Annotated in this window: 58 protein-coding genes and 1 riboswitch (2 of these 59 only partly in view); of the genes, 15 read left to right on the top strand and 43 right to left on the bottom strand. The window is 68.8% G+C overall.

Annotation, left to right across the window (positions count from 1 at the left end; all coding sequences use genetic code 11):
• Positions 1-214 carry the 3' end of a hypothetical protein gene (locus AC1RSK_RS20120; RefSeq protein WP_492909467.1) on the top strand. It extends 341 nt beyond the left edge of the window, so only the last 214 of its 555 coding nucleotides appear in the window; its start codon lies off the left edge, out of view; the stop codon is at positions 212-214.
• Here the strand turns inward: AC1RSK_RS20120 and AC1RSK_RS20115 are convergent.
• From AC1RSK_RS20115 to gcvT, 6 genes are all read right to left on the bottom strand, one after another.
• The gene (locus AC1RSK_RS20115; protein ID WP_492909466.1) at positions 211-618 is read right to left on the bottom strand and encodes a hypothetical protein; all 408 of its coding nucleotides are present in this window, start codon (positions 616-618) and stop codon (positions 211-213) included. The two genes, AC1RSK_RS20120 and AC1RSK_RS20115, sit on opposite strands and share 4 nt — an antisense overlap.
• Before the next feature lie 502 nt (positions 619-1,120).
• Entirely contained in the window at positions 1,121-2,692 is a 1,572-nt protein-coding gene (gene gcvPB, locus AC1RSK_RS20110) for an aminomethyl-transferring glycine dehydrogenase subunit GcvPB (protein ID WP_492909465.1), read from the bottom strand.
• Positions 2,689-4,032, bottom strand: coding sequence for an aminomethyl-transferring glycine dehydrogenase subunit GcvPA (gene gcvPA / locus AC1RSK_RS20105; protein WP_492909464.1), 1,344 nt, complete (start codon positions 4,030-4,032; stop codon positions 2,689-2,691). The genes gcvPB and gcvPA overlap by 4 nt, the downstream gene beginning before the upstream one ends.
• 3 nt (positions 4,033-4,035) lie before the next feature.
• A complete protein-coding gene (locus AC1RSK_RS20100; protein WP_492909463.1) occupies positions 4,036-4,602 on the bottom strand; it encodes a hypothetical protein in 567 nt (188 codons plus the stop codon).
• A 3-nt stretch (positions 4,603-4,605) separates the two neighbouring features.
• Positions 4,606-4,971 (bottom strand): glycine cleavage system protein GcvH, encoded by a 366-nt coding sequence (gcvH, locus tag AC1RSK_RS20095; RefSeq protein WP_492909462.1) that lies wholly within the window; start codon positions 4,969-4,971, stop codon positions 4,606-4,608.
• 9 nt (positions 4,972-4,980) lie between these two features.
• Positions 4,981-6,108, bottom strand: coding sequence for a glycine cleavage system aminomethyltransferase GcvT (gcvT, locus tag AC1RSK_RS20090; protein WP_492909461.1), 1,128 nt, complete (start codon positions 6,106-6,108; stop codon positions 4,981-4,983).
• 153 nt (positions 6,109-6,261) lie between these two features.
• Positions 6,262-6,354: riboswitch (glycine riboswitch) on the bottom strand.
• 120 nt (positions 6,355-6,474) lie between these two features.
• Here gcvT and AC1RSK_RS20085 point away from each other — a divergent pair.
• The 4 genes from AC1RSK_RS20085 (at position 6,475) to AC1RSK_RS20070 (ending at position 9,682) form a co-directional block, all read left to right on the top strand.
• A complete protein-coding gene (locus AC1RSK_RS20085; RefSeq protein ID WP_492909460.1) occupies positions 6,475-7,947 on the top strand; it encodes a M20 family peptidase in 1,473 nt (490 codons plus the stop codon).
• Between the two features lie 77 nt (positions 7,948-8,024).
• A complete protein-coding gene (locus tag AC1RSK_RS20080; protein WP_492909459.1) occupies positions 8,025-8,462 on the top strand; it encodes a VOC family protein in 438 nt (145 codons plus the stop codon).
• Positions 8,463-8,591: 129 nt separating this feature from the next.
• Entirely contained in the window at positions 8,592-9,161 is a 570-nt protein-coding gene (locus AC1RSK_RS20075; RefSeq protein WP_492909458.1) for an Xre family toxin-antitoxin system antitoxin, read from the top strand.
• Entirely contained in the window at positions 9,158-9,682 is a 525-nt protein-coding gene (locus AC1RSK_RS20070) for an RES family NAD+ phosphorylase (RefSeq protein WP_492909457.1), read from the top strand. The genes AC1RSK_RS20075 and AC1RSK_RS20070 overlap by 4 nt, the downstream gene beginning before the upstream one ends.
• Positions 9,683-9,684: 2 nt before the next feature.
• On the opposite strand, the gene AC1RSK_RS20065 is transcribed toward AC1RSK_RS20070, so the two are convergent.
• A complete protein-coding gene (locus tag AC1RSK_RS20065) occupies positions 9,685-11,070 on the bottom strand; it encodes an MFS transporter (protein WP_492909456.1) in 1,386 nt (461 codons plus the stop codon).
• Positions 11,067-11,309: a DUF2188 domain-containing protein gene (locus AC1RSK_RS20060; RefSeq protein WP_492909455.1), complete on the bottom strand. Its 243-nt coding sequence runs from the start codon at positions 11,307-11,309 to the stop codon at positions 11,067-11,069. Before AC1RSK_RS20060 ends, AC1RSK_RS20065 begins: the two co-directional genes overlap by 4 nt.
• A 375-nt stretch (positions 11,310-11,684) precedes the next feature.
• Between AC1RSK_RS20060 and AC1RSK_RS20055 the strand changes: the two genes are divergently transcribed.
• The 3 genes from AC1RSK_RS20055 to AC1RSK_RS20045 are packed head-to-tail and all read left to right on the top strand — an operon-like array spanning position 11,685 to position 13,908.
• Positions 11,685-12,545 (top strand): TIGR01459 family HAD-type hydrolase, encoded by an 861-nt coding sequence (locus AC1RSK_RS20055; RefSeq protein ID WP_492909454.1) that lies wholly within the window; start codon positions 11,685-11,687, stop codon positions 12,543-12,545.
• Between the two features lie 14 nt (positions 12,546-12,559).
• The gene (locus AC1RSK_RS20050; RefSeq protein WP_492909453.1) at positions 12,560-12,979 is read left to right on the top strand and encodes a MaoC family dehydratase; all 420 of its coding nucleotides are present in this window, start codon (positions 12,560-12,562) and stop codon (positions 12,977-12,979) included.
• Positions 12,976-13,908 carry a bifunctional riboflavin kinase/FAD synthetase gene (locus tag AC1RSK_RS20045; protein WP_492909452.1) on the top strand — a complete coding sequence of 311 codons (933 nt, stop codon included), beginning with the start codon at positions 12,976-12,978 and terminating at the stop codon, positions 13,906-13,908. The genes AC1RSK_RS20050 and AC1RSK_RS20045 overlap by 4 nt, the downstream gene beginning before the upstream one ends.
• Positions 13,909-14,212: 304 nt before the next feature.
• On the opposite strand, the gene AC1RSK_RS20040 is transcribed toward AC1RSK_RS20045, so the two are convergent.
• Positions 14,213-15,145, bottom strand: a complete 933-nt coding sequence (locus AC1RSK_RS20040) for an electron transfer flavoprotein subunit alpha/FixB family protein (protein WP_492909451.1) — start codon at positions 15,143-15,145, stop codon at positions 14,213-14,215.
• Entirely contained in the window at positions 15,145-15,894 is a 750-nt protein-coding gene (locus tag AC1RSK_RS20035) for an electron transfer flavoprotein subunit beta/FixA family protein (RefSeq protein ID WP_492909450.1), read from the bottom strand. The genes AC1RSK_RS20040 and AC1RSK_RS20035 overlap by 1 nt, the downstream gene beginning before the upstream one ends.
• Before the next feature lie 164 nt (positions 15,895-16,058).
• Here AC1RSK_RS20035 and AC1RSK_RS20030 point away from each other — a divergent pair, with 164 nt between their 5' ends.
• Positions 16,059-16,409, top strand: a complete 351-nt coding sequence (locus tag AC1RSK_RS20030) for a hypothetical protein (protein ID WP_492909449.1) — start codon at positions 16,059-16,061, stop codon at positions 16,407-16,409.
• Here the strand turns inward: AC1RSK_RS20030 and AC1RSK_RS20025 are convergent, their stop codons facing one another.
• Together AC1RSK_RS20025 and AC1RSK_RS20020 are read right to left on the bottom strand one after the other, a co-directional pair.
• Positions 16,410-16,988 (bottom strand): cob(I)yrinic acid a,c-diamide adenosyltransferase, encoded by a 579-nt coding sequence (locus AC1RSK_RS20025; RefSeq protein ID WP_492909448.1) that lies wholly within the window; start codon positions 16,986-16,988, stop codon positions 16,410-16,412. It lies immediately after the preceding gene.
• A gap of 1 nt (position 16,989) precedes the next feature.
• On the bottom strand, positions 16,990-17,190 hold the full coding sequence (locus AC1RSK_RS20020; protein WP_492909447.1) for a twin transmembrane helix small protein: 201 nt from the start codon (positions 17,188-17,190) through the stop codon (positions 16,990-16,992).
• A 333-nt stretch (positions 17,191-17,523) separates the two neighbouring features.
• Between AC1RSK_RS20020 and AC1RSK_RS20015 the strand changes: the two genes are divergently transcribed.
• The 3 genes from AC1RSK_RS20015 (at position 17,524) to AC1RSK_RS20005 (ending at position 19,090) form a co-directional block, all read left to right on the top strand.
• Positions 17,524-17,748, top strand: a complete 225-nt coding sequence (locus AC1RSK_RS20015) for a hypothetical protein (RefSeq protein ID WP_492909446.1) — start codon at positions 17,524-17,526, stop codon at positions 17,746-17,748.
• Complete coding sequence (locus AC1RSK_RS20010) at positions 17,745-18,395, top strand: TetR family transcriptional regulator (protein ID WP_492909445.1); 651 nt, start codon at positions 17,745-17,747, stop codon at positions 18,393-18,395. Before AC1RSK_RS20015 ends, AC1RSK_RS20010 begins: the two co-directional genes overlap by 4 nt.
• Positions 18,396-18,466: 71 nt before the next feature.
• A complete protein-coding gene (locus AC1RSK_RS20005) occupies positions 18,467-19,090 on the top strand; it encodes a TetR/AcrR family transcriptional regulator (RefSeq protein WP_492909444.1) in 624 nt (207 codons plus the stop codon).
• Between the two features lie 195 nt (positions 19,091-19,285).
• Here AC1RSK_RS20005 and AC1RSK_RS20000 read toward each other — a convergent pair whose 3' ends face one another.
• On the bottom strand, positions 19,286-20,974 hold the full coding sequence (locus tag AC1RSK_RS20000) for an acyl-CoA dehydrogenase family protein (protein ID WP_492909443.1): 1,689 nt from the start codon (positions 20,972-20,974) through the stop codon (positions 19,286-19,288).
• A gap of 134 nt (positions 20,975-21,108) precedes the next feature.
• Here AC1RSK_RS20000 and AC1RSK_RS19995 point away from each other — a divergent pair, with 134 nt between their 5' ends.
• The gene (locus tag AC1RSK_RS19995) at positions 21,109-21,735 is read left to right on the top strand and encodes a glutathione S-transferase family protein (protein WP_492909442.1); all 627 of its coding nucleotides are present in this window, start codon (positions 21,109-21,111) and stop codon (positions 21,733-21,735) included.
• Here the strand turns inward: AC1RSK_RS19995 and AC1RSK_RS19990 are convergent.
• The 19 genes from AC1RSK_RS19990 to AC1RSK_RS19900 form a co-directional block, all read right to left on the bottom strand.
• Positions 21,732-22,508: an alpha/beta fold hydrolase gene (locus AC1RSK_RS19990; protein WP_492909441.1), complete on the bottom strand. Its 777-nt coding sequence runs from the start codon at positions 22,506-22,508 to the stop codon at positions 21,732-21,734. The two genes, AC1RSK_RS19995 and AC1RSK_RS19990, sit on opposite strands and share 4 nt — an antisense overlap.
• Positions 22,508-22,882 (bottom strand): VOC family protein, encoded by a 375-nt coding sequence (locus AC1RSK_RS19985; RefSeq protein WP_492909440.1) that lies wholly within the window; start codon positions 22,880-22,882, stop codon positions 22,508-22,510. Before AC1RSK_RS19985 ends, AC1RSK_RS19990 begins: the two co-directional genes overlap by 1 nt.
• A 55-nt stretch (positions 22,883-22,937) precedes the next feature.
• Positions 22,938-23,759, bottom strand: a complete 822-nt coding sequence (folP, locus tag AC1RSK_RS19980) for a dihydropteroate synthase (RefSeq protein WP_492909439.1) — start codon at positions 23,757-23,759, stop codon at positions 22,938-22,940.
• A 148-nt stretch (positions 23,760-23,907) separates the two neighbouring features.
• The gene (gene ftsH / locus AC1RSK_RS19975; protein WP_492909438.1) at positions 23,908-25,803 is read right to left on the bottom strand and encodes an ATP-dependent zinc metalloprotease FtsH; all 1,896 of its coding nucleotides are present in this window, start codon (positions 25,801-25,803) and stop codon (positions 23,908-23,910) included.
• 37 nt (positions 25,804-25,840) lie between these two features.
• Positions 25,841-27,178 (bottom strand): tRNA lysidine(34) synthetase TilS, encoded by a 1,338-nt coding sequence (gene tilS / locus AC1RSK_RS19970; RefSeq protein WP_492909490.1) that lies wholly within the window; start codon positions 27,176-27,178, stop codon positions 25,841-25,843.
• Positions 27,175-28,053, bottom strand: coding sequence for a tol-pal system protein YbgF (gene ybgF / locus AC1RSK_RS19965; RefSeq protein WP_492909437.1), 879 nt, complete (start codon positions 28,051-28,053; stop codon positions 27,175-27,177). Before ybgF ends, tilS begins: the two co-directional genes overlap by 4 nt.
• Before the next feature lie 102 nt (positions 28,054-28,155).
• Entirely contained in the window at positions 28,156-28,704 is a 549-nt protein-coding gene (pal, locus tag AC1RSK_RS19960; RefSeq protein WP_492909436.1) for a peptidoglycan-associated lipoprotein Pal, read from the bottom strand.
• Between the two features lie 149 nt (positions 28,705-28,853).
• Positions 28,854-30,152, bottom strand: coding sequence for a Tol-Pal system beta propeller repeat protein TolB (tolB, locus tag AC1RSK_RS19955; protein WP_492909435.1), 1,299 nt, complete (start codon positions 30,150-30,152; stop codon positions 28,854-28,856).
• A gap of 67 nt (positions 30,153-30,219) precedes the next feature.
• Positions 30,220-31,002, bottom strand: coding sequence for an energy transducer TonB (locus tag AC1RSK_RS19950; protein ID WP_492909434.1), 783 nt, complete (start codon positions 31,000-31,002; stop codon positions 30,220-30,222).
• A 20-nt stretch (positions 31,003-31,022) separates the two neighbouring features.
• Entirely contained in the window at positions 31,023-31,511 is a 489-nt protein-coding gene (locus AC1RSK_RS19945; protein WP_492909433.1) for an ExbD/TolR family protein, read from the bottom strand.
• A 3-nt stretch (positions 31,512-31,514) separates the two neighbouring features.
• On the bottom strand, positions 31,515-32,213 hold the full coding sequence (gene tolQ / locus AC1RSK_RS19940; RefSeq protein WP_492909432.1) for a protein TolQ: 699 nt from the start codon (positions 32,211-32,213) through the stop codon (positions 31,515-31,517).
• Positions 32,214-32,642: 429 nt separating this feature from the next.
• Positions 32,643-33,095, bottom strand: a complete 453-nt coding sequence (gene ybgC / locus AC1RSK_RS19935; protein ID WP_492909431.1) for a tol-pal system-associated acyl-CoA thioesterase — start codon at positions 33,093-33,095, stop codon at positions 32,643-32,645.
• Positions 33,096-33,104: 9 nt separating this feature from the next.
• Complete coding sequence (locus tag AC1RSK_RS19930; protein ID WP_492909430.1) at positions 33,105-33,569, bottom strand: hypothetical protein; 465 nt, start codon at positions 33,567-33,569, stop codon at positions 33,105-33,107.
• Positions 33,570-33,700: 131 nt separating this feature from the next.
• The gene (locus tag AC1RSK_RS19925; protein WP_492909429.1) at positions 33,701-34,105 is read right to left on the bottom strand and encodes a hypothetical protein; all 405 of its coding nucleotides are present in this window, start codon (positions 34,103-34,105) and stop codon (positions 33,701-33,703) included.
• Entirely contained in the window at positions 34,102-35,142 is a 1,041-nt protein-coding gene (ruvB, locus tag AC1RSK_RS19920; RefSeq protein WP_492909428.1) for a Holliday junction branch migration DNA helicase RuvB, read from the bottom strand. The genes AC1RSK_RS19925 and ruvB overlap by 4 nt, the downstream gene beginning before the upstream one ends.
• 184 nt (positions 35,143-35,326) lie before the next feature.
• Positions 35,327-35,938: a Holliday junction branch migration protein RuvA gene (gene ruvA, locus AC1RSK_RS19915; RefSeq protein WP_492909427.1), complete on the bottom strand. Its 612-nt coding sequence runs from the start codon at positions 35,936-35,938 to the stop codon at positions 35,327-35,329.
• Positions 35,935-36,489, bottom strand: a complete 555-nt coding sequence (gene ruvC / locus AC1RSK_RS19910; protein WP_492909426.1) for a crossover junction endodeoxyribonuclease RuvC — start codon at positions 36,487-36,489, stop codon at positions 35,935-35,937. Before ruvC ends, ruvA begins: the two co-directional genes overlap by 4 nt.
• A gap of 164 nt (positions 36,490-36,653) precedes the next feature.
• Positions 36,654-37,364, bottom strand: a complete 711-nt coding sequence (locus tag AC1RSK_RS19905; protein ID WP_492909425.1) for an MgtC/SapB family protein — start codon at positions 37,362-37,364, stop codon at positions 36,654-36,656.
• A 181-nt stretch (positions 37,365-37,545) separates the two neighbouring features.
• Complete coding sequence (locus tag AC1RSK_RS19900) at positions 37,546-38,289, bottom strand: YebC/PmpR family DNA-binding transcriptional regulator (RefSeq protein ID WP_492909424.1); 744 nt, start codon at positions 38,287-38,289, stop codon at positions 37,546-37,548.
• Between the two features lie 114 nt (positions 38,290-38,403).
• Here AC1RSK_RS19900 and AC1RSK_RS19895 point away from each other — a divergent pair, with 114 nt between their 5' ends.
• Positions 38,404-40,044, top strand: a complete 1,641-nt coding sequence (locus tag AC1RSK_RS19895; RefSeq protein WP_492909423.1) for an MFS transporter — start codon at positions 38,404-38,406, stop codon at positions 40,042-40,044.
• A 203-nt stretch (positions 40,045-40,247) separates the two neighbouring features.
• Here AC1RSK_RS19895 and fba read toward each other — a convergent pair whose 3' ends face one another.
• From fba to AC1RSK_RS19875, 4 genes are all read right to left on the bottom strand, one after another.
• Positions 40,248-41,330 carry a class II fructose-bisphosphate aldolase gene (gene fba / locus AC1RSK_RS19890; RefSeq protein ID WP_492909422.1) on the bottom strand — a complete coding sequence of 361 codons (1,083 nt, stop codon included), beginning with the start codon at positions 41,328-41,330 and terminating at the stop codon, positions 40,248-40,250.
• Positions 41,331-41,453: 123 nt separating this feature from the next.
• Complete coding sequence (locus AC1RSK_RS19885) at positions 41,454-41,837, bottom strand: GFA family protein (protein WP_492909420.1); 384 nt, start codon at positions 41,835-41,837, stop codon at positions 41,454-41,456.
• Between the two features lie 50 nt (positions 41,838-41,887).
• Positions 41,888-42,268 carry a VOC family protein gene (locus AC1RSK_RS19880; RefSeq protein ID WP_492909418.1) on the bottom strand — a complete coding sequence of 127 codons (381 nt, stop codon included), beginning with the start codon at positions 42,266-42,268 and terminating at the stop codon, positions 41,888-41,890.
• A 99-nt stretch (positions 42,269-42,367) separates the two neighbouring features.
• Positions 42,368-42,904 (bottom strand): TetR/AcrR family transcriptional regulator, encoded by a 537-nt coding sequence (locus tag AC1RSK_RS19875; protein WP_492909417.1) that lies wholly within the window; start codon positions 42,902-42,904, stop codon positions 42,368-42,370.
• A 75-nt stretch (positions 42,905-42,979) separates the two neighbouring features.
• On the opposite strand from AC1RSK_RS19875, the gene AC1RSK_RS19870 reads away from it, so the two are divergent.
• Positions 42,980-43,363: a hypothetical protein gene (locus tag AC1RSK_RS19870; protein WP_492909415.1), complete on the top strand. Its 384-nt coding sequence runs from the start codon at positions 42,980-42,982 to the stop codon at positions 43,361-43,363.
• A gap of 155 nt (positions 43,364-43,518) precedes the next feature.
• Here AC1RSK_RS19870 and AC1RSK_RS19865 read toward each other — a convergent pair whose 3' ends face one another.
• The 7 genes from AC1RSK_RS19865 to tkt form a co-directional block, all read right to left on the bottom strand.
• Positions 43,519-44,721 carry a phosphoglycerate kinase gene (locus AC1RSK_RS19865; RefSeq protein WP_492909413.1) on the bottom strand — a complete coding sequence of 401 codons (1,203 nt, stop codon included), beginning with the start codon at positions 44,719-44,721 and terminating at the stop codon, positions 43,519-43,521.
• A gap of 163 nt (positions 44,722-44,884) precedes the next feature.
• The gene (gene gap / locus AC1RSK_RS19860) at positions 44,885-45,892 is read right to left on the bottom strand and encodes a type I glyceraldehyde-3-phosphate dehydrogenase (protein ID WP_492909412.1); all 1,008 of its coding nucleotides are present in this window, start codon (positions 45,890-45,892) and stop codon (positions 44,885-44,887) included.
• 130 nt (positions 45,893-46,022) lie between these two features.
• Complete coding sequence (locus AC1RSK_RS19855; RefSeq protein WP_492909411.1) at positions 46,023-47,333, bottom strand: S41 family peptidase; 1,311 nt, start codon at positions 47,331-47,333, stop codon at positions 46,023-46,025.
• 132 nt (positions 47,334-47,465) lie between these two features.
• Entirely contained in the window at positions 47,466-49,826 is a 2,361-nt protein-coding gene (locus AC1RSK_RS19850; RefSeq protein ID WP_492909410.1) for a hypothetical protein, read from the bottom strand.
• Between the two features lie 88 nt (positions 49,827-49,914).
• On the bottom strand, positions 49,915-51,111 hold the full coding sequence (purT, locus tag AC1RSK_RS19845; RefSeq protein ID WP_492909408.1) for a formate-dependent phosphoribosylglycinamide formyltransferase: 1,197 nt from the start codon (positions 51,109-51,111) through the stop codon (positions 49,915-49,917).
• Positions 51,108-51,839 carry a hypothetical protein gene (locus tag AC1RSK_RS19840; RefSeq protein ID WP_492909406.1) on the bottom strand — a complete coding sequence of 244 codons (732 nt, stop codon included), beginning with the start codon at positions 51,837-51,839 and terminating at the stop codon, positions 51,108-51,110. Before AC1RSK_RS19840 ends, purT begins: the two co-directional genes overlap by 4 nt.
• A gap of 179 nt (positions 51,840-52,018) precedes the next feature.
• Positions 52,019-53,451, bottom strand: partial view of a transketolase gene (gene tkt / locus AC1RSK_RS19835; RefSeq protein ID WP_492909405.1) — the 3' portion only. Its footprint extends 541 nt past the window's final position; 1,433 of the gene's 1,974 nt are visible here — the last part of the coding sequence; its start codon lies off the right edge, out of view — the gene reads right to left on this strand; its stop codon occupies positions 52,019-52,021.

Genomic DNA, 53,451 nt, shown 5'->3' with positions numbered 1-53,451 from the left:
GCGCTGGAGGGCCATGCCCCAGGCCGACCGGGACGCCATGACCACCTTCGGCCTGGCCATCATGAAGGATCAGGACACCGGGGCCCAGGCGGCCCTGGCCGTGGTCACCAAGGTGACCACGGACCTGGGCCTGTCGACCGAGACCCTCAATACGGATGTCTTCGCCTTCCTGGCCGGCCGCGCGATCCGCGAGGCCCGGGAAGCGGGCCGCTAAGCGGCCCAGCGGGCGCGGCGGGGCTTCAGCCGCCGGCGCAGGCCGGCGAAGGCCCCGTGGCGGCCGGTGACGAACCGCTCCAGCCGCAGCAGCGACTGCCAGAAGATCTGCAGGAAGGGCGGGTTGCGCCGCAGCAGCCGGCGGATCGGCGACAGGGCGCGCGGCCAGCGGCGGTGCGCCTTGATGAACAGGCGCTTGGCGCCGTAGCTGGCGCGCAGCACCAGGATCAGGCCCAGCGTGATGATCGGCACCCCGCCGGGGCCCGGCAGCGGCGCGACCAGGATGCCCAGGACGATGACCAGGAAGCCCAGGGTCATGCCGGCCGCCTTGTTCAGCCGGCGCACGAAGTCCGACGCTTGAGGGCGTCTGCGACGTTCGGGCGGGGCGAAGCTGAGGGCGGTCATCGGAGCGGTCTTGCAGGGCCGTCCCGGACGATCCGGTTCTTCAGCCTCACCCTGCCATATGGCGCTGAATGGGATGAAGGAAAGGCGCCTGGCCGCCCTATGACGAAGGTTTAATCCAAAGGGTTACTTAGAAAATCTGCGCACGGACGGCCCTTGCAGCCCTGAAAGCTATACAGGGCAAGGAATCTGACGTTTCGGGCCGGGCGGTTATGGATAATGTGAATTCGAAGACAGAATTCGATGTAACCGATTGTAACGCCGGAAGTGATGGTTCGACCCTCGCCGAAGCCCGGTGAGTTCGCCTCTGGGCGCCCTTCTCCCCTCGCGGGAGAAGGTGGCGCGAAGCGCCGGATGAGGGGGCTCCCGGATCTTTCAGCTGCGATGAGGCGGTTGACGACAGGCTGTGTCGGAGGCCGGTGAGCCCCCTCATCCGAGCCCTTCGGGCCCACCTTCTCCCGCGAGGGGAGAAGGGAGACCAGAGGCGAACCCACTAAGAGAAGCGCTACTCCGCCGCCAGCGCCGCCGGGGCTTCCGGCCGCCAGCGCAGCTTCGGCTTCCGCGCCGCCAGGGTCTCGTCCAGCCGTCGCATGGGGGCCAGATGCGGCGCCCCTTTGAAGCGGTCCGCGTCGCCCGCCTTAGCCGCCCCCGCCAACGCCCGCAGCGCCCCGATGAAGCGGTCCAGCTCCTGCTTGGACTCCGTCTCGGTCGGCTCGATCAGCATGGCCCCGTGGACGACCAGCGGGAAGTACATGGTCATCGGGTGGAAGCCCTCGTCGATCATCGCCTTGGCGAAGTCGAGGGTGGTGATCCCCGTCCCCTCCAGCCAGGCGTCGTCGAACAGCGCCTCGTGCATGCAGGGTCCATCGGGGAAGGCCGGGCTCATCAGGTCGGAGAGCCGCGCCTTGATGTAGTTGGCGTTCAGCACCGCGTCCTCGGCCACCTGTTTCAGGCCGTCCGAACCATGGCTGCGCATATAGGCGTAGGCGCGCACATACATGCCCATCTGCCCGTGGAACGCGCTCATCCGCCCAAAGGCGCCGGCCGCTTCCGCCACGGCTTCCTCCTGCAGCACCAGCCCGTCCGGACCATGCGTCAGCCAGGGTGTTGGGGCATAGGCCGCCAGGGCCTCGCTCAGCACCACCGGACCCGCGCCCGGCCCGCCGCCGCCGTGCGGCGTGGAGAAGGTCTTGTGCAGGTTAATGTGCATGGCGTCGACGCCCAGGTCGCCCGGCCGCACCCGGCCGACGATGGCGTTGAAGTTGGCCCCGTCGCAGTAGAAATAGGCCCCGGCCGCGTGGGTCAGCCGGGCGATCTCGATGATGTCGCGCTCGAACAGGCCGCAGGTGTTGGGATTGGTGACCATGATGGCCGCCACGTCCGGCCCGAGCTTGGCCTCCAGGTCGGCCAGATCCACCCGCCCGTCATCGGTCTGGGCGATCTCTCGCACAGAATAGCCGACGAAGGCCGCCGTGGCCGGGTTGGTGCCGTGGGCGCTGGTCGGGACCAGCACCACCTTGCGGGCCTCGTCGCCGCGCGCCTTGTGCGCCGCCTGGATGGCCAGGATGCCGCACAGCTCGCCGTTGGCCCCGGCCTTGGGGGTCAGGGCCACCGCCGGCATGCCGGTCAGGGTCTTCAGCCAGTGGGCCAGCCGGTCCATCAGCTCCAGGGCGCCGGGCACCGTCGACTGCGGCTGCAGCGGGTGGATGTCGGCGAACCCGGCCAGCCGCGCCACCTTCTCGTTGAGGCGCGGGTTGTGCTTCATCGTGCAGCTGCCCAGCGGGTAGAGGGCCAGGTCGATGGCGTGGTTCTTCTGCGACAGCCGCACGTAGTGGCGCAGGGTCTCGGGCTCCGACAGGCCGGGCAGGCCGATCGGCTCAACGCGCACCAGGTCGCCCAGCTCATCGGCGGAAATCGAGGCTTCTGGGATATCCACGCCAGTCTTCGCCCAGCCGTCCATCTCGAAGATCAGGGCCTCGTCCTGCAGCAGGCCGCGGCCGCCGGTCAGGGAGGTGAAACCGCCGGCGGCCGTCTCGGCCTGCGGGGTGGTCGGGCGTCCAACGCTGTTCATGCTCATGCCAGCACCTCGGCCAGTTCGGATCTGAAGGTTTCGATGTCGCCGTCGGTGACGGTCTCGGTGGCGCAGACCAGCAGCACATCGTCCAGGCCCGCATGCGGGTCCAGCCGGCTGAAGGGCACGCCGGCCAGCACGCCGCGCCTGGCCAGGGCCTCGACGACCTCGGCCGCCGGCTTGCTGAGCTTGACCGCGAACTCGTTGAAGAAGCGGGGCGTCAGCACCTCCACCCCCTTCACGCCGCTCAGCGCGATCTTCGTCTTCAGCGCCTGCTGGTGATTGAGCAGCGCCAGTTTGCGCAGCCCCACCTCGCCCAGCAGCGACATATGGATGGTGAAGGCCAGGGCGCAGAGGCCGCTGTTGGTGCAGATGTTGCTGGTCGCCTTGTCGCGGCGGATATGCTGCTCGCGGGTCGACAGGGTCAGCACGAAGCCGCGCCGCCCGTCGGCGTCCACCGTCTCGCCGCAGAGGCGCCCGGGGGCCTGGCGGACCAGCTTTTCCTTGCAGGCGAACAGCCCGACGTAGGGCCCACCGAAGTTCAGGGCGTTGCCGATCGACTGCCCCTCGGCGACAGCGATGTCGGCCCCCATCTCGCCGGGTGATTTCAAGAGGCCGAACGAGATGGCCTCGGTCGTCACCACGATCATCAGCGCCCCGGCCGCCTGCGCCGCCGCCGCGATCTTCGTCACGTCCGTGGCGGTGCCGAAGACGTTGGGCGTCTGCACCACGACGCAGGCGGTGTCGCCGTCGATGGCGGCGATCACCGCGTCCTCGGCGTCGACCGCCGCGGCCAGCCGCTCGGTGGCGACGCCGGCCGCATGGGCCAGGGTCTCGACCGTCTGGACGTAATGGGGATGCAGGCCGCCCGACAGGATGGCCTTGCTGCGGCGCGTCACCCGCGAGGCCATCATCACCGCCTCGCCGGCCGCCGTGGAGCCGTCGTAGAGGCTGGCGTTGGCCACATCCATGCCGGTCAGGGCCGCCACCTGGGTCTGGAACTCGAACAATACCTGCAGAGTGCCCTGGGCGATTTCCGGCTGGTAGGGCGTGTAGCTGGTCAGGAACTCCGACCGCTGGATGATGTGGTCCACGGATGCCGGCACATGGTGCCGATAGGCCCCCGCGCCACAGAAGAAGGGCACGGACCCCGCCGCCACATTCCTCGCGGCCAAGGCCCCGAGCTCCCGCTCGACCTCCAGCTCGCCGGCGAACCCGGGCAGGTCGACGGGGCCGTCCAGCACGGCCGACTTGGGCACATCGACGAACAGTTCGTCGACGCTGCCGGCGCCGATGGCGCTCAGCATCTGACGCCGGTCGTCAGGGGTCAGGGGAAGATAGCGCATCGATCAGAGAGCCTTGCCGAAAAGGGCGTCCGACAGACGCCGCAGAAGGGAGTGGGAGGGGGCGCTGACCAGGTCGGGCAGCGGCTTGCGGGCTTTCAGGGCCACCGAGCGGCGGTCGTTGACGGCCTTGGCGACCGCCTCCTTGCGCAGCACCTCGGTGGCCTCGTCGGCCTGCCAGTCCTCGAAGTCCTGGGCCAGCAGGGCCTCGAGGTCCTCAGGGTGCTGCACCACCTGGGCGCCGGGAAAGCCGAGCGCCAGGGTGGCCGGCGGCTGGGCGGCCGCCGACAGGGCGTAGAACTGGCCGCCGAACCCGACCATCGAACTGGTCTCGCCGGCGATCCGCCAGAGGGCGGCGGCGACGGCAGGGGTCATGGTCTCGGTGGTCATGAGGCCGATGTCGTCATTGCCGTCGAGGAACAGGTGGACCTGGGTGCGGTCGCTGAGGCGGACCGTCTCGGCCGCCGCCGAATGCTGGGCGTCGATGGCGGTCAGGGCGCGGGAGACGCCCGCGTTGAAAGCCTTCGGACCTCCCGTCGCCGTGGTCGGATGCAGGAAGATCTCGAAGGCCATGGCTTACAGCGTCCCCAGGTAGTCTTCGTAGGCGCCGCGATCCATCAGGGCGTCGACCTCAGCCGGGTTGCTCAGCTTGACCTTGGCGAACCAGCCGCCGTGTTCCGGCGCGGCGTTGACCGTTTCCGGCGCGTCGCCCAGTTCGCTGTTGGCCTCGATCACCTCGCCCGACACCGGGGCGTAGACGTCCGACGCCGCCTTGACGCTCTCGACGACGGCGAAGCCCTCGCCCTGCTTGACGGTCTTGCCGACCTCAGGGGTCTCGACGAACACCACATCGCCCAGCTGCTCGGCGGCATAGGCGGTGATGCCGACGGTGGCGACGCCGTCCTCGACGACGACCCATTCGTGATCCTTGGTGAAGCGCATCGGTCTCTCCTAGAGCTTGCGAACGTAGCGTTTGGGAACGAACGGCATGGCCACGACCTCGGCCGCGCCCGCCCGTCCCCGGACGATGACATTGAGCCGGGTCCCCACGGCGGCCTGGGCCGGCGGCACGAAGCCCATGGCGATGGGATGGCCCAGGCTCGGGGCGAAGCCGCCGCTGGTCACCTTGCCGATGACCGCCCCGGTCCCGTCGGCGATCTCCGCGCCCTCGCGGGCCGGCGGGCCTTCGAGAATCTTCAGGCCCACGCGAATGCGCGGCGGGCCCTCGGCCAGCTCCCTGGCGATCCGCGCCGCGCCGGGGAAGTCCTGGGCGTCGCGGCGCTTCTTGCTGACCGCGAAGGCGAGGTCCGCCTCGATGGGGCTGGTGGTCTCGTCGATGTCGTGGCCGTAGAGCGGCAGGCCGGCTTCCAGGCGCAGGCTGTCGCGGGCGCCCAGGCCGATCGGCTTGACCCTCGGGTCGGCCAGCAGGGTCTCCCAGACCGCCTCGGCGCTTTCGCCGGGAATGGAGATCTCGTAGCCATCCTCGCCGGTGTAGCCCGACCGCGAGACAAAGGCCGGCAGGCCAAAGGCGGTCATCGCCCGCGCCTCGGAGAACACCAGGGTCAGGGCGTCCGGGGCATGCTGCGCCATCACGGAGACCGCTTCCGGCCCCTGCAGGGCCAGCAGCGCCCGGTCTTCCAGCCGCTCGATCTTCACCTGGCCGGCCAGTTCGTTGTCGATGAACTTGAAGTCGCCGTCCTTGCAGGCGCCGTTGACGATGACGAACAGCCCGTCGTCATCGGGCCGCGAGGCCATCAGGTCATCGACGATGCCGCCCTTCTTGTTGAGCAGCAGGCTATAGCGCTGCTTGCCCGGTTGCAGGCCGATGAAGTCGCTCGGCGTCACCTCCTCGAAGGCCGACAGCGGCGAGACCCCGCGCAGCCTCGCCTGGCCCATGTGGCTGACGTCGAACAGCCCGGCGTGCTCCCGCGTCCACAGATGCTCCTTCAGCACCCCGTCGGCGTACTGCACCGGCATCAGGTAGCCGGCGAACGGCACCATGCGGGCGCCGGCGGCGACGTGGGCGTCGTAGAGCGGGGTTTTCTTGAGGTCTGCGTCGTCAGTCGTCGTGGAGGTCATGGGGCGGGCTCTCAGGGTCGATGCGTCCACGCCCGGTTTGCACCGGTCGGATGGTCGCCCCCGCTGTCCCTTGCGCCTGAGAGATTTCAGCCGGTCACCTGACCCGCCTTGCTCCTTCGGCGAACCGCTTGCGGCGGTTCTTTCCAGCGTTCCTCGTGCCGCGCGGTCCGTTTGCCTGAGCGTTTCCGGGGCGGTTGCGCCTTCGGCCTCGGGTGTAAGAATCCCGACGTCTCCCGCGAGACAGGGACGTTCCTGATCGACCGGGCAGGGCGAGTCAAGGCGGGCGGCATCACAAGCGCGGGGCCGGCGTGACTCTCCCGCTGTCCCTGCCTAGTCTGGCGACACCAAAGCGCCGGGGAGGGCGTCATGAAGCTTGTGGGTCGGGTCGTCCTCGTGGCGGCGTTCGCGTTTCTGGTGCTGGTCGCCGTGGTGGTGGTGCGCACCCTGACCTTCAAGCCGCCGGCCTCGGTCGACATCAGCGCCGTCAAGCTGGCCGCCGCGCCCCCCATCGACCAGGCCCTGGCCGCCCAGCATCTGTCGCAGGCGGTGCAGATCCGCACTATCTCCAACCAGGACAAGGCCGACAACCAGTGGGCCGAGTGGGACAGGCTCCACGCCTGGCTGGCCACCACCTACCCCGCCGCCCACGCCGCCATGACCCGCGAAATCCTGCCCAACAGGGCGCTGGTCTACACCTGGACCGGCAGCGATCCGGCCCTCAAGCCCATCGTCCTGATGGCCCACCAGGACGTCGTGCCGATCACCCCCGGCACCGAGAAGGACTGGAAGCACGACCCCTTCGCCGGCGAGATCGCCGAGGGCGCCGTCTGGGGCCGCGGCTCGATCGACGACAAGGGCAGCCTGGTCGCCCTGTTCGAGGGCCTCGACGCCCTGGCCAAATCCGGCTTCAAGCCCAAACGCACCGTCATCGTCGTCAGCGGCCAGGACGAGGAGGCCGGCGGTACGGGCGCCCAGGCCGCCGCCGCCCTGCTGAAATCCCGCGGCGTCCGGGCCGAATGGGTCCTCGACGAAGGCTCGGCCGCCATCAACGACCACCCGATCACCGGCAAGCCGGCCGCCATCATCGGCATCGCCGAGAAGGGCTACGCCACCCTCGTCGTCACCGCCCCGGCCAAGGGCGGCCACAGCTCCGCCCCGTCCAAGGAGACCGGCGTCGGCACGCTGGCCAAGGCGATCACCGCCATCACCGACAACGCCTTCCCCCTGCGGCTCGACGGCCCCGGCGCCCAGATGATCGCCACCCTGTCGGCGCAGGGCTCCTTCGTCACCCGCATGGCCATCGCCAACCAGTGGCTGTTCGGCCCGATGCTGAAGGACAAGGTCGCCGCCACCCCGGCCGGCGCCGCCCTGCTGCACACCACCATCGCCCCGACCATGCTCAAGGGCAGCCCCAAGGAGAACGTCCTGCCGCAGGACGCCACCGCCTGGATCAACTACCGCATCGCCCCCGGCCAGACGACGGACGACGTCATGAACGCCGCCAAGGCCGCCACCAAGGGCCTCGACCTGCGGTTCAAATGGGCCGGCGCCGTCATCAACCCCTCGCCGGTCAGCTCGACCTCTTCGGAGGGCTGGAAGGTCATCGCCGCCCTGGCCTCGGACGGCGGCAAGCTGCCGGTCGCGCCCGGCCTGGTCACGGCCGGCACCGACAGCCGCTACATGACCCCCATCGCCAGCGACATCTACCGCTACCAGCCGTTGCTCGCGAACCTCGACACCTTCGCCATGATCCACGGCACCAACGAGCACATGACGCTCGAGAACCTGGCCCGCATGACCACCTTCTACGCCCGGCTGGTGGCCTCGGCGGCGGGCTGAGAAAAAAGTTCACGCCCCCTGTCGGGACTCCTCATCGCTGTCCGTCCTAGGATCGACAGCGAGAGGAGCTTCCCCCCATGCGTATGATCTTCGTGAACCTGCCGGTGAAGAACGTGAAGGCCAGCCGCGCCTTCTTCGAGGCGCTTGGCTTTTCCATCAACGAGCAGTTCTGCAGCGAGAACACCGCCTGCGTCGTCTTCGCCGACAACATCTTCGCCATGCTGCTGGAGCACAGCCGCTTCAAGGATTTCATCAAGGGCGACATCGCCGACAACTCGGCCAACAAGGAGGTCCTGACCTGCCTGTCCTGCGAGAGCCGGGCCGAGGTCGAGAGCCTGAAGGCCAAGGCCCTGGCGGCCGGCGGGTCCGACTGGATGCCGCCCCAGGACTACGGCTTCATGTACGGCGACAGCTTCCAGGACCCCGACGGCCACGTCTGGGAAATGATGTGGATGGACCCCGTCGCCGCGGCGGCCGGCCAACACCACGAGATCGAGATCGCCCCGGCGGGGTGAACAGAGGGCTGAGCTTGCGGCGGGCCGCCTGGCTCAGCCGCCGCGCGCGTCGCGTCGCGGATGACCTGACATCTTGACTCTCGCGTCACATGTCGTATTTTTTGCGACAGGTGACGCGAGGGGCCGCCCATGTCCGTCAAGACTGTGAAAGCCGTATCCCGCAAGCCGCCCGCCAAAGTGGGGCGCTATGAATCCTCGCCGGAGTTCGCCGTCGGCGGCGGCTTCGCCGAAGCGGCCGCGACGCTGGGCGCGGCCATGTCTGCCGTCGATGCGGTCGGCCTGCTGGGTGGCGGACCTGTCCTTGGCCGGAAGGTGGTCACGGCGCTCGACGCCCACGATCTCATCACCGATGGCCTGCCGTCCGGCGCGCTGGGCCATCTGGTCGACAGCCTGTCCCACCTCAACCTGACCGATTCCCTCGACAAGGCGGTCGGCATGAGCCTGCGGACCTGGCAACGCCGCAAGGACGAGCCGGACAGGCCATTGAGCCCGGAGCAGAGCGGCCGCACCTGGAAATTCGCCGAGATCCTGGCCCAGGCCACGGCGGTGTTCGGCTCGCAGGCCGAGGCCGAGTCCTGGCTGGAACGGCCGGCGATCGGCCTGAACCGGCGTCGGCCCATCGACCTCCTCGCCACGCCGGCCGGCGTGGAACTGGTCGAGACCTATCTCACGCAGATGGCGTACGGCGTCTACGTGTGACGCCGCTGCCTGCTGTCCTGGCGGCCCGCCTGGGGACCGAAGACCGGCTGGTCGCCTGGCGTTTGGACCAGGCCCAGTTCGCCGCGACCTGGGACAGCGGCGAAGGCGCCTTTCGTTCCGGCGGGCGTTGGAACAGCCCCGGCGTGCGAGCCGTCTATACAAGTCTCGATCCGGCTATCGCTGTCCTCGAGGTCGCTGTCCACAAGGGTTTCGAAGCGCTCGACACCGTTCCGCATGTTCTCGGTTCGATGACAATCAACGACCCGGCGACTGTCCATGTCGTCCTGCCTGACGACCTGCCCAATCCGGCCTGGGCGCGTCCTGGCCAGCCCAGCGCCGGCCAGCGCGCCTTCGGCGATGCGCTCCTGGCAGCGCACCCGTTTGTGGTCTTTCCCAGCGCCACCTCCAGCCGCAGCTGGAACCTGGTCTTCACCGCCGCCCGGGCCGCGGGGGGCTACGCCCTGCGCAGCCAGGAACGCTTCGCCCTCGACACGCGGCTGCATCCGCCGGTCGCGCCCTGAGGCTATTCCACCCGTCGCGGGCTGATCAGCAGCCAAGCGGCCAGGCCCGACAGCGCTGCGAACGCCGCCGCGATCCAGGCCGCCAGCCGAAAGCTCTCCGGCGGCACCCCCGCCTGGCCGGCCAGGGCGAACCCGGCCAGCGCCACCGCCAGCAGGCCGGCGACCCGCGCCGTCGCATTGTTGATCCCCGAGGCCGAGCCCTGATGCCGCTCGTCGACCGAGGCCAGCACCGTGTCGGTCAGTGGCGCCACGGCCATGGTCATGCCGATTCCGATGACGACGACGCCCGGAAACACATGCGTCCAATAGCTGAAGTCCTCCGCCGCGATGCGGCCGAGCAGGGCGAAGCCGGCGCCGACCACCACCGGTCCCGCCGTCAGCCACAGCCTCGGCCCGGTCCTGCTGGCCCAGCCGCCGGTCAGCCGCGAGCCGAAGCCCATGATCAGCGGGAAGGGCAGCAGCGCCGCCCCCGCCATCGTCGCGCTCCAGCCCCTTGCCACCAGGTACAGCGGCGCCAGGAACAGCAGGCCGCTGAGCGCCGCATAGAGCAGGAAGGTCAGCAGGGTGACGCCGTTGAAATTGCGGTTGAACAGGCTGAGCGGCATCATCGCCTTGGCCGTCGGCGTGCCGCGCTCCACCCACAGGAAGGCCGCCAGCAGCACCGCCCCGGCGCCGGCCACGATCAGTCCGTTCATCGTCCGCGTGCGGCTGTATTCGGTCAGCCCCCAGGTCAGCGCCCCCAGCCCCAGGGTGGCCAGCGCCGCCCCCGGCAGGTCCAGCGGCTGGCTGGTCTCCGGCGGCCGCTTGGGGATAGCCCAGACGCCCAGCGCCAGGGTCGCCGCCACGATCGGCAGCATGCCGAAAAAGATCGCCCGCCAGCCGACCACGTCGGTCAGCCAGCCGCCGGCCACCGGCCCCAGCGCCCCGCCCAGCGCGCCCGCCGCCGCCCAGGTCCCGACCGCCTTGGCGCGATCTTCCTCTTTTGGGTATGTCTCGCCCAGCAGCGCCAGGCTGGCCGGCACCAGCAGGGCGCTGGCCAGCCCCTGCAGCACCCGGCCGACCAGCAGCAGCTCCACGACCGGCGCCACGGCGCAGACCAGGGTCCCGGCCCCGAACCCCAGCACCCCCAGCAGGAAGGCGTTACGCCGCCCGTAGCGGTCGCCCAGCGCCCCGCCCAACAGCACCAGCGCCGCCAGCGGCAGCATGTAGCCGTTGATGATCCACTGCACCTCTTCGCCCGACGCCTTCAGGTCGGCGGCCATGGCCGGCAGGGAGACATTGACCACCGAGCCGTCGATAAACGACAGCGACGAGCCCAGCACACAGGCCCACAGAACCCCGGCAGCCGCCTTTGCAGACGGCCCCTCTGCGGCCTGCTTGGCGGTCACCTGTCCTCGACCTCGGTGTCGGGCCGGTCGCCGCCGTCGGCGATTTCCTTGTGCCAGTGGCCGCGTTCGTCCTCGTAGACGATGCCGGTGGTCTCGCCGCCCAGCCGCTGCTCGCCGGCCGCCCGCCGGGCCGCCGCCGCCGCCTGGTCGTGGGTGCGGAAGGTCTCCGAATAGGTGCCGTTGGCCCGGTAGGCCCAGCCCCCGTCATGTTCGACGATCTCATAGGTCACGGTGGTCATCGGCGCTCTCCTTCACCGGGAGTAAGCGCCCAGAGCGAGGGTCGTTGCAACGCCCGCCCCGGTCAAAATCAGCGAACCCGCGAAAACCCCTCGCCACCCCCCACACAAACCCGTCACGACCCCAAGGAAACCCTAACGCCAACGCCACGATTTCAGGTCTCCACCACAACAAAAAAATCTATGAAAAACAACACTCTAAACCGCTTCCGCCCTCTTCCCAACCCGCCCCTCATGCTACAATGGTCGCCGCTTCGATAGTGCGTCGCTTGCGACTGGCCCCGGGGCCGGGTTACCTCGCCGCCGACCGCCAGCAGGCCAAACCCTGATTGAAGCCCGCTGATTGACCTCTCCGCCGCCAGTCGTTAGCCCAGCCGCATGACCGACCTCCCCGCCGGCCTTTCGGCCCTCGCCGACCGCTACGACGTCCTGCTCTGCGACGTCTGGGGGGTCATCCACAACGGCCGCGAGAACTTCCCGGACGCCTGCGCCGCCCTGGCCCGCTGGCGGGCGCAGGTCGGGCCCGTGGTGCTGATCTCCAACTCGCCGCGGCCGGCCACCGCCGTCATCGCCCAGCTCGACGCCCTGAACGTCCCCCGCGAGGCCTGGAGCGCCTTCGTCACCAGCGGCGACGCCACCCGCGCCCTCTTGTCGGCCCGCGCTCCCGGCCCGGCCTGGAAGATCGGCCCCGACCGCGACTGGCCGCTCTACGAGGGCCTGAACGTCGCCTTCTCCCCGGTCGAGGAGGCCGCCTTCGTCACCGTCACCGGCCCCGACGACGACGAGACCGAGACGCCCGAGGACTACCGCCAGCGCCTGGAAGTGGCGGCGGCCCGGGGCCTGCCGATGATCTGCGCCAACCCCGACCGGGTGGTCCAGCGCGGCGACCGGCTGATCTACTGCGGCGGCTCCCTGGCCGATCTCTACGAAAGCCTCGGCGGCGAGGTGCTGATGGCCGGCAAGCCCTTCTCGCCGATCTATGACCTCAGCCTGGTCGAGGCCGAGGCCCTGCTGGGCAAAGCTCTGGACCGGACCCGGGTGCTCTGCATCGGCGACGGCGTCGTCACCGACGTGAAGGGCGCCAACGACCACGACCTCGACTGCCTGTTCATCGCCAAGGGCATCCATGGCGAAAAGGCCTTGGGTACGGACGGCCGCCTCGACGCCGCCAAGGTGGCCGTCCTGTTGGAAGAAGAGGGCGTCACCGCCGCCCACGCCATGGCCGACCTGGTCTGGTAACGAAGGAGACCGCGATGCAGGGCCTGTTCCTCGAAGACCTCACCGTCGGCCAGTCGGCGGAGATGACCCGCACGGCCGACGAGCGGACCGTCCAGCTGTTCGCCGAGGTCAGCGGCGACAACAACCCGCTGCACCTCGACGAAGCTTACGCCGAGACCACCCAGTTCAAGGGCCGCATCGCCCACGGCATGCTGTCGGCGGCCTACATCTCCGCCGTCATCGGCACGCAGCTGCCGGGGCCGGGCGCGGTCTACATGGGCCAGTCCTTGAGCTTCCGCCGCCCGGTGCGCATCGGCGACGAGGTCCGCACGCTCGTGACCATCAAGGAGATCGACGCCGATAAGGGCCGGGTCACCCTCGACACCGTCTGCTCGGTGAACGGCAAGGCGGTGCTGACCGGCGAGGCCCTGATCCTGGCGCCCAAGCGCGGATGACCCTGAAGATCATCCATGGCTGGAAGCACCTCGACGCCATAGACCGCGGCGCGGCGGTGGCGCTCGGCAACTTCGACGGTGTGCACCTCGGCCACCAGGCGGTCATCGCCCAGGCCGCCGAGGCCGCCAGGAGGGCCGGCGCCCCGCTGGGGGTGATCACCTTCGATCCCCATCCCCGCCGACTGTTCCACCCCGACGAGCCGTCCTTCCGCCTGATGACCCTGGACCAGCAGGCCCGCGCCCTGGAGGCCCTCGGCGTCGAGCGCTTCTACATCCTGGGCTTCGACTTCGAGATGGCCAGCTTCTCGGACCGCGAGTTCGCCCAGTTCGTGCTGCACGAAGGGCTGGGCGTGCGCCACGTCGCCGTCGGCTTCGACATCAGCTTCGGCAAAGGCCGCACCGGCAGCCCGGCCCTGATGAAGGCCTACGGCGAGGCCTTCGGTTTCGGGGTCTCGGTGGCCGAGGCGGTGGGGGAGGGCGGCGACAAGTTCAGCTCCACCGGCGTCCGCGACGCCCTGCGCGACGGCCACCCGGAGGCCGCCGCCGCGATCCTCGGCCGGCCCTTCGCCATTGAGGGCGTGGTCCGCCGGGGCCAGCAGCTCGGCCGCCAACTGGGCTTCCCGACCGCCAACGTCTTCATGGCCGACTATGTGACGCCGCGCCTGGGCGTCTATGCGACGCGCACCCGCCTGCCGGGTGGCCGCCTGCTCCCCGGCGTCGCCAACATCGGCAACAACCCGACGACGGGCGAGGTCGAGACCCGGCTTGAGGTGTGGATCTTCGACTTCGACGAGGACCTGTATGGCCAGGTCATCGAAACGGAGCTGATCGCCTTTTTGCGCCCGGAGGAGAAGTTCGGGTCGATCGAGCTGATGGTGGAGCAGATCCACCGGGATGAGGCGCAGGCGAGGGCGATCCTGGACAAATAGAAAAAGGGTCGAGGAGCGTTCGTTCGCTCTCCGCCCCTGGGGCGGAGTGGCTTTGGCGAGCGCTGCAAGCGAGCCAAACCGAGGCGGGACTTCCACCGGCGGCGCTGAGGTGCGGCCGCTGCCGCCGGTGCTTCAAGGAACGCGCTAATCCCCACCGCCGGTGGGCCCGCCTCCTGGTCCGTCGCTCACGCTCCGAACCGTCCTCCGCCCAGAGGGCGGAGAGCGAAACCGCCGCGCCTCGGCCCAAAAAAAGAAAGGGCCGGGCGTTTCCGCCCGGCCCTCGATCTTCAACGGTGAAGAGCGATCAGCCCAGCGCCGCCATCAGTTCCGGGACGACGGTCTTGTAGTCGCCCACGATGCCGTAGTCGGCGACCTGGAAGATCGGCGCGTCGGCGTCCTTGTTGATGGCCACGATGACCTTCGAGTCCTTCATGCCAGCGAGGTGCTGGATGGCGCCCGAGATGCCGATGGCGATGTACAGGGCCGGGGCCACGACCTTGCCGGTCTGGCCGACCTGGTAGTCGTTCGGGGCATAGCCCGCGTCGACCGCCGCGCGCGAGGCGCCAACCGCGGCGCCCAGCTTGTCGGCCAGGGGCTCGATGACCTTGGCGAACTCTTCGGCCGAACCCATGGCGCGACCGCCGGAGACGATGATCTTGGCCGCCGTCAGTTCGGGACGGTCCGACTTGACCATCTCCTCGCTGACGAACTTGGCGCCGCCGTCATTGCCGCCGGCGCTGGCCGTCTCGACCGAGGCCGAGCCGCCTTCAGCCGCCGCCTTGAAGGCGGTCGGGCGGACGGTGATCACCTTCTTGGCGTCGGACGACTGGATCGTCTCCAGCGCGTTGCCGGCGTAGATCGGGCGAACGAAGGTGTTCGCATCGACCACTTCGACGATCTCGCTGATCGGCGCGACGTCCAGGTGGGCGGCGATGCGGGGGGCGAAGTTCTTGCCGCCCGAGGTGGCCGGGATCAGGACGGCGTCATAGCCGCCCATCAGGCCCTCGACCGTCGAGGCCTGCACCTCGGCGACGCCGTGGCCCAGATCGGCGCTCTCGGCCAGCAGCACCTTGCGCACGCCGGCGATCTTGGCGGCGGCGTCGGCGACGCCCTTGGCGCCCTGGCCCATGACCAGAACGTCGACGTCGCCCGAAAGCGCCAGGGCGGCGGTGACGGTCTTGTGGGTGGTGTCGCGCAGGTGCGCGTTGTCGTTATCGGCGACGACCAGGACGGCCATTAGAGCACCCCCGCTTCGGTCTTGAGTTTGGAGACGAGTTCGGCGGCGTTCTCGACCTTGATGCCGGCCGTGCGCTTGGCCGGCTCGGTGACCTTGAGCACCTTCAGACGCGGCGCGGTATCGACGCCGTAGTCGCCCGTGGCCTTGACGGCGATCTCTTTCTTCTTGGCCTTCATGATGTTCGGCAGCGAAGCGTAGCGCGGCTCGTTGAGGCGCAGGTCGGCGGTGACGACCGCCGGGATCGACACTTCAACGGTCTGAACGCCGCCGTCGACCTCGCGGGTCACGGTGGCCTTGCCGCCGGCGACTTCCAGCTTGGCGGCGAAGGTGGCCTGCGGCCAGCCGAGCAGGGCCGAGAGCATCTGGCCGACGGCGTTGTTGTCGCCGTCGATGGCCTGCTTGCCCATCAGCACCAGGTCGGCCTTCTCTTCCTCGGCCACGGCCTTGAGCAGCTTGGCGACGGCCAGCGGCTCCAGGTCGGTGTCCGACTGGATCAGCACGCCGCGGTCACCGCCCATGGCCAGCGCCGTGCGGATGGTTTCCTGGGCCTGAGCCGGACCGATGGAGACGATGACCACCTCGGTGGCGACGCCCTTTTCCTTGAGACGCACGGCTTCCTCGACCGCGATCTCGCAGAAGGGGTTCATGCTCATCTTGACGTTGGCCAGGTCGACGCCGCTCTGATCGGCCTTGACCCGCGCCTTGACGTTATAATCGATTACCCGTTTGACCGGGACCAGCACCTTCATGGGTATTGTCCGCCCGTTTGTTGCGTTGCGAAAAATCTTGCGCGGACAGGCTGATACTATCTTGGCGGCGCAATGCAAGTTTCCCTAAGGGGCAGCCAAGGCCGAAAAACAGCCCCAATGCGGTGGCTGGCGGGGACTTTGCATTTCGGTTAGAGCGCTGGCCCATGACCAACACCATTACCCGGCTCAAGTGGATCTTCCTCGGGCTCTTCGCCTTCGGGGTCGTGGCCGTCTGGGGCTACCAGATCTTCTACGTCTGGCCGGCCAAGCGTTGCGAGCAGCAGCAGCGCTGGTGGGACGGCGCCACCCGCACCTGCGCCACCCCCCTCTATATCCCAGCCCTGACCGGCCGGCCGGCCGGCGTCAGCCGCGAGGAATGGTCCAAGCGCCAGGCGGCGGCGCAGCAACTGCAGGATCGTATGGGCGATCGGGCCGTGGCCGATCAGGCGGCGCCTGAAGCGAAAACCGAAGCCAAGCCGGCCGCTAAGCCGGCCGAAGTCCCCGCCAAGAAGTAGTCAGCGGTTGGCGCCCGGCGTCCACAGGACGTCGCCCGCGCCCTTGTCGTTGGCCCAGCGGCTGGCCACGAACAGCAGGTCCGACAGGCGGTTGAGGAACTTCACCGCCTCGGGGCTGACCACCTCGCCTTCGACGCCGGCCAGCGCCACCGCCTCGCGCTCGGCCCGGCGGCAGACGGTGCGGGCCAGGTGCAGGGCCGCCGCCGCCGGCGTTCCGCCCGGCAGCACGAAGCTGGTCAGGTCCGACAGTTCGCCGTTCAGGAGGTCGATCTCCCGCTCCAGCCGCTCGACCTGGCTGGCCAGGATGCGCAGTGGCTCCCATTCCAGCTTCTGGCCGCGATCGGGCGTCGCCAGGTCGGCCCCGAGGTCGAAGAGGTCGTTCTGGGCCCGCATCAGGATGGCGTCGAGCACGGCGTCGCCGCCGGTGTGCAGGCGGACCAGGCCCAGGCAGGCGTTGGTCTCGTCGACGGCGCCATAGGCGGCCACCCGGGGATGGGTCTTGCTGACCGGCTCGCCGCTGGCCAGGCGGGTGGTCCCGGCGTCGCCCGTGCGGGTGTAGATTCTATTGAGGGTGACCATCCTAGTGGGTCCCCCGCCACCAGATCGCGGCCACCAGGATCAGGATGACGCAGAACTGGGTCAGCACCCGCAGCCGCATCATCTTGTTGGACCAGGAACGGCCAAAATCGCCGCCGCGGAACAGGGCATACAGCCCCATCGCCAGGACGACGGTGACCGTGATCAGGCCGGCGGGGATGAGAAGGTCGAAAATGTCGCGCACGGCGCCTCTCTTAAAGGCTTCCACCGAAGGCCGGAATCAGAATCGCTAGACGAACTGAAACGGCGGTTGTGGATTCCGATTTCGGCGCCATATGTTCAGTGACCATGTTCGATGAGGTCATATGTCGCATATCCGACCCATTATGGGCCGTGTTAGCGCTTACATTGCGGACATGGGTGCGTTTCGCCGCGTAACTTTGTGACTTGATCTCGTCATATTGAGCCGTTAAACGCCCGCCCCCGGGTCGTTGACACCGGTTCGCTGAACATGATCGACCCCTTACCGCGGATCGGTTCAGCTCACGAAACAGCGGGAAGGCATGAGAGGCGCACTATGGCAGCCATGCCTGCGCCGGCGGAGCAACCGCCGGCAGAAGATATGAGTGAGGCGTTGGCGGAAGTCCGTCAGCTGATCGCCGATCTGCGCGACGCCGCGCAGGACGGCCGTGAGCTGGCCCGTCGTTATTCCGAAATTTTGCAGAACGTAGTCGATGAGTACTGCGTTGAGTTTGAGCAGCGCGCCGTCAGCGCCCTGTCCCGTCTGGAGTCCATTCAATGAACCATATCCCGATGCGCGTGATCGCCTCCCCGGCCGTGCGTCCCGCCAAACCGACCCGCCGGGCGCTCGCCAAGCAGCGCACCCGTGAGAAGGTTCTGGCCGCGGCCCGCCAGCTGTTCACCGAACGTGGCTACGAAGGCGCCACCATCCGTGACATCGCCAAGGCGGCCGGCATGTCCACCGGCGCCGTCTTCGCCAGCTTCGCCGACAAGAGCGAGCTGTTCGACGAGATCCTGGCCCAGGACTACGCCCTGCTCGGCGAAGCCATGCAGGACGCGGCGAACTCGGGCGCCACGGTCGAGCAGTCGCTCACCGACCTGTTCAGCGTCGCCTACCGCTTCCACATGAGCCAGCTGCCGCTGCTCCAGGCCGGCATCGCCGCCTCCTGGACCCGCACGGAAGCCGGCGAGAAGCGCAACCGTGAAAGCCTCAAGCCCGTGATGACCATGGTCAGCGACACGCTGCGCCGCGGCGTCGAGCGCGGCGAACTGTCGCAGCGCGCCGACCTGCGGTTGATCGCCGGCGTCTTGTGGGACGTTTACCTTGCCGGCTACCGTCGCGCTGTTTTCGACGGTTGGACGGCGGATGACCTGACGTCGCGTCTTTCCGACCAGATCAATCTGATCCTGGCCGGGGCGCGTACGTAGGACGAAGTTACAAGGAGACGCTCCGGCGGGACTCGGAGCGTCTCTTCATATCCAACCCCGGGGGAGTTCGATTGGGGGTAAGGGACACACAGAAGGCCGCCACGCGCGAGAAGGTGCTGTGCGCGGCCCGCGATCTCTTTCACGAGATCGGCTATGACGAGACGACGATCCGCGCCATCGCGGATCGCGCCGGCGTTTCCGTCGGCAGTGTGTTCACCACCTTCAGTTCCAAGGCCGACGTCCTCAGCCAGGTGATGGCCGACCGTGTCGCGCCCCTGCAGGATGAGCTGACCCGGGTTCTGCCCTATCTGCGCGGCTCGACCACCGACCGGCTGTGCTCGATCTTCGCCATCCACTATGACTTCGAATGCCGGCGGGTGAAGCTGTTCCTGGCCCATATCGCCGCCAGCTATAATCCCTCTCTGGAGGAGACCACCGTCCCCTTCGGCCGCAACGCCGGCTTCCAGGCCATGCTGCGCGAGACCCTGACGGAGGGCATCGCCAGAGGCGACGTCGACCCCGAGATGGACCTCGACCTGATCCTGCAGCTGCTGATCGCCGCCTACGCCTGGAACTACAGCCTGGCCGCCCAGCTGGGCGCCGACGCGGTGGCCCTGACCGCCCGCATGGACCGGCAGATCGCGCTGATCATGGCCGGCGCCAGACCCCGGGTCGGGACCGTGGGGGCGGCCTAAGCGCAGGCTCCCGCTCCATTTCCCCTTGCTACCGTCATCCTAGGGCTTGTCCCTAGGATCCCGTGTTCAGCTGCGGCAAACCCATGCTTTGGAGGCGCGGCCGCGCCTCCACTCCACCGTGAGTGCGGGTGGACAGCGGGATCCTGGGCACGAGGCCCAGGATGACGGTAGCGGGAGGGGAAGGGTTTGAGGGACCTAGTTCCCGTCCTCCAACAACCGCCGCGCAATCACCTGGGCCTGGATCTCGCCGGCCCCCTCGAAGATGTTGAGAATCCGCGCGTCGGCCAGCACCCGGCTGACCTCGTATTCCATCGCAAAGCCGTTGCCGCCGTGGATCTGCAGGGCGTTGTCGGCGGCGGCCCAGGCGACGCGGGCGGCGATCAGCTTGGCCATGCCGGCCTCCAGGTCGCAGCGCTTGCCCTCGTCCTTCTGGCGGGCGGCGTAGTAGGTCAGCTGGCGCACGCCCATCAACTCGGCCGCCATCATCGCCAGCTTGTTGGCGACGCGCGGGAAGCTGAAGATCGGGCCGCCGAACTGCTTGCGGTCGAGGGCGTAGTTCAGCCCCAGCTCCAGCCCCCGCTGCGCCACTCCGACGGCGCGGGCGGCGGTCTGGATGCGGGCGCTCTCGAAGGTGGCCATCAGCTGCTTGAAGCCCTGGCCAGGCGCGCCGCCCAGCAGGTTGGCGGCCGGCACGGCAAAGCCGTCGAAGCCGATCTCGTATTCCTTCATGCCGCGGTAGCCGATGACCCCAATCTCGCCGCCGCTCATGCCCGGCGTCGGGAAGGGACCGCTGTCGTCGCCGCGCAGTTTCGGGGCCAGCAGCATCGAGAGGCCGCGATAGTCGGTGGTGTCCGGATCGGTGCGGACGAGCAGGGTCATGACGTCGGCGCGGGCCGCGTGGGTGATCCAGGTCTTGTTGCCCGTCACCACATACTGGTCGCCTTGCAGCACCGCCCGGGTGCGCAGGGAGCCCAGGTCAGACCCCGTATTCGGCTCGGTAAAGACGGCCGTGGGCAGGATCTCGGCGCTGGCGATCTTCGGCAGCCACTCGGCCTTCTGGTCATCGGTGCCGCCGGTCAGGATCAGCTCGGCGGCGATCTCCGAGCGGGTGGCCAGGGAGCCGACGCCGATCCAGGCGCGGCTAAGCTCCTCGGAGACGACGCACATGGCCGTCTTGCCCATGCCCGAACCGCCGTATTCCTCCGGAATGGTCAGGCCGAAGACGCCCAGGTCGCCCAGTTCGGTGACCAGTTCCAGCGGGATCAGCTCGTCGTTCAGGTGCCACTGGTGGGCAAAGGGGATGACCTTCTCCTCAGCGAAGCCGTGGAACTGGTCGCGGATCATCTCGAAGGTTTCGTCCAGGCCCGTGTCCTCGACCGTCGCCTTGCCGCGCGCCTGGGCCACCAGCTGAGCCACCCGGCTCTTCACCGCCTGGCCGCCGGCCTCGTTGATGCAGCGGGACAGGGCCGGGGTGAACAGCTTCTGGACGGTCTGCTGGCTGGCCGTCAGGTCCCAGGGGCGGATCATCTCGCCCTGGTTCATCGGGATGCCGCCGATCAGCTGGTTGGCGTATTCGGCGAACAGCAACTGGGCCAGCAGGGCCTCGGTCTCGCCGAACCGGCCGGCCGCCTCCAGTTCGCCGGCCCAGCCGGCCACCTGGGTCAGCAGTTCGGCATAGGCGGCGTACCAGCCGAAGCCGTGCACGGCGTGCTGCTCGGCGTCGGCCAGCTTGCGGTCGATCTTGCCGGCGACGGTGATCTTGGCCTTCACCGATCCCTTGGCCTCGGCCACGAAGACCTGGGCCTCGGCGGCGGCCGCGCGGAGAAGTCCGGTGAGGCCCTCGATGACCAGGCTGGCTTCGGCGGCGGTCGCGGCGGCGGACATGGACGATCTCCCCAGAATTCTTGTGCGGCGCACTATAAATCTTTCGCATGCGCACACAACACGACGGCCCGGCGCATTATTTTACCGCTGAGGGCGAGCAGCGGCTAACCTCGTGAAAACGCCAGGGAGGCCCCATGATCACCGTCCATCACCTCAACGAAAGCCGCTCGCAGCGCATCCTCTGGCTGCTGGAGGAGCTGGGCCTGCCCTACGAGATCAAGTTCTACAGCCGCGACACGACCACCCGCCTGGCCCCGCCGGAGCTGAAGGCGGTGCATCCGCTCGGCAAGAGCCCGGTGCTCACCGACGGCGACATGACGGTCATCGAGAGCGGCGCCATCATCGACTACATCGTCCGCCGCCACGCCGGCGGCCGCATGGCCCCCGATCCCTCGACGCCGGCCTATGACCACTACCAGCAGTGGCTGCACTACGCCGAGGGCAGCGCCATGCTGCCGCTGATGCTCAACATGTATGTCGGCCGCCTGGGCGAGGCCGCCGCGCCGCTCAGTCCCCGCATCGAGAGCGAGATCGCCAACCACCTGGGCTATGTCGAACAGAGCCTGGACGGCCGCGACTGGCTGCTGGGGTCCGAGCCGACCGGCGCCGACGCCCAGATGAGCTTCGTCCCCGAGGTCGCCAAGGCCATGGGCAAGCTGCCCAGCTATCCCAACATGGCCGCCTGGATCGACCGCATCCACGCCCGCCCGGCCTGGAAGCGCGGGCTGGAGAAGGGCGGGGAGTATCTGCTGGGGCGTTAGCCGAACGGATCGTCCAGGTAGCCATCCAGGAAGTCGAACACCGTCGCCTTCAGCATGGCGTGGGGGATGGCGTTGAAGTGGTCGCAGCCCTGCAGGGTGACGGCCTTGGCGCCGCGGATGTGGTCGGCCAGGCCCTGCGGGTCGCCGGCCAGTTCGTCGCGGGCTCCGGCGACGACCAGGGTCGGGGCCCTGATGAGGAACAGCTCGTCGGTGGTCAGGACCAGGCCTTCGGCCCGTGATGCGGCGGCCAGGGCCAATCGGTCCTCGCCCTGTTCGTCGGCGAAGTGGCGAAAGCTCTGCAGCATCGGCTCGGCAATGGCCGCCGGGTCGTCGGCCTCCATCGCCTGGCCCATGGCGTCATCGCGCGGCGAGGGGGTGAACAGCCGCTCGCCGATGCCGCCGACCACCAGGTGGCCGACCCGCTCCGGCGCGCTGATCGCCAGCGACAGGGCCAGCCGCGCGCCCATCGAATAGCCGACGACATCGGCCTGGCCGATCCCGAGGTGGTCCAGCAGCTCGGTCAGATCGGCGAGGCGCCGGGCGGGCGCGTAAGCGGCTGGGTCGTGCGGCTTGCCGCTGCGCCCATGGCCGCGCATGTCTGGCGCGATGACCCGCTGGCCCCGCCGTTCGAAGGCGTCGTACCAGCCGGTGCGCTTCCAGCCCTCGTCGCGGTTGGAAGCGAAGCCGTGGACCAGCAGGACGGGCTTGCCGCCGGGCGCCCCCGCGTCGTCGTAAGATATCGCAACGCCATCGCTGGCGGTGAAGTCGGCCATCAGTCCCCCTTGCCCGGCTGGAACAACTCGATCGCGTTGCCGGACGGATCCTCACACAAAGCCTGCGATCCCCCCGGACCGCTGACGATAGGGCCCCGGAACACAACCCCGGCGGCGGTCATCCTGGCCACCAGCCCGGCCAGGTCCTCGACCACCAGCACGATCCGGTTCCAGCCGCCAGGCGCCGGCTGGGCGCCGCTCTCGAGGGCCTTGCCGGCCGAGGATGACGGTCCCGCCAGCCACAGGTCCTGATCACCGCGCACGACGATGGCCATGGCCGGGCCAAACCGCTGGCGCACCTCGAAGCCGAGCGCGTCGGTGTAGAAGCCGACGGCTTCGGCCACGTCGCGGACCAGATATCGCGCGGTCGCCATTCGGCGTTCCTCCCTGACGATCAGAGTGCCGCCACAGGGTGGGCCGGTCCAGTGCCTAAGGTGAGTCTAGAATGGCCGCCTGAACGGCCAGCGCCTGCACCGTCTCGCGCACGTCGTGGACGCGCAACGCGGCCACGCCCGCCGCCGCGCCGGCCAGCGCCGCCGCCAGCGAGCCGCCCAGCCGGTCGCCGGCGTCCTTGCTCAGGGGATCGAGCGCGGCGATGAACCGCTTGCGGCTGGCCCCCAGCAGGATGGGATAGCCGGAGGCGGCCAGACGGGGCAGGGCGGCCAGCAGGGCGAGGTTGTGGGCGACCGTCTTGCCAAAGCCGATGCCGGGATCGAGCCAGATGTTGGTCCGGGCCACGCCGGCGGCGATGGCCGCCTCGGCGCGGGCCAGCAGGAAGGCCTCGACCTCGCCGACGACGTCGTCGTAGCGGGGATCGTCCTGCATGGTGCGCGGCTCGCCCTTCATGTGCATCAGCACCACCGTACAGCCGAGCTCGGCGGCGGCTGCAAGCGCGCCGGGGGCGGCGAGGGCGGCGACGTCGTTCCAGATCGAAGCCCCGGCCACCATGGCGGCGCGGGCGACGGCCGGCTTCATGGTGTCGATCGAGAGGGGGGTGGCGGTGCGGGCGCGCAGGCCTTGGATGACCGGCAGGACGCGGGCGATCTCCGCGTCCTCGCTGACCGCCGCCGCGCCGGGCCGCGTGGACTCGCCGCCGATGTCGAGGAGGTCGGCGCCGTCGGCGACCAGTTTCAGGCCGTGGGCGATGGCGGCCTCGGCGCTGTCATGCCGGCCGCCATCGGAGAAGCTGTCCGGCGTGACGTTGACGATACCCCAGACCTTGGGGCCCATGACGCGCGGGCGAACCGTCATCGCGCCTCCCTCCCCTTTATGGGGAGGGTGTCACGCGCAGCGTGACGGGTGGGGAAGTCGGATGCAGCGCGCTTTGTCACGTGAGTACCCCACCCTGACGGCTGCGCCGTCTGTCCCTCCCCATAAAGGGGAGGGAGGTCGAGGGGCATCACGCCGTGGCCGTTCCCGGCCTTGGCGACAGCGGCACCGAAACCGAGGGACCGCCGGGGCGGCGCTGCTCGGTGTCGTCGCGCTTGGGCTTGACGCCCTGCAGCAGGGCCGAGATCTCGTCGCCGCTGAGGGTTTCGTATTCCAGGAGGCCCTGGGCCAGGATCTCCAGGTCGCCGGCCTTCTCGGTCAGGATGCGGCGGGCCTCGTCGAGGCCTTCCTGCACCAGGCGCTTGACCTCGGCGTCGATCTTGCGGGCCGTTTCCTCAGAGACGTTCTGGGTCCGGGCCACGGAATGGCCGAGGAACACCTCTTCCTGGTTATCGCCATAGGCGACCGTGCCCAGTTCTTCGGAATAGCCCCATTGGGTGACCATGGCGCGGGCCAGGTTGGTCGCCGCCTTGATGTCGCTGCTGGCGCCGGAGGTGATGTTCTCCTTGCCGAAGATCTGCTCCTCGGCGACGCGGCCGGCCATCATGATCGCGAGGCGCGAGGTCATCTGGACGTACTTCATCGAGTAGCGGTCGCCCTCGGGCAGCTGCATGACCATGCCCAGGGCCCGGCCGCGCGGCACGATGGTGGCCTTGTGCACCGGGTCGGCGCTGGGGACGTTCATCGCCACGATGGCGTGGCCGCCCTCGTGGTAGGCGGTCAGGCGCTTTTCTTCCTCGTTCATGGCCATCGACCGGCGCTCGGCGCCCATCATGACCTTGTCCTTGGCGTGCTCGAAGTCGTGCATGGTGACCATGCGGCGGTTCTTGCGGGCGGCGGCCAGGGCGGCCTCGTTGACCAGATTGGCCAGGTCCGCGCCCGAGAAGCCGGGGGTGCCGCGGGCCAGGACCTTGACGTCGACATCGGCCGACAGCGGCACGTTGCGCATGTGGACGCGGAGGATCTTCTCGCGGCCGCCGACGTCGGGGTTGGGCACCACGACCTGGCGGTCGAAGCGGCCCGGACGCAGCAGGGCGGGGTCCAGCACGTCGGGGCGGTTGGTGGCGGCGATCAGGATGATGCCTTCGTTGGCCTCGAAGCCGTCCATCTCGACCAGCAGCTGGTTGAGGGTCTGCTCGCGCTCGTCGTTGCCGCCGCCCAGGCCGGCGCCGCGATGGCGGCCGACGGCGTCGATTTCGTCGATGAAAATGATGCAGGGGGCGTTCTTCTTGGCCTGCTCGAACATGTCGCGCACGCGGCTGGCGCCGACGCCGACGAACATCTCCACGAAGTCGGAGCCCGAGATGGTGAAGAAGGGCACGCCCGCCTCACCCGCGACGGCGCGGGCGATCAGCGTCTTACCGGTGCCGGGAGGGCCGACCAGCAGGGCGCCCTTGGGGATCTTGCCGCCCAGACGCTGGAACTTGGCCGGGTCCTTCAGGAAATCGACGATCTCCTGCAGCTCTTCCTTGGCCTCGTCGACGCCGGCCACATCGTCAAAGGTAATGCGGTTCTTGTTCTCGGTCAGCAGCCGGGCCTTGGACTTGCCGAAGCCCATGGCGCCGCGGGCGCCGCCCTGCATCTGGCGCATGAAGAAGATCCACACGCCGATCAGCAGCAGGATCGGCAGGGCGCTGGAGAGCACGCTCCAGATGCTGAACTTCTCGGCGCGCTGGAAGTTGACGTCGATGCCCTTGTCTTCCATGCGCTTGAGCAGGTCTTCGCTGGGCGGGGCGGTCGAATAGGTGACCTTGCCGTCGGCCGTGGTCAGCTTGGCGCGGCTGCCGGCGAAGTCGACCTTGCGGATCTCGCCGGAGTCGATCTTGTCGAGCATGGTCGAATAGGTGATGTCGCCACCAGGCTTGGCGCCGGCCGGGCCACGCACCGACTGGCCGCTCAGCACGCTGTAGATGCCGATCATCACGACGACGATGACGCCCCAGACCGCGAAATTCCGCAAATTCATGCTGTCTACTCAGGTCCGCAAAAAGGGTTGCAACACATCAATGTAGGACGCCGCCCCCGGGTTCGCCATGATCTGCGACCGGATGCGCATCCGCTTCCTTTGTGATCAGGCCCAGCGCCGCTTCGAAACGGGCCTGGACCAGCGACCGGATACGGACAGAGGGGCTAGCTGCAAGGATCGGGCAAGTCCAGAGCCCAGCGCCGTCAGTGATCAGCGGCAGGGCTCCGCGCGCGGCCGCCGGCAGGGTTTTCAGGGCGGTTTTCTCGGCCTTGGGCAGTTTCGCCGCATGTCCCCAAAGTGGTTGTACGGTAAGGCCCGGCGCGCTGGCGGTCAGTTCGAAACGGCCGTCGAACACGGCGGGTTCGTTTTGGCACAGGGCCAGGGGTGGCAAGGGGCGGCGCGACAATTCGCCGGTCTCCCGGGAGACGGTGATCTGGTCGCCGGCGGCTTCGATGCGGGCGCCGGCCAGGGTGGCGATCACATCCTCATGAGCCAGACGGGCGATGAGGGTGGTGAGCTGTTCTGTACGCGGCGGGGTGCTGGTTCCGGCGGCGCAGAGGCAGGCGGCGGACAGCACCTTGGCAGGTGCAGCGCGAGGCAGGGTGATCATTCCGGCTCGCTCGGCCGCCAGCTGCGAGGAGGCGGTGGCGACAGGCTGTCGTGGAGGCCGGTGAGCCCCCTCATCCGTCGGCTTCGCCGCCACCTTCTCCCGCGGGGGGAGAAGGGAGACCAGAGGCGAACTCACTGGGCGCCTGGCCCTGGCCCTTGCGTAGCGCATGTCCAGGTTGGCCGGGTCGTCGATCCAGCTGGCGCCACGCGCCGCCAGCCAGTCCTGCAGGTCTTCCCGTTCCAGCCCGAGCAACGGCCGCAGCACGAACACCCCCCGCCCCTCCGGCCAGGCCGGGGACGGACTCCATTCCCGCGCGTCCGGCACGGTCGAGCCCGCCGCCCGCATGGCGGCGCTTTCGCCAAGGTCGCTGGCGGTATGGCCCATCAGCAGGACGGTCGCCCCGGCCTCGCGGGCGGCGGATGCCAGCAGGGCGTGGCGGGCGGCGCGGGCGGCGGCGGGCAGGCCGGTCGCCGGCTTGGCGCCGGTCCAGACAAGGGTGCGGTGGGCGTGGCCGAGCTCGGCGGCCAGGACGGCGCAGCGCCTTGCCCAGGCGGCGCTGGCCGCCTGCAGACCATGGTCGACGGTCAGGGCGATGACAACGCGGCCGTTCAACCGCGCCCAGTCGCTGACCAGATGCAGCAGCGCCAGGGAGTCGGAGCCGCCGGACAGCGCCACGGCCAGCGGGGTGTCCCTGTGGCGCTCAAGCCGGTCGTCCAGAACGGCGGCGACCCGCTCGGCGAGGAGGTCGCGGACCTGGGCGGTCAGCCCGCGCACTTGGCCTGCGCGCGCACCGCCTGGGCCCGGGTGGTCACCCCGGCGGCGGCGTTGGGATAGCGGCGCGGCAGTTCGCCCAGCGCCTGGCAGGCGTCGGCCGGCAGCTTCTGGGCCACCAGGCTGCGGGCCAGCTCGACCACCGCGTCGGGGGCCCAGCTGGTCTTGGGCCAGCCGCGCACGGCGCCGAGGTAGGCGCTGGCGGCCTGGGCGTTGTCGCCGCGGGCGGTCAGGGTCTTGCCCAGCCAGTAGCGGGCTTCCGGGGCCTTGGGCGTATCGCCGAACTCGTCGACATAGCGGTCGAAGCTGCTCTCGGCGTTGGCGTAGTCGCCTTCGCTCATCTGCTTGCGGCCGAGCGCGAACAGTTCGTCGGGATCGATCGGCGTGTCGGCGACGGCGGCCTGTTCCTCGGTCGGCGAGGCGGCGGCGGCGGCTTCCAGGGCGGCCAGGCGGGTCTCCAGGCTGGCCAGACGGTCGCTGAGCAGCTTGTTGTTGGCCTCGGACGCAGCCAGCGCCTGCTTGGTGCGGTCCAGCTCCAGGCCCAGTTCCTCATTGCCGGCGTTGTTGCGGGTCAGGGTCTGTTCCAGGTCGCCGACGCGGTCGGTCAGGGTGGCGAGCATGGCCCCGGTCTCGGCGTCCTGCACCACCACCGGCTGGCCGCTGTCGCGGCCCTGGAAGACGATGGCGCGCAGCTCGCGGACCACCTTCTCCATCTTGTCGAGGCGGCGGACCGAACGGTCGTCCAGCGGGTCGGGCATCGGCGTCTGCGCCACGGCGGCGAAGTGGACCGAAACGGCGATCAGCACCGCCACGAAGGGGGCGGCCTTGAGGGAGGTGGCCCAACGAGAAGGGGGGAGCGTCGGCTTCATGGCGGGAAGTAGGTCCTGTGTCCGGCGTCAATATTGCGGCGAGGATACGAAAAAGGGGGCCGCGTGGGCGACCCCCTTTCCGCTGTTACCTGGCCAGGGCGCTTACAGCGCGCCGCTGGTGATGATCGTCTGGCCGTTGCGGTTCTGTTGGTAGGACTCTTCGTCCGTACCGGGGTTGATCGGCCGTTCCTTGCCGTTCGACAGGGTCATGATCCGGCTGGGCGAGACGCCGCGCGAGACCAGGTAGTCCTTGACGGCGTTGGAGCGGCGGCTGCCGAGGGCGAGGTTGTACTCGCGGGTGCCGCGTTCGTCGCAGTTGCCCTCGATGCGGATCGAGACGTTCGGATAGCGGCGCAGCCAGGCGGCCTGGGCGTCGAGCACCGGCATGGCGTCGCCGCGGATGTCGTAGCTGTCGAGGTCGAAGTAGACGAAGTCGCCGACGTTGATGATGAAGTCCTGGCTGGAGCCAGGGATCGGCCGGGTGTCCACCGGACCGGGGCCCTTCGGCGGCGTATAGGGCGTTTCCGGAGTCCCGCGCGGCGGATCGCCGGCGTTGGGATTGGGCTTTGGCTTCGTGGCGCAGGCGGCCAGAGAGGCGGCGGCTACGGCGACGAGCGCCAGTCTCAGGACGCTTTTGGCGTTGAAGCGCATCGGCTTCCTCCTTCGGCAGTTGTGTCGGGCCGATAGTGGCGCCGATCCTTGAACGCGTGCGACTTAAAACTTGAGGCCAGGCACACAATGCCGTGGGATTGCGACGTCTGGACCACAATTCATTTGGCGGTTGAACACTCTAGTCCTGATTAGTCCAACAGAGGCGACCACGCCGGGTCGGACCCCGAACCGCGATAAGGGGCCGGACGTAGAATGCGTCCGGTGATGTCGACGTTCCACAGCCGCGGCTCGCCGCCCCGGCCCTCGCGGAAGAACATCAGGACGCGGCCGTTGGGGGCCCAGGTCGGACCCTCGTCGAGATAGCTGGTGGTCAGGATGCGCTCGTCCGAGCCGTCCGGCTTCATCACCCCGATGTGGAAGACGCCGCCGGCCTGTTTGGTGAAGGCGATGAAGTCGCCCTTGGGGCTCCAGACCGGGGTGGTGTAGCGGCCACCGCCCCGGGAGATGCGGCGCACGCCTGAGCCGTCCGAGTTCATGACATAGAGCTGGGGTGAGCCACCGCGGTCGGAGTTGAAGACGATCTGGCCGCCGTTGGGCGAGAAGCTGCCGGAGGTATCGATGGCCGGGTCGCTGGTCAGCCGCGTCTGGGACCGGCTGCGCAGGTCCATCAGGTAGAGGTCGCTGTTCCCATTCTTCTCGACGCTGAACACCACCCGGTCGCCGCTGGGCGAAAAGCGCGGCGCGAAGACCATGCCGGCGAAGCGGCCCAGCGTCTCCTGGCGGCCGGTCGAGATGTTGAACAGGTAAATCGACGACCCGGTCGGCCGCAGGGCCATGTAGGTGATCTCCTGGCTGTTGGCCGAGAAGCGCGGGGTCATGACGATGTAGCTGCCGTCGGTCAGGTAGCTGTTGTTGGCCCCGTCCTGGTCCATGATCGACAGGCGTTTGACGCGCTTTCCGCGCGGGCCGCTCTCGGCGATGAAGACGACGCGGGTGTCGAAATAGCCGCTCTCGCCGGTCAGGCGCTGGTAGATCTGGTCGCTGATCTTGTGGGCCACCCGGCGCCAGTTCTCCGGCGTCGAGGTGAACTGCAGGCCGAGCAGCTGGGTCCCGGACCCGATGTCCCAGAGGCGGAAGTCGACCCGCAGGCGGCCGTCGCCCTCGGTGGTCACCTGGCCGTTGACCAGCACCTGGGTGTCGATGGTCTTCCAGGCCTCGAAGTTGGGCTGGATGGCGATGTCGAGGTTGCGCTCGGGGAAGGCGGCGGCCTCGACGGGCGCGAACAGGCCTGACTGCTCCAGATTGGCGCTGATCACCTGGGCGATGTCGCCGCCCCGGCCGCCGCTGAAGGCGGGGATGGCGATCGGCACCGGCTGGATGTTGCCCTGGTTGACGTCGACCTCGATCTGGGCGGCGGCGACGCCGGGCAGGGCGGCGGTCCCCATGACGAGGGCGCAGAGGGCGAAGAGCAGGTGGCGGAGAGTCATGACTGGCTCCTCGTGGCGCGGGACGGAACACCCTGCGGGGCGTCGGGGACGGGAATGAGGCGGAGGCTCATAGGGCACACGCCTTCTGGGCGTCGAAGTTGAGGGTCAGGCTGTCGCCGGAGAGTTCGGGCGGCATGTTCTTGAATGGCTGGGCGCGGTTGATGGCCAGGACGGCGCGGGTCTCGCCGGCGCTGACCAGCTGGGGATCGGCGCCGGAGCTGCGGACGATCTGCGGCTCGCCCATGACGCGGCCCGATTGTGACAGCACGACCTTGACCGACACCTTCACCGAGCGGCCGCCTTCGACGAAGCAGTTGGGCCGCCAGTATTTGTAGAGGTCGGCCAGCAGGCCCTGCAGCCACTCGCCGCTCGGTCCGCCGCCGACGGCGCCCTTGGGCTGCGGCTTGGGCGAGGTGGAGGGCCGGGGCGGGCCCTTCTGGCCGCCGCCCTTGGGCTGGCCGCCGCCGGCCTTTTCCAGCCGCTTCTGCAGGTCGTCGAAATCGAGGTTGGCCTGTTTCTTGGGGGTGGGAGACGGCGTCGGCTTGGCCTTCTCCTGGGCCTTGGCGGGCACGGGGGCCGGTGTCGGAATGGGTTCGGGGGCCGGCGGTGCGACCGGCTCGGGCGGCAGTTCGGGGATCGGCTCTTCGGTCAGGGCGTCCAGTTCCTCGGGGCCCTGCTGGCTCTTGCGCAGCTCGGCCGGGCCGTCGGTGACGATGGTCACCGGCACGGCGCCGAAGTTGATCGGCTTGGACTGATGGGGCCAGGCGAACAGGGCGAGCGCGGCCACGCCCAGGTGGACGACCACCGAGGCGATCAGGGCCGGCGCAAGCTGTCGGCGCTCGCGGGCCATGAATCAGGCGCGTCCAGGTATCATTCGGCCGCCGCTTCCGGCTTGGGACCGCTGGTCGGGCCGCCGGTGTCGGTGATCAGGTTGATCTTGCTGAAGCCGCCGGTGCTCAGGGCCGCCATCACCTGGGCGACCACCTCGTAGGAGGCCAGGCCATCGGCCCGGACATAGACCGGCCGTTCGAAGTTCTCGTTCGACAGGGCCGCCAGCCGCGCCTTGAGGGCGCCGAACGGCACCTCCTCCTCGCCGACGAAAAGCTTGCCGTCCCGCTTGACCGTCAGGGTCAGGGGCTCGGACTGGTCCTGCAGCGAGCCGGCCTCGGTCTTGGGCAGCTCGATCGAGACGCCGCTGGTCAGGAGCGGGGCGGAGATCATGAAAATGATCAGCAGCACCAGCATGACGTCGACCAGGGGGGTGACGTTGATCTCCGACAGCGCGCCGCGCCGGCCGCGGCCCCGCCGGCGACGCCGGCCACCGCCCGCCCCGAAGGCGTCGTTGGACGATAGCGCCATCGCCTAGACCTTCTCGGCCAGGCGGCGCTGGATGGCGGTCGACAGGTCGTCCGCGAAGCCTTCCAGACGGGCGGCGAACTTGCCGGCGTCGGTCGAGAACTTGTTGTAGGCGATGTAGGCGGGAATTGCCGCGATCAGGCCCAGGGCCGTGGCGAACAAGGCTTCCGCGATGGCCGGGGCAACCACCGGCAGCGAGGTGTTCTGCTCCAGGGCGATGTTCTTGAAGGCGTTCATGATGCCCCAGACCGTGCCGAACAGGCCGATGAAGGGGCTGGCGGTGGCGACGATGGCCAGGGTGCCCAGGCCCTCTTCGGCCTTCTGGCTCTCGCGGGCGATGTTGCTGTCGAGCACCCTGTCGATGCGCTGGATCAGGAGCGCCGTCTGGGTGTCGCCGATGGCCCCTTTGGCGCGGGTGTCGCGCCATTCACGCAGGGCGGCGTTCAGCAGACGCGGCAGGGGGTGTTTGGAATTGCCGGCCTCCTGAGCGATCTCCTCCAGCGGCCGGCCCGAGCCGACCTTGTCCTCGAAGGCGTTGGCCTGGCGGTTGAGGCCGCCGAAACGGACGAACTTGTCGATGATCACCGCCCAGCTGACCAGGGAGGCGACGGCCAGGCCGACCATGACGCCCTTGATGACCCAGTCGGCCTTGAGGAACAGGGCGATGAAGGAGAAGCTGTCGGCCGTGACGGCGTGCGGTTCCATGCGTTCAGGGCTCCCCCGAGGTCAGTGTCGTCTTACCCGCATCATCTGCGCGGCTTTGGTGACAATAAGGCGTCGAAAAGACATGTGCCCTAGTGGTTAACCAGCTGTGACCGGAATGCACGCGGGCTCGTCGGTTGCGTGCAAAATCCGCCCTGTTCAGGCCGGTGGCGCGGGCGGCCGCTATCGAAGCGGACCCACATTATACCGCCCGCGTCGCGGGTCAGCGACCGATTGCGCCCAGGTCGTTGAAAAACCTGTCTTTTCGGGGTTGATCGGGGCGCGTCGAATGTGGCCTCGGGCGTAGGTCGGCCTGTTGGCCGGCTGTTGCCGTCCGTGGGTCGCCTGGAGGTCGCGCAAGGCTACAGCCGGGCGAAAACCGGCGCGCGCCGGTTTCCGCCGCAGAATCCTCGAAAATGAATATGTCTAGACTTATTCAGGTGCGAACCAGGGCCTCAGCTTGTCGGCCATCCCCGGCGGCGGCTTGGAGGGGCGGCCGTCGAGACGGATGCAGGCGGCGTGAACGGCGGCCTGGGCGATCAGGTCGTCGCCGCGGGTGATGGTCTGACTGATGAACAGGCGGGGGCCTTTGACGGCGTCGTAGGTGGTGCGGACCACCAGGGCGTCGTCGATGCGGGCAGGGCGCTTGAAGTCGATCTCCATGCGGGTGACGACGAAGGCGATGGGGGTTTCGCCGTCGAGCAGGTCGCTGTGCGACACCCCGGCCATGCGCAGGAAGTCGCTGCGGCCGCGCTCGAAATAGCGGCTGTAGTTGGCGTGGTAGACGACGCCGGTGAAGTCGGTGTCCTCGTAATAGACCCGCACGGGCAGGCGGTGCTCGCGGCCGGCGAACAGGCCGGCGGTGGGTTCGGGGAGGTCGCTCATCGGGGCTCTTCAGGCTGGTGTCGCCTCCGTCATAAGGGCGAGGCGCTCGATGAGGAAGGCATGGTCTCGCGCCGGGTCGCCGCGGCCCAGCAGAAAGGCCAGCACCACGCCGCTGAGCAGCAGCGGCGGCAGGATCAGCAGCGGCCACCACCGCTCCAGCAGGCCGCCGGCCACGGCGAAGACGCTGAAGATGCCGACGATGGCGACCAGCAGCCCGAACCAGCCGCCGGCCAGCAGGGCGGCCAGGGGATGCAGGCCCCGGCGGCAGATCAGGGTGGTGGCCGAGCCGTGGCGGAGAAGGCTGACGTCCAGGCAGACGCGGAACGGGCTGCGCCAGCGCACCCGGCGGCGCAGGCTGGCGTAGAGCGGGCCGACATCGCCGATGACGGCCTTGGTCCCGAACACCTTCCACGGGCTATCGATGCCGGCCCGCAGGCGGTCGATGCAGGTCGGTTGATCCAACGGCGAGTGCAAACGCGTCTCCGGGATCAGGGCGGGGTGGATGGGAGATATGACACGAACTCGAGACAGCCTGGTCCCGCTACAATCGGAAATGGAGCGCCAAAGTTCCCTGAGGTGAGGGTTGAATGGCCCGTTTTGGGGCCTTATCGGGTCCGGATGCCTTCCGGCTCGGCGGCGCATTGAGCGAGTACGGCTTGCTCATGCGGCGGCAGGGTGTCGCCTTCGGCGATCAGATGGCCGGGCTTGCCCTTACGGTGCGCGAAGAGCAGCGGCGCCTTGCCAGGCCGGGCCAGGAGGCCGCAGGTGGCGTGGTTGAGTTCCTCATGGATCTCGATTTCCCAGAGGCGCTGGGCGACGGCCCGCTGTCCGAACCGCTGAACGAGGGCGGCGGCGGCTTGGCCGCCGTAGTCGCGCTCCTGCGCCTCATTTTCGGCTTCCGAACGCAGGAGCAACCAGACGACACCACCCAGCACCAGGCCCGAGACCGCAAGGCCGAGCACCGTGCCGATCACGATGCCGATGGTGATCGGGCGCAACAGGCGGATCATTCCTCGAACAATGTCCCCTGCGCCTTGAGGATCAGGCCGGGCGGCGTCGGCGGTTCGCTGAGGCCCAGATGCAGGTAGGCCTTGCCGCAGGCGACGCGGCCGCGCGGGGTGCGCTGGATGAAGCCCTGCTGCATCAGATAGGGCTCGATGACGTCCTCGACGGCGTCGCGGGCCTCGGCGATGGCATAGGCCAGGGTTTCGACCCCGGCCGGGCCGCCGTTGTAGTGCTCGATCAGAGCCCGCAGGTAGCGGCGGTCGAGGCTGTCGAGGCCATGCTCGTCGACCTCGAGGCGGGCCAGGGCCCGGGCGGCGTGCTTCTGGTCGATGACCTCGGCCCCGTCGGCGGCGGCGAAGTCGCGGACCCGGCGCAGCAGGCGACCGGCGACGCGCGGCGTGCCGCGGGAGCGGGCGGCGATCTCGGCGGCGCCGTCGTCGCTGACGGCGATGCCCATGCGGCGGGAGGCGTGGTCGATGACCAGTTTCAGCTCGGCCTGGGTGTAGAACTCCAGGCGGATGGGGATGCCGAAACGGTCGCGCAGGGGGGTGGCCAGCAGGCCGGCGCGGGTGGTGGCGGCGACCAGGGTGAAGGGGGCCAGGTCGATGCGGATCGAGCGGGCCGAGGGGCCTTCGCCGATGACCAGGTCGAGCACCTGGTCCTCCATGGCCGGGTAGAGGATTTCCTCGACGTTGCTGCTCAGGCGGTGAATCTCGTCGATGAACAGAACGTCGTTGGGTTCCAGGTTGGTCAGGATGGCGGCCAGGTCGCCGGCCTTGGCCAGGACGGGTCCGCTGGTGGCGCGGAAGTTGACCCCCAGTTCGCGGGCGACGATCTGGGCCAGCGTGGTCTTGCCCAGGCCCGGCGGACCGAACAGCAGCACGTGGTCGAGCGGCTCGCCGCGGGCCCGGGCGGCGTCGATGAAGACCTTGAGATTGCCCTTGGCCTGCTGCTGGCCGACGAACTCGGCCAGGGTCTGGGGCCGCATGGCCTTGTCGGGGCCCTCGGCGGGGGCTTCGGAGGGGGAAACGATGCGGGTCATGCGACCTCCCTCCCCGAATGGGGAGGGCAGGCGCGCGTTGCGCGCCGGGTGGGGCAGTGGGTCACTAGCGCCCGCCGGTTAGGCTTCTCAGTGGGTCCTCGGCGCGGCCGGCGGCCGACTGCCCCACCCGACGCGCGTAACCGCGCGTCTGCCCTCCCCATTCGGGGAGGGAGGTAAGGGGCGCTCAACGCCCCAACTCCTGCAGGCCGGCTTTGATGAGGGCCGACACGTTCGCGTCTTCGCCCAGCCGCAGCGAGGCCTGTTCAATCACCCGGCGGGCCATTGGCTCGGCGACGCCGAGGCCCATTAAGGCCGAGACCGCTTCACCCGCGGCGCTAGGCGCCACGGCCCGGGGGGCGGCGGTGTTGGGGGCGAAGATGGCCGGGCCGTCGCTGATCGGCTTGTCCTTCAGCTCGGTGACGATGCGCTGGGCGAGCTTCGGCCCCACCCCGTTGGCGCGGCCGATCAGGGCCTTGTCGTCGCGGGCGATGGCCCCGGCCAGCTCGGCCGGGGAGGCGACGTCGAGCACGGCCATGGCCGCCTTGGGGCCGACGCCCTGGATGGCGCGCAGCAGGACGAAGGCGCGGCGCTCGTCGCGGGCCAGGAAGCCGTAGAGCTGCGGGCCGATCTGCTCGCTCCAGGGGTTTTCGGTGTGCAGCACCGTCTCTTCGCCCACCGGGGGGAGGCGGCTCAGGGTGCGCGCCCCGCAGCGGACGACATAGCCGACGCCGCCGACATCGATCAGGCACTCGTCTTCGCCGATCTCGGCGACGATGCCGCGCAGGCGGCCGATCATGCGACCCTCCCCAAGTCTTTTCTGGCGAGGGCTTTCCGAAGGCTGTGGTGGGTGACCTGGCCGATGGCTCTCGCCTTGCGGGCGTGGGCATGGGCGATGGCGACGGCCAGGGCGTCGGCGGCGTCGGCCGTGGCCCCGCCGGCGGTCGGGAGAAGCCGGGCGATCATGTAGGCGACCTGGGTCTTGTCGGCCCCGCCGGTGCCGACCACCGACTTCTTGACCTCCTTGGCCGAGTATTCGGCGACCAGCAGCCCGGCCTTGGCTGGGGCGATCATGGCGGCGGCGCGGGCGTGGCCGAGCTTCAGGGTCGACTGGGCGTTGGTGTTGAGGAAGGTCTCCTCGACCGCCGCCTCATGCGGGCCGTAGGTCTCGATGACGCCGGTGATGCCCTCGAACAGGCAGAGCAGGCGGTCGGAGAAGGGAGCCTTGTCGTCGGGCGAGATCACCCCGTGCGCGACCCAGCTCAGCCGCGAGCCATCGACGTCGATGACGCCCCAGCCGGTCTTTCGTAGGCCCGGATCGAGCCCGAGGAGTCGGATCGTGTTCGCCATATGTTTCCCTACATTGGCGACGAGTCTGAAGAAAGTGCAAACGCGCTTTGGCAGCGGGGCGGGAAATCCGGGGACACTATATAGATTTCCGTTTGATGGCGGCGCAGCGTCGAGAGGCCCGGCCGGAAATCTATATAGTGTCCCCGGATTTCCTTCACCGGCGGCTAGTGGTTCCTGGGCGCGATCTCGAATTCCACGACATTGCGGTTCTGGCGCAGCATGGCGGCCAGTTCGTCCATTTTTTCGCGGCTCTTGGCCCGGACGGTGGCGCCGTGCTCGATCAGGCTGCCCTTCTTCATCAGGCGGTGGCTGAAGGGGGCCGGGTCGAGGCCCAGTTCGAGGATCTGGCGGCGCAGTTCGGCGGTGTCGGGGGCCGAGTCGCGGGCGTAGCGGATGGTCACCTCGGCCAGCGCCTGCTGCGGCAGCCAGCGGTCGATGGCCCGAAAGGTGTTGAGGATGATCAGGGCCAGCACCGTGCCGCCGATGGCGACGCTCCAGAAACCGACGCCGTAGAGGATGCCCAGCGCCGAGGTGATCCAGATCGAGGCCGCCGTGGTCAGGCCGTGGACCGTGAAGCCCTCGCGAAAGATGACGCCGCCGCCGAGGAAGCCGACGCCGGTCAGGATGCCGTGGCTCATGCGCACCGGGTCGATGCGGATGACGTCATGCGGGGTGCTGCCGCCGGCCCAGGCGAACTGGTGGTTGGCCGCCACCATCAGCATGGCGCTGGTCAGGCAGAGCAGGGCGTGGGTGCGGAACCCCGCCGGCTGGCCGCGATGGCCGCGTTCGACGCCGATCAGGCTGCCGGCGACCAGGGCCCCCAGCAGTGGCAGGAAATACTCGGGATGAAAGACCCGAGCGTCGAAAAAATCCATCGCAAACCCCTCCGGGAGCGGATCATTCACCCGTTCGGGGAGGTTGGAAATAGTTTTGTGATTCCGGGGACATGTTCGGATTTCGCAGAAATCCGTACGTGTCCCCTCTTGCGGTTTCGCGTGGTCCGAAGAAGAGGGGACACGTACGATTTGCTGGGCAAATCGAACATGTCCCCGGCTGTTACCCCAGCTTGGCCAGGTCCTCGTCGCTGATGTCGAAGTTGGCGTAGACGTTCTGGACGTCGTCCTCGTCATCGAGGGTGTCGATCAGCTTCATGATCGTCGCCACGGCGTCGCCCTCGACAGGGGTCAGCGACTTGGGGCGCCAGGTGATGGCGGTGGTCTTGGGATCGCCCAGCTGGGCGGTCAGGGCGTCGACCACGGCCGAGAGGTCCTCGAAGGCGGTCCAGATGACGTGGCTTTCCTCGTCGGACTCGACGTCCTCGGCCCCGGCCTCGATGGCCGCCTCCATGACCGCGTCCTCGCTGCCGGCCTTGGCCGGGTAGGTGATCTGGCCCATGCGGTCGAACATGAAGGCCACCGAGCCGGTCTCGCCCAGGGCCCCGCCGTTCTTGGAGAAGATCGAGCGGACGTTGGCGGCGGCGCGGTTGCGATTATCGGTCAGGGCCTCGACGATGACGCCGACGCCGCCGGGGCCGAAGCCCTCGTAGCGGATTTCCTCATAGCTGTCGGCGTCGCCCATCTGACTCTTCTTGATGGCGCGGTCGATGACGTCCTTGGGCAGGCTCTCGGCCTTGGCGTTGTTCACCGCCAGGCGCAGGCGCGGGTTCATCGCCGGGTCGGGCATGCCGGACTTGGCGGCGACGGTGATCTCGCGCGACAGTTTGGAGAACAGCTTGGACCGGGCGGCGTCGGCGCGGCCCTTGCGGTGCATGATGTTCTTGAATTTTGAGTGGCCGGCCATGCTCGGTCTTCTGTCTGGGTAGGAATTGAAGGAGGGGCGTTCTAGCCTTGGAATAGGCCCCTGTCATCCGGCAGTGGATTTATGGTAGCGGTACCAAAAACCAGGGGAGTGGGGATGAGCGGGAAACGGACGGGCGGCGGACACGCCATGGTCATCGGCGGGGCGTCGGCCGGGACCATCTTCGAGTGGTACGATTTCTACCTGTACGGCTCCCTGGCCGGTTTCATCTCCAAACATTTCTTCAGCGGGGTCAACGAGACCACCGGCTACATCTTCGCCCTGCTGGCCTTCGCGGCAGGCTTCTTCGTGCGGCCGTTCGGCGCCGTGGTGTTCGGGCGGCTCGGCGACCTGTGGGGGCGCAAGAACACCTTCCTGGTCACCATGCTGTTGATGGGCGGCTCGACCTTCGTGGTCGGGCTGCTCCCGGGCTACGCGACCATCGGGGTGGCGGCGCCGATCCTGCTGGTGCTGATGCGCCTGATCCAGGGCCTGGCCCTGGGCGGCGAGTACGGCGGGGCGGCGACCTATGTCGCCGAGCATGCGCCGCCGGGGAAGCGGGGCCTCTACACCAGCTTCATCCAGACCACGGCGACGCTTGGCCTGTTCCTGTCGCTGATCGTCATCCTGGGCGTGCGCGGCCAGACCGGCGAGGACGCCTTCGCCGCCTGGGGCTGGCGGATTCCGTTCCTGGCCTCGATCCTGCTCCTGGGCGTGTCGCTGTGGATCCGCCTGCGGCTCAATGAGAGCCCGGTGTTCCAGAAGATGGTCGACGAGGGGCGGGCGGCCAAGAAACCGCTCAGCGAGGCCTTCGCCAATGGCAAGAACCTCAAGCTGGTCATCCTGGCCCTGGTCGGGCTGACCGCCGGCCAGGCGGTGGTCTGGTACACCGGCCAGTTCTACGCCCTGTTCTTCCTGGAGAAGACGCTGAAGGTCGACGGGGCCCTGACCAACAGCCTGGTGGCCATCTCGCTGCTGATGGGCACGCCCTTCTTCATCGTCTTCGGCTGGCTGTCGGACCGCATCGGGCGCAAGCCGGTGATTCTGGCCGGCTGCCTGATCGCGGCGATCAGCATCTTCCCGCTGTTCAAGACCCTGACCGTGGCCGCCAATCCGGCCCTGGCGGCGGCGACGGCCAGCGCGCCGGTCAAGGTGGTGGCCGATCCGGCCGCCTGCGCCTTCCAGTTCGACCCGGTCGGCAAGACCGCCTTCACCAACAGCTGCGACGTCGCCAAGTCGGCCCTGGCCTCGGCCGGGGTGAACTATGAGAACGTCGCCGCCCCGGCCGGGACGTTGGCGGTGGTCGAGGTCGGCGGGGTGAAGGTGCCGTCGTTCGAGGGCGCCGGCATGCCGGCCAAGGCCTTCACCGCCGCCCAGACGGCCTGGCGCAAGGAGCTGGGCGCGGCCCTGAGCGCCGCCGGCTATCCGGCCAAGGCCGACTCCGCCAAGGTCGACAAACCGATGGTGGTGGCGGTGCTGTTCGCCCTCGTCCTGCTGGTGACCATGGTCTACGGGCCGATCGCCGCGGCCCTGGTCGAGATGTTCCCGGCCCGCATCCGCTACACCTCGATGAGCCTGCCCTACCATGTCGGCAATGGCTGGTTCGGCGGCTTCCTGCCGACCACGGCCTTCGCCATGGTCGCCGCCACGGGCAACATCTACTACGGGCTCTGGTACCCGGTGGTGGCGGCGGCGGCGACGGCGGTGATCGGCTGGCTGTTCATCAAGGAGATGAAGGGCGCCGATATCGATCAGTGAGGGCGCGATGATCGACCTCCCTCCCCTTTATGGGGAGGGACAGCGCGCGTAGCGCGCAGGGTGGGGTACTCGCGTTCAAGCGCTGACCGCCGTGGTTGTGAGATTGCCAAGACGACAGGCTCTGGGTGGGCGGCATCCGACTTCCCCACCCTGACGGCTTCGCCGTCGGTCCCTCCCCATAAAGGGGAGGGATGCAGCCGCCGCTAAGCCGGCTGCAGGCTCTTGTCGATCTTGATGGTCAGCTCGCCGCTCTCATAGCGCTTGGCCATCTTCGCCGTGCTCAGCGGCTTGATCTTGCTGGCCCAGCCCTCGGCCCCGAACTCCTCGAAGCGCTGCTGGCAGACCTTGCGCATGGCTTCCTTGGCGGGCTTCAGATAGGCGCGCGGGTCGAACTCGCCGGGCTTCAGGGCCAGCACCTTGCGGATGGCGCCGGTCATGGCCATGCGGTTGTCGGTGTCGATGTTGATCTTGCGGACGCCGTTCTTGATGCCGCGCTGGATCTCCTCGATTGGCACGCCCCAGGTCTCGGGCATCTCGCCGCCGTAGGCGTTGATGATCTCCTGCAGGTCCTTGGGCACCGAGCTGGAGCCGTGCATCACCAGATGGGTGTTGGGCAGGCGGCGGTGGATTTCCTCGATGACGTTCATGGCCAGCACCGCGCCGTCAGGCTGGCGGCTGAACTTGTAGGCGCCGTGGCTGGTGCCCATCGCAATCGCCAAAGCGTCGACCTGGGTGCGCTTGACGAAGTCGACGGCCTGGTCCGGGTCGGTCAGCAGGGCGGCGTGGTCGAGCTTGCCCTCGAAGCCATGGCCGTCCTCGGCCTCGCCCATGCCGGTCTCCAGGCTGCCGAGCACACCCAGCTCGCCCTCGACGGAGACGCCGCAAGAGTGGGCCATCTCGACCACCCGGCGGGTGACGTCGACGTTGTATTCGTAGGAGGCCGGGGTCTTGGCGTCTTCCTCGAGGGAGCCGTCCATCATCACGCTGGTGAAGCCGTACTGGATGGCGGTGGCGCAGGTGGCCGGGCCGTTGCCGTGGTCCTGGTGCATGCAGACCGGGATGTGCGGATAGATCTCGACCAGGGCGTCGATCAGCCGGGCCAGCATGATGTCGTTGGCGTAGTTCCGCGCCCCGCGCGAGGCCTGGATGATGACCGGCGAATCGACGGCGTCGGCCGCCTCCATGATCGCCAGGCCCTGTTCCATGTTGTTGATGTTGAAGGCGGGCAGGCCGTAGTCGTGCTCGGCGGCGTGGTCGAGCAGCTGGCGCAGGGTGATGCGGGCCACGGAAAACTCCTTGCGTCGGTATTTTTGATTTTGTGCGGTGGGTTTAGTCGGAGGCGGGCGCGGAGTCACCCCCGGCTGTCACGGGCGCGTGATCAAAACGGCGGCTGCCCGCAATTGCGGCCGCTACAGTCCTTCCTGCGGCAGGCCGTCGGCGATCTCGTAGTAGTCGCCCTTGTCGGCGACGAAGATGTGCTTGGCCAGTTTCAGGCCGGTGGGCTTTTCCAGGGCGCCCATGGCGAAGGCGATGCGCTTGCCGTGGATCGGGTCCCAGAACAGCTGCGAGCCGCAGGTCCCGCAGAAGCCGCGGCGGACTTTCTCGGAGGAGGCGTACCAGCGAAGGGCGGCGTTTTCGTCCTCGATGGTCAGGGCCTCCTTCGGCACGTCGGCCGAGGCCCAGAAGTGGCCGGACGCCTTGCGGCACATTCCGCAATGGCAGGCGTCGGAATGGTCGATGGCGGCGTCGGTGGAAAACCGCACCGCGCCGCAGAGGCAGGAGCCCTTGTGCATGGGTCGTCCCTGAAGAGGCGGCGCCGGCGGTCAGGCCGGCGCCGGGTTCACTAGGCCGGCAGGCGATGCATGGCGCACAGCTTGTTGCCGTCGGGGTCGCGCAGGTAGGCGAGGTACATCTTGCCGACGCTGCCTTCGCGCACGCCGGGCGGATCTTCGATGGAGGTCCCGCCGGCCTCGACGCCGGTGTCGTGCCAGGTCTTGGCCTGTTCGGGCGAGTCGCAGGCGAAGCCGATGGTGCCGCCGTTGGCGTGGCAGGCCGGCTGGCCATCGATCGGCTCGGAGACGCAGAAGATGCCCTTGGGACCCATGTAGAACATGCGGTGGCCGTCGACGATGGACGGGCCGACGCCGATCGTGGCCATCAGCTTGTCGTAGAAGGCCTTGGATTTCTGGAGGTCGTTGGTGCCGACCATGACGTGCGAAAACATTGGTGGTTTCTCCCCTTGTTTGACGGCGCGGGCTGAGGGCGACCGTTCGTTTTCAGATTTGAGGGAAGAGCGGCATTCCGGCAAGCGGGCGACGCAGGGTCAACCTCCAAACAGAGCGCTGATGTCGTCCAGGTCGGGGGCGCTCAAGGTGGCGTGGCCGGGGTCCATGACGATGGCTTGGCCCAGATAGGCCCAGTAGAGGAAGCGGGCGCGGGCCTGCGCTCTCGCCGGTGGCTGTCCGGCGGTGGACAGCAGGCCGGCGATGTAACCGATCCGGCGGGCATCGACGGCTGCGACGGCGGCGGCGACGACCGGGTCGGTGGCGGCCCAGGCGCGGATGCCACTGTCTAGCGCGGCGCCATATCGAAACCCGCCGCGCATCAGACGCTTCAGACGGTCGGGATCGGCGCCGCCGCTTTCCAGCAGCTGGATGACCTGCTCAGTGCTGCGGTCCTGCCAGGTGCGCAAGACCTCTCCGTGGAAGTCGGCGAGGTCCGCGAAATGCCAATAGAAGCTGCCGCGCGAGACGTTCAGGGCAGCCGACAGCGGGCCTGCCTTGAGGCCGCCGGGCCCTTCGGCGGCAAGGGTTTTCAAGCCATGGTCGATCCAGTCGGATTTGGAGAGGCGTTCGGTCATCGATGGACCATACACAACTGTATTGACTCGGGCGAGGGTGGCGCGCAGAGGAGGACCATACAGGAGTGTATGGACATGGATTGGCATGCGATGGCGCTGATCGGCGCCGGGGTGGTCGGCGGCGGGACCGCGATTATCCACGGGGTGTTGACGCAGAAGCTGATGGTGCGGCCGCTGCAGGCGCTGTCCGCCGATGGCCGGCTCAGCGTGGTGATTGGGCGGCTGGTGACCATGCTGCTGCAGTACAGCGCCTTCAGCTGGCTGCTGAGTGGTGTGGCGCTGGTCTGGGCGGGCCTCGCGGCGGGGCCGGAGGCGCGGCTGGCGGTCGGGGTGCTGGCCGGCGGGCAGTTCGCTTTCGCGGCGGTCGGCAATCTGCTGGGGACGCGCGGAAAGCACCCGGGCTGGATGCTGCTGGCGGTGGCGGTGGGACTGATCGGGTACGGCGTGAGTGGCGGCTGACGCACTCAAAGCGGCGCAGCAAATAATCCGGGGATAATCCGGGGACACTATATAGATTTCCGGCGATCGCTCAGGTGATCGGACCCGCATTGACGGAAATCTATATAGTGTCCCCGGATTATTTGCCCCCAACCGGCGGCGGAGGGCTGTGCGGGCTAGGCTTCCAGCGCCTCGACGCCGGGCAGCGGCTTGCCTTCCATCCACTCCAGGAACGCGCCGCCGGCGGTGCTGACGAACGTCATTTCGCCCGCCACGCCTGCATGGTTCAGCGCCGAGACCGTATCCCCGCCGCCGGCGACGGCGATCAGCTTGCCGGCCGTGGCCAGTTTGGCGGCATGGCGCGCGGCCGCGACGGTGGCGGCGTCGAAGGGCGGGACCTCGAAGACGCCGAGGGGACCGTTCCAGATCAGGGTCTTCGACTCGCTCATGGCGTCGATCAGCTGCGCCAGGCTGTTGGGCCCGACGTCGAAGATCTTGTCGTCGGCTTCCAGGCCGCCCGCCGTCTGGCTGAGCTCGACGGTGCGGGTGGCGGCGCCGGGCTTGAGGTCCTTGGCCACGATCACGTCGGTGGGCAGCAGGATGTGGCAGCCGGCGGTCTTGGCGCTGTCCAGGATATGGCGAGCGGTATCGGCCATCTCCTTCTCGCACAGCGAGGCGGCGATGTCGTAGCCCTGGGCGTAGCGGAAGGTGTTGGCCATGCCGCCGCCGATGGCCAGGTACTGCAGCTTGCCGACCAGGTTGTTGAGAAGGTCGAGCTTGGTCGAGACCTTGGCCCCGCCGACGATGCCCATCACCGGCCTCTGCGGATTGCCGAGCGCCGCGTCGAGGGCCTCCAGCTCGCGCTGCATCGAAAGGCCCGGATAGGCCGGCAGCAGGCGGGCCAGGCCCTCGGTCGAGGCGTGGGCGCGGTGGGCGGCGCTGAAGGCGTCGTTGACGTAGAGGTCGCCGAAGGCGGCCAGCTCGGTGACGAAGGCCGGGTCGTTGGCCTCCTCGCCGGGATGGAAGCGCAGGTTCTCCATCAGGGCGACGCCGCCGTTCTCCAGCTTCCTGACCACCTTGTAGGCGGGCTCGCCGATGCAGTCGTCGGCGAACAGCACCGGCTGTTCCAGCAGGGCCGACAGCGGCCCGGCGATGGGGGCCAGGCTCATCTCGGGGACGCGCTTGCCCTTGGGCCGGTCGAAGTGGGCCAGCAGGATGGTCCTGGCGCCCTTTGTCGACAGGTAGCGGATGGTCGGCAGCACGGCGCGCAGACGGGTGTCGTCGGTGATGACGCCGTCGGCCATCGGCACGTTGAGATCGACCCGGACCAGGACGCGCTTGCCGGCGAGGTCGGCGGTTTCGAGGGAGCGGAAGGGCATGGTCGGTCCGTTCTATTATCCCCGTCATCCCGGCCGCAGCGCGCAGCGCGGAGAGCCGGGACCCAGGGGCCGCCTGAGCTGGCGGCTGATACAGCGAGATCACGCACCCCCTGGGTCCCGGATCAGCCCTGCGGGCTGTCCGGGATGACGGAGGTGGTGGTCTTTAGAGGAACTTCGCCATCACCAGCGCCGTGTCGCTCATCCGCGTCGCGAAGCCCCATTCGTTGTCGTACCAGCTCAGCACCCGGGCCAGTTTGCCGTCGACGACCTGGGTCTGGGGCAGGGCGGCGGTGGAGCTGGCGGCGATGTGGTTGAGGTCGCTCGACACCAGGGGATCGGTGGTGGTGGCCAGGACACCGCTCATCGGGCCGTCGGCGGCGGCCTGCAGGGCGGCGTTGATCTCCTCGACGGTGACCTCGCGGCCGGCCACGACCTTCAGGTCGACGACCGAGACGTTGGGGGTCGGCACGCGGATCGAGGATCCGTCCAGCTTGCCCTTCAGCTCGGGCAGCACCAGGCCCAGGGCCTTGGCCGCGCCGGTCGAGGTCGGGATCATGCTCAGGGCGGCGGCGCGGCCGCGGTAGAGATCCTTGTGCATGGTGTCCAGCGTCGGCTGGTCGCCGGTGTAGCTGTGGATGGTGGTCATGTAGCCGCGCTCGATGCCGAACAGGTCGTTCAGCACCTTGGCGACCGGGGCCAGGGCGTTGGTGGTGCAGCTGCCGTTGGAGACGACGATGTCGTCGGCGGTCAGGGTCTCGTGGTTGACCTTGTAGACGATGGTCTTGTCGGCGTTATCGGCCGGGGCGCTGACCAGCACGCGGCGGGCGCCGGCGGTGAGGTGGGCGGATGCCTTGTCCTTGGCCGTGAAGATGCCGGTGCATTCGAAGGCGATGTCGACGCCCAGGGCCTTGTGCGGCAGGTTGGCCGGGTCGCGCTCGGCGGTGACCTTGATCTTGCCCATGCCGACGTCGATCCAGTCTTCACCGGTCGTCACGTTGCCGGGGAAGCGGCCATGGACGCTGTCGTAGCGCAGCAGGTGGGCGTTGGTCTCGACCGGACCCAGGTCGTTGATGGCCACAACCTCGATGTCGTTACGGCCATGCTCGGCGATCGAGCGGAGAACGAGACGGCCGATACGGCCAAAGCCGTTGATGGCGACGCGGATGGTCATGGGTGTGGGGCTCCCGCCAACGATGTTCTGAGTTGGCGGGGGGTTTTGCGTTTGGGGGGCGGGAAGTCAACCCTTGCGGCCGTCAACCCGCGTTACCGGATGTAATCCACACCCCGCCCGCATGTGATTTTCAGTCCCGGCGGTAGCGCGCGCCGGGACCGCTGGGGCCCTTCACCTCGAAGGCGACGACCTTGCCGCTGGCGTCGCGCTCGAAGACGGCGCGGCGGGTGAGGTTGACGGAGTCGAAGAAGACGTCGCCGCCGAGCGGGGTGACGGCCCAGCCGGGGCGGCCCTGGCGCTTGACCAGCATCCGGCCGCCCTCCTCGATGACCGACACCGGGCCGTAGGTTCCCAGATAGTCGGCCTTGGCGTAGGCGACCGGCGGGGCGGCCTGGGCCTTCAGCGCCTCCAGGGTCCAGCGGCTGTCCTGGGCGAAGGGGCCGTTCGGGGTTTTGGCCAGCACGGCCTCGAGGGCCAGGATGCGGGCGCGGTCGAGGGCCTCGGCGGCCGGGACGGCGACGTCCGGCTTGACCCCGCCGCCTTCCCAGTTGGTCTTGGTGATCGGGTTGATCGGAGCGCCGCGGGAAATGAAGATCGAGAAGCCGTCGCCCAGATCGGCCGGGCCGCCCGGGTTGGCCGCGCCCCCGGTGGTCTCGCCGACCACGACCGCCCGTTTGGCGGCCTGCATCGTGTAGGGGAAGGATTCGGCCGCGGAGCCGGTGCGGCCGCTGACCAGAATGAAGACCGGGACGTCGGTGCGCGGGTGGGCGTACCAGGTCGCTGGGGCCTCGCTGTCGGTCCCTTGCCGGCTGTGGAAGGTGTTGAAGATGTCGGCGCCCTTGGGGGTGAAGGCGCTGACCAGGTAGCCGACCATGGCCGGCGAGCCGCCGCCGTTGAAGCGCAGGTCGATGATCACCGCGTCGGCGCCGGAGACCAGGGTCAGGGCCGCGTCCACGGCGCGGCGGGCCGGAGCGTCGTCCGCGCCGAAATCGGCGAACTCGCTCATGTTGATGTAGCCGATGGCCCCCGGCAGCATTTCAACCTTGCCGAAGCCGTAGGCGATGCGGGCTTCCTCGGCCTCTTCCTCAGGGCTCGGGCCGGGAGGGGGGCCGCCGGCCAGGCCGCCTGGGCCGGGACCCAGGCGCCGCGGCGGGCGGTTGGGATCGAAGGTGACGGCGAAGTGGTGATCGAGCGGGCGAAGGCGGTCGGTGAGGGCCGTGGCCAGGTCGCGGGGGTCGGTCAGCGGGTCGTACTTGCCGGCGGTCGCCTCCTTGCGCAGATCGGCGGCGATGGCGCCGGCCTTGGCGGGGTCGAAGTAGAGGTCCTCGATGGCCTTGGCCGTGCGGGTGACGACCTCGCGCGGCGGCGGCGCCTTGGGCTGGGCCAGGGCGGCGGTCGGCAATAGCAGGGCGAGCGCGACGGCGGCGGCGCGAATGAGCATCTGGGGTCCCTCCGGGGTCCGGCACTTGGCCGGTCGGCGCAGGATTAGACCAGTGAATTTGCCGTAAGGTGTCGGGACTGAAACAGTGTTCGGTGAAGCGAGGGCCGCCCCCGGCGGGCAGCCCTCCGGCGGCTAGAGCAGCCAGTCGGCGGAAGCGCCGGTGACGTCGCCGTTGATCTTCATCTGGTAGTCGACCCGCCCATCGCCGGTGATATCGAGGCGCAGGGTGGTGATCCCGCCCACGAAGCTCAGGGTCATCTCGCCGGCGTGCTTGGTGAAGCCCGATACCAGGGTGAAGGCGTCGTCGGCGCCGCCGGGAACCGCGTCCAGGCCGGAGAGGTCGATGATGTCGCCCTCGGCGGTGGAGAAGTCGTAGACCTGGTCCGTTTCCAGAATGACGCTGAAACCGTGGGCGACGACGAAGGTGTCCGCCCCCAGGCCGCCGCGCAGCAGGTCGTTGTCCAGCCCGCCGATGATGACGTCGTCGCCGTCGCCGCCGTTGATGGTGTCGACGCCCAGGTAGCCGTCCAGCCGGTTGTCGCCAGTGTTGCCGAACAGCTTGTTGGCCCAGAGGTTGCCCGTTCCATCGACATTGCCCGAGCCCTGGAGTTCCAGCTGCTCGACATTGGCGGCCAGGGTCCAGGTCAGGGCGGTGCGGACGATGTCGTAGCCTTCGAACAGGCCCTCGTTGGTGTCATCGCCGATGTCATCGACCAGGAAGACGTCGTTGCCATCGCCGCCCCACATGGTGTCGGCGCCGATGCCGCCGTCGAGCAGGTCGTTGTCACCGCCACCGTTGAGGACGTCGTCGCCGACTTCGCCATAGATCTGGTCGTTGCCGACGCCGCCTAGCAGGGTGTCGTCGCCGTCGTAGCCGAACAGCTTGTCGACGCCGGCGCCGCCGTCCAGCAGGTCGTCGCCAAACACCCCGCTGAGGTTGTCGTTGCCACCCAAGCCCAGAATCCTGTCGGCGGCGAACGTGCCGGCGATGCGGTCGGCGGCGGCGCCGCCGGTCAGGGTGTTGATGGGCGCGGACGTCTGGCCGAAGATCACGTAGGCCGCGCCCTGGGCGTAGCCGAACTCCCTGGCCCCGACCAGCAGGTCGTCGATGCCGTCGCCGTTGATGTCGCCCCCGTTCGAGACTGCAGCGCCGGCGAAGTCGCTCGCCGCCTGTCCGCGAATCTCGAACCCGTTCGCCCCGTTGAGCTTGGCCAGGTCGACGACGGCGTTGAAGCCGGTGGCCTTGCCGAACACCACCCAGGCGGCCCCCGCGTCGCTGGCGCCGCCATCGGCCCTGGGGCCGCCGATGATCAGGTCAGCATAGCCATCGCCGTTGAAGTCTCCGCCCCCGGAGACCGAGAAGCCGCTCTGGTCGCCGGCCGCCTCACCGATGATCTTGAACCCGTTGGCGCCGTTCAGGTCCGCGAGGCTGCGGCTGGCGCTGCCGGCCGGGCCGCCGAACACGACGTAAGCGGAGCCCGAGTCGGTCCCGTGCGGATCGGCGTAGGGCGCACCGATAATCAGGTCGTCATAGCCGTCGCCATTGACATCTCCGGCGTTGGCGACGCTGTGGCCGGAGTTGGTCCCGGCCGTCTCGCCGCCGATCGTGAAGCCGTTGGCCCCGTTGAGGTTGCCCAGCGAGACCGCCGCCGTGAAGCTGGCTTTCCCGTAGACGACATAGGTCGCCCCCATCCGGAACTCCGGCGCGAAGGCGCTGGGGGAACCGATGATCAGATCGTCGTAGCCGTCGCCGTTGATGTCTCCACCACCGGAAACAGCGAACCCGCTGACCTTCCCCGACTCCACGCCGGTCAGGCGGAAGCCGTTCGACCCGTCGATCGAGGAAAGCTGGATGGAGGCGGGGAACCCGCCGTCACGGCCGAAGACCAGGTAGGTGACCCCATTGAACCCGTCCGCATAGGGCGCGGCCACCAGGAAGTCATCGGTTCCGTCGCCGTTCACATCCCCGGCGTTGGAAACGGCCCGGCCGGCCTGCCCCTGGTCGATGGCGCCGACAATGCGGAAACCGTTCGTCCCATTCAGCACGGAGGGATCGACATTGGCCGTGAAGGCGGAACCCTTGCCGAACACGACATAGGCGCCGCCGCTATAATTGGCGTTGTCCCAGCGGGTCCCGATCAGCAGGTCGTCGTAGCCATCGCCGTTATAGTCGCCGCCTCCGGACACGGCGAAGGCATCGGCGCCAGGGGTGGTTTCCATGACCCGAAAGCCATTGACGCCGTTGAGCGACTGCAGGCTCAACGAGGCGGAGAAGCCGCCCGCCTTGCCAAACACCAGATAGGTCGCGCCGGTGTTCGGCCCGTTGAGGTTTGTCAGCCAGGCGCCGACGATGAAGTCTTCGAAGCCATCGCCGTTGACGTCTCCGGCGGCGGCCAGGGACGCCCCGGCATAGTCGCTTACGGTCTCCCCCGTGACCCGAAAGCCATTGACGCCATTCAGGGAGCCGAGCTCCACCACCGCACCGAACGCCATCCAATCCCCCCTTACGCGTACATTACGCAAATAAAACAGAGTTGAACCGTATCCGCTCAGGGCCGCGTGTCAACGCGAGATCGGCGGATCAGCTGGATACAACCCGAACCCTGCTGGCCGCCAGGGCGGCTCGCCCCCGGGCCTCATCCGTGTCGGCGCCCCGGGCGATGGCGACGCCCATGCGCCGGCGTTCGAAGGCTTCCGGCTTGCCGAACAGGCGAAGGTCCGCGCCGGGCACGCTAAGCGCCTCCGCGACGCCCTCGAAGCCGACGCCGACCGCCTCCATGCCGCCGTAGATCACCGCGCTGGCGCCGGGGCGTTCGAGGGTCACGTCCACAGGCAGCCCGAGGATGGCCCGGGCGTGCAGGGCGAACTCGCTGTAGGTCTGGGTGGCCAGGGTGACGAGGCCCGTGTCGTGCGGGCGGGGGCTGACCTCGCTGAACCAGACGTCGTCGCCGCGCACGAACAGCTCGACGCCGAACAGGCCGCGACCGCCCAGAGCCGCCGTGACCTTGCCGGCCATGTCGCGGGCCCGCTCCAGGGCGAGGGGGCTCATCGCCTGGGGCTGCCAGCTCTCGACATAGTCGCCCTTGACCTGGCGGTGGCCGACCGGGGCGCAGAAGCTGGTCTGGACGTTTCCGGCGGCGTCCAGCGAGCGGACGGTCAGCAGGGTGATCTCGTAGTCGAAGGCGATCCGGCCCTCGACGATGACCTTGGCCTCGGCGACGCGGCCGGCCGACAGGGCGTAGGCCCAGGCGGCGGCGATGTCGGCCGGGGTCTCGACGTAGGACTGGCCCTTACCGGAGCTGCTCATCACCGGCTTGACGAAGCAGGGGAAGCCGACCTTGGCGGCGCCGGCCGCCAATTCGGCCTGCGTGGTGGCGAAGGCGTAGGGGCTGGTCGGCAGCCCGAGCTCCTCGGCGGCGAGGCGGCGAATGCCTTCGCGGTTCATGGTCAGCTGGGTGGCGCGGGCCGTGGGGATGACCGTGGCCAGGCCATCGGCCTCGATGCGGGCCAGTTCGTCGGTGGCGATGGCCTCGATCTCCGGCACGATCAGGTGAGGACGCTCGGCTTCGACGAGGGCGCGCAGGGCGGCGGCGTCGGTCATCTGGATGACGTGGCTGCGGTGGGCGACCTGCATGGCGGGCGCATTGGCGTAGCGGTCGACGCCGATGACCTCGACCCCGAGGCGTTGAAGTTCAATCACCACCTCCTTGCCGAGCTCGCCGCAGCCGAGCAGCATCACCTTGACGGCGTTGGGGGCGAGGGGGGTGCCGAGTTTCATTGGTAGTGCTTGGCCTTCTTGGCTGCGTCGATGGCGTTGGTCAGGGCCGGCTTGGCGCCGCGCGCCTTCAGCTCGTCGGTCTTCATGATCACCGTCTCGCCGCAGGCGGCGACGACGTGGGCCAGACCGGTCGGAGCGATCGCGACGCCCTGCTTCTTGGCGTCGATCCACAGGACCAGGGAGAGGTCGCCGTCCAGCACCTCGTCGCAGTCGCGCTCGGCGCGCTGGGCCTTGGCGGCGGCGCGGTAGTACTCGAGCAGGGCGGGGGCCTTGGTGGCCCCGATCTGGCTGCCGTCGCCGGCGTCGATCAATTCCTCGGGCGCGATGAGTTCGGCCGGCAGGTAGTCGGCCCAGGCGATCGGCCGGCCGGTTCCCAGGTCGTAGGTCAGGGCCAGCTGGGTGATGTTGGGATGGGCGCCGCCGCATTCGGCGTAGTCGCTGGCCAGCAGGCTGAGGAAGGGCTCGCCGGTCATCGGGGCGGTGATGGCGCGCTCCCAGCTGTTGGGGGCCTTGCCGCAGTCCTTCATGGCCTTCTTGGCGCGGGCGTCGGCGCGGCCCAGGGCCTGGTTGATCTTCTCGATCTTGGGGCCGGTCGGATTGACGATGCGCGGGAAGGCGTCGGTGCTCTCGCCGAGCGGGTTCTGGCCCTGCAGGCCGATGCCCCCAGCAGCGAGGGCGGGCAGGGCGAGGGCGGAGGCGACAAGGAAGGCGAGGGTCAGGCGGCGCATGGTCAGTCTCCGAGCGGATCACCGGCGACGGGGCAGTAAAACCGGGGACACTATATAGATTTCCGATCACCGGCGTTTCCGCGCCAGTCAGGAGCGCGGGAAATCTATATAGTGTCCCCGGTTTTACTGCTGCTCAGCCAGTGCAGGCCACCTTCTCCCGACAGGCGGGAGAAGGGAAGCTACTGCGTCAGCTTCGCCTTGGCCGCCGCCACCACGGCTTCGCCGGTGATGCCGAATTCCTTGTACAGGCGCTCGAAGGGGGCGCTGGCGCCGAAGCCGTTCATGCCGATGAAGACGCCGTCCTCGCCAATGAACCGCTCCCAGCCGAAGCGCACGGCCGCCTCGACGGCGATCCGGGCCTTGGACTTGCCAATGACTTGCTGGCGGTAGGCGGCGGGCTGCTGTTCGAACAGTTCCCAGCAGGGGGTGGAGACGACGCGGGTCCCGATGCCGGCCGCTTCCAGCTCGCTGCGGGCCGACAGGGCCACGGCGACCTCGGTGCCGGAGGCGAAGATGGTCACCTGGGCTTCGCCGGTGGCCGGGGCCAGTTCATAGGCGCCCTTGGCCGACATGTTCTCGGGCGCGAAGGTGCGGCCGACCGGGGTCTTCTGGCGCGACAGGGCCATGATCGACGGCGTGGCCTTCTGCTCCAGCGCCGCCTTCCAGCATTCGGCGGCCTCCACCGCGTCGGCCGGGCGGAAGACCAGCAGGTTGGGCATGGCGCGCAGGGCGGCCAGGTGCTCGACCGGCTGGTGAGTGGGCCCATCTTCGCCCAGGCCGATGGAGTCATGGGTCATGACGTGCACGACCCGCACGCCCATCAGCGCGCCCAGGCGGATGGCGGCGCGGCTGTAGTCGCTGAACACCATGAAGGTGCCGCTGAACGGGATCACCCCGCCATGCAGCGCCATGCCGTTCATGGCGGCGGCCATGCCGTGCTCGCGCACGCCGTAGTGGACGTAGGTCCCCTCGTAGCCGGGGGCGTCGAACGGCAGCATGCCCTTGACGTAGGTGTTGTTGGAGCCGGTCAGGTCGGCCGAACCGCCGATCATTTCCGGGATCGAAGGCGTCAGCCTGGCCAGGGCCGAACCGCTGTGCACGCGGGTGGCGTTGGCGACCGGCTCGTTCAACAGATCGGCGACATAGGCGTCCAGGGCCTTGAAGGCGTCCTTGGGCAGGTCGCCCTTCATGGCGCGGGTGAAGTCGGCGCCCTTGTCGCTGGCCTTGAGGCGAGCTTCCCACTTGCGGCGGACGGAGGCGCCTCTGCGACCGGCCTTCTTCCAGGCGTCGGCGATGTCGTCCGGAATCTCGAACGGCGGCAGCGGCCAGCCCATGGCCTGGCGGGCCAGGGTGGCTTCCTCGTCGAACAGGCTATAGCCGTGGCCGTGGACGTCGCCTTCCTTGGGGCCGGCGCCCTTGGAGATCTTGGTCTTGCAGGCGATCATCGCCGGCCGATCCTGCTTGGTGGCCCAGCGCATCGCCGCGGCGATCTTGCCGTGGTCGTGGCCGTCGACCGCCTTCACCGCCCAACCGGCCGCCTTGAAGCGGCCCAGCTGGTCGCCGGTCTCGGAGATGGTCGCCGCCCCGTCGATGGTGGTGTTGTTGTCGTCGA

This window comes from Caulobacter sp. GW821-FHT11A05, from assembly GCF_058809015.1.
Note: the sequence above shows the minus strand (reverse complement) of the source record. Positions and strands in the feature narration are given on the sequence as shown.

Excerpts from the sequence above, each read along its gene's own strand:
- AC1RSK_RS19945 (WP_492909433.1), bottom strand. The coding sequence starts at position 31,511 with ATGGCGCTATCGTCCAACGACGCCTTCGGGGCGGGCGGTGGCCGGCGT.
- AC1RSK_RS19995 (WP_492909442.1), top strand. The coding sequence starts at position 21,109 with ATGATCACCGTCCATCACCTCAACGAAAGCCGCTCGCAGCGCATCCTC.
- AC1RSK_RS20080 (WP_492909459.1), top strand. The coding sequence starts at position 8,025 with ATGCGTATGATCTTCGTGAACCTGCCGGTGAAGAACGTGAAGGCCAGC.
- AC1RSK_RS19885 (WP_492909420.1), bottom strand. The coding sequence starts at position 41,837 with ATGCACAAGGGCTCCTGCCTCTGCGGCGCGGTGCGGTTTTCCACCGAC.
- AC1RSK_RS19855 (WP_492909411.1), bottom strand. The coding sequence starts at position 47,333 with ATGCTCATTCGCGCCGCCGCCGTCGCGCTCGCCCTGCTATTGCCGACC.
- tolQ (WP_492909432.1), bottom strand. The coding sequence starts at position 32,213 with ATGGAACCGCACGCCGTCACGGCCGACAGCTTCTCCTTCATCGCCCTG.
- AC1RSK_RS20010 (WP_492909445.1), top strand. The coding sequence starts at position 17,745 with ATGAACCATATCCCGATGCGCGTGATCGCCTCCCCGGCCGTGCGTCCC.
- AC1RSK_RS20035 (WP_492909450.1), bottom strand. The coding sequence starts at position 15,894 with ATGAAGGTGCTGGTCCCGGTCAAACGGGTAATCGATTATAACGTCAAG.
- AC1RSK_RS20115 (WP_492909466.1), bottom strand. The coding sequence starts at position 618 with ATGACCGCCCTCAGCTTCGCCCCGCCCGAACGTCGCAGACGCCCTCAA.
- gcvT (WP_492909461.1), bottom strand. The coding sequence starts at position 6,108 with ATGACCTCCACGACGACTGACGACGCAGACCTCAAGAAAACCCCGCTC.
- AC1RSK_RS19865 (WP_492909413.1), bottom strand. The coding sequence starts at position 44,721 with ATGCCCTTCCGCTCCCTCGAAACCGCCGACCTCGCCGGCAAGCGCGTC.
- gcvH (WP_492909462.1), bottom strand. The coding sequence starts at position 4,971 with ATGCGCTTCACCAAGGATCACGAATGGGTCGTCGTCGAGGACGGCGTC.
- AC1RSK_RS20060 (WP_492909455.1), bottom strand. The coding sequence starts at position 11,309 with ATGACCACCGTGACCTATGAGATCGTCGAACATGACGGGGGCTGGGCC.
- ybgC (WP_492909431.1), bottom strand. The coding sequence starts at position 33,095 with ATGAGCGACCTCCCCGAACCCACCGCCGGCCTGTTCGCCGGCCGCGAG.
- ybgF (WP_492909437.1), bottom strand. The coding sequence starts at position 28,053 with ATGAAGCCGACGCTCCCCCCTTCTCGTTGGGCCACCTCCCTCAAGGCC.
- AC1RSK_RS19850 (WP_492909410.1), bottom strand. The coding sequence starts at position 49,826 with ATGGCGTTCGGTGCGGTGGTGGAGCTCGGCTCCCTGAATGGCGTCAAT.
- AC1RSK_RS19840 (WP_492909406.1), bottom strand. The coding sequence starts at position 51,839 with ATGCGCCGCCTGACCCTCGCCTTCCTTGTCGCCTCCGCCCTCGCCCTG.
- AC1RSK_RS19985 (WP_492909440.1), bottom strand. The coding sequence starts at position 22,882 with ATGGCGACCGCGCGATATCTGGTCCGCGACGTGGCCGAAGCCGTCGGC.
- AC1RSK_RS19895 (WP_492909423.1), top strand. The coding sequence starts at position 38,404 with ATGAGCGGGAAACGGACGGGCGGCGGACACGCCATGGTCATCGGCGGG.
- tolB (WP_492909435.1), bottom strand. The coding sequence starts at position 30,152 with ATGACTCTCCGCCACCTGCTCTTCGCCCTCTGCGCCCTCGTCATGGGG.
- AC1RSK_RS19950 (WP_492909434.1), bottom strand. The coding sequence starts at position 31,002 with ATGGCCCGCGAGCGCCGACAGCTTGCGCCGGCCCTGATCGCCTCGGTG.
- AC1RSK_RS20050 (WP_492909453.1), top strand. The coding sequence starts at position 12,560 with ATGCAGGGCCTGTTCCTCGAAGACCTCACCGTCGGCCAGTCGGCGGAG.
- gcvPA (WP_492909464.1), bottom strand. The coding sequence starts at position 4,032 with ATGCGCTATCTTCCCCTGACCCCTGACGACCGGCGTCAGATGCTGAGC.
- AC1RSK_RS19875 (WP_492909417.1), bottom strand. The coding sequence starts at position 42,904 with ATGACCGAACGCCTCTCCAAATCCGACTGGATCGACCATGGCTTGAAA.
- pal (WP_492909436.1), bottom strand. The coding sequence starts at position 28,704 with ATGCGCTTCAACGCCAAAAGCGTCCTGAGACTGGCGCTCGTCGCCGTA.
- purT (WP_492909408.1), bottom strand. The coding sequence starts at position 51,111 with ATGAAACTCGGCACCCCCCTCGCCCCCAACGCCGTCAAGGTGATGCTG.
- AC1RSK_RS20045 (WP_492909452.1), top strand. The coding sequence starts at position 12,976 with ATGACCCTGAAGATCATCCATGGCTGGAAGCACCTCGACGCCATAGAC.
- AC1RSK_RS19905 (WP_492909425.1), bottom strand. The coding sequence starts at position 37,364 with ATGGATTTTTTCGACGCTCGGGTCTTTCATCCCGAGTATTTCCTGCCA.
- AC1RSK_RS20075 (WP_492909458.1), top strand. The coding sequence starts at position 8,592 with ATGTCCGTCAAGACTGTGAAAGCCGTATCCCGCAAGCCGCCCGCCAAA.
- AC1RSK_RS20055 (WP_492909454.1), top strand. The coding sequence starts at position 11,685 with ATGACCGACCTCCCCGCCGGCCTTTCGGCCCTCGCCGACCGCTACGAC.
- ruvB (WP_492909428.1), bottom strand. The coding sequence starts at position 35,142 with ATGACCCGCATCGTTTCCCCCTCCGAAGCCCCCGCCGAGGGCCCCGAC.
- ruvA (WP_492909427.1), bottom strand. The coding sequence starts at position 35,938 with ATGATCGGCCGCCTGCGCGGCATCGTCGCCGAGATCGGCGAAGACGAG.
- gap (WP_492909412.1), bottom strand. The coding sequence starts at position 45,892 with ATGACCATCCGCGTCGCCATCAACGGCTTTGGCCGTATCGGCCGTCTC.
- AC1RSK_RS19990 (WP_492909441.1), bottom strand. The coding sequence starts at position 22,508 with ATGGCCGACTTCACCGCCAGCGATGGCGTTGCGATATCTTACGACGAC.
- AC1RSK_RS20025 (WP_492909448.1), bottom strand. The coding sequence starts at position 16,988 with ATGGTCACCCTCAATAGAATCTACACCCGCACGGGCGACGCCGGGACC.
- AC1RSK_RS20085 (WP_492909460.1), top strand. The coding sequence starts at position 6,475 with ATGAAGCTTGTGGGTCGGGTCGTCCTCGTGGCGGCGTTCGCGTTTCTG.
- AC1RSK_RS20015 (WP_492909446.1), top strand. The coding sequence starts at position 17,524 with ATGGCAGCCATGCCTGCGCCGGCGGAGCAACCGCCGGCAGAAGATATG.
- AC1RSK_RS20000 (WP_492909443.1), bottom strand. The coding sequence starts at position 20,974 with ATGTCCGCCGCCGCGACCGCCGCCGAAGCCAGCCTGGTCATCGAGGGC.
- AC1RSK_RS19900 (WP_492909424.1), bottom strand. The coding sequence starts at position 38,289 with ATGGCCGGCCACTCAAAATTCAAGAACATCATGCACCGCAAGGGCCGC.
- AC1RSK_RS20030 (WP_492909449.1), top strand. The coding sequence starts at position 16,059 with ATGACCAACACCATTACCCGGCTCAAGTGGATCTTCCTCGGGCTCTTC.
- AC1RSK_RS19925 (WP_492909429.1), bottom strand. The coding sequence starts at position 34,105 with ATGATCCGCCTGTTGCGCCCGATCACCATCGGCATCGTGATCGGCACG.
- AC1RSK_RS20040 (WP_492909451.1), bottom strand. The coding sequence starts at position 15,145 with ATGGCCGTCCTGGTCGTCGCCGATAACGACAACGCGCACCTGCGCGAC.
- ftsH (WP_492909438.1), bottom strand. The coding sequence starts at position 25,803 with ATGAATTTGCGGAATTTCGCGGTCTGGGGCGTCATCGTCGTCGTGATG.
- folP (WP_492909439.1), bottom strand. The coding sequence starts at position 23,759 with ATGACGGTTCGCCCGCGCGTCATGGGCCCCAAGGTCTGGGGTATCGTC.
- ruvC (WP_492909426.1), bottom strand. The coding sequence starts at position 36,489 with ATGGCGAACACGATCCGACTCCTCGGGCTCGATCCGGGCCTACGAAAG.
- gcvPB (WP_492909465.1), bottom strand. The coding sequence starts at position 2,692 with ATGAGCATGAACAGCGTTGGACGCCCGACCACCCCGCAGGCCGAGACG.
- AC1RSK_RS20100 (WP_492909463.1), bottom strand. The coding sequence starts at position 4,602 with ATGGCCTTCGAGATCTTCCTGCATCCGACCACGGCGACGGGAGGTCCG.
- AC1RSK_RS19880 (WP_492909418.1), bottom strand. The coding sequence starts at position 42,268 with ATGTTTTCGCACGTCATGGTCGGCACCAACGACCTCCAGAAATCCAAG.
- AC1RSK_RS19870 (WP_492909415.1), top strand. The coding sequence starts at position 42,980 with ATGGATTGGCATGCGATGGCGCTGATCGGCGCCGGGGTGGTCGGCGGC.